44 protein-coding genes and 1 pseudogene (1 of these 45 cut by a window edge) are annotated in these 57,671 nt (G+C 64.1%); 22 read left to right on the top strand and 23 right to left on the bottom strand.

Going from position 1 to position 57,671, the window contains the following annotated elements; translation table 11 throughout:
• The 5 genes from CXQ89_RS12885 to CXQ89_RS12865 all read right to left on the bottom strand — a co-directional run.
• Nucleotides 1-624, bottom strand: the 5' portion of a protein-coding gene (locus tag CXQ89_RS12885; RefSeq protein WP_104161553.1) for a hypothetical protein. The gene continues 369 nt to the left of window position 1, outside the view; 624 of the gene's 993 nt are visible here — the first part of the coding sequence; the start codon lies at nucleotides 622-624; its stop codon lies beyond the left edge, outside the window.
• The gene (locus CXQ89_RS12880) at nucleotides 621-1,118 is read right to left on the bottom strand and encodes a hypothetical protein (RefSeq protein WP_104055003.1); all 498 of its coding nucleotides are present in this window, start codon (nucleotides 1,116-1,118) and stop codon (nucleotides 621-623) included. Before CXQ89_RS12880 ends, CXQ89_RS12885 begins: the two co-directional genes overlap by 4 nt.
• A gap of 102 nt (nucleotides 1,119-1,220) precedes the next feature.
• The gene (locus CXQ89_RS12875; protein WP_104161552.1) at nucleotides 1,221-1,820 is read right to left on the bottom strand and encodes a phosphoesterase PA-phosphatase; all 600 of its coding nucleotides are present in this window, start codon (nucleotides 1,818-1,820) and stop codon (nucleotides 1,221-1,223) included.
• A gap of 43 nt (nucleotides 1,821-1,863) precedes the next feature.
• Complete coding sequence (locus CXQ89_RS12870; protein WP_104161551.1) at nucleotides 1,864-3,207, bottom strand: 6-phospho-beta-glucosidase; 1,344 nt, start codon at nucleotides 3,205-3,207, stop codon at nucleotides 1,864-1,866.
• Entirely contained in the window at nucleotides 3,204-3,983 is a 780-nt protein-coding gene (locus CXQ89_RS12865) for a DeoR/GlpR family DNA-binding transcription regulator (protein WP_104161550.1), read from the bottom strand. The genes CXQ89_RS12870 and CXQ89_RS12865 overlap by 4 nt, the downstream gene beginning before the upstream one ends.
• Before the next feature lie 180 nt (nucleotides 3,984-4,163).
• On the opposite strand from CXQ89_RS12865, the gene CXQ89_RS12860 reads away from it, so the two are divergent.
• From CXQ89_RS12860 to CXQ89_RS12845, 4 genes are read left to right on the top strand one after another with little or no spacing between them, the layout of a single operon-like run.
• Complete coding sequence (locus CXQ89_RS12860; RefSeq protein WP_104161549.1) at nucleotides 4,164-5,243, top strand: PfkB family carbohydrate kinase; 1,080 nt, start codon at nucleotides 4,164-4,166, stop codon at nucleotides 5,241-5,243.
• 50 nt (nucleotides 5,244-5,293) lie between these two features.
• The gene (locus CXQ89_RS12855) at nucleotides 5,294-6,664 is read left to right on the top strand and encodes an ABC transporter substrate-binding protein (protein WP_219815610.1); all 1,371 of its coding nucleotides are present in this window, start codon (nucleotides 5,294-5,296) and stop codon (nucleotides 6,662-6,664) included.
• A complete protein-coding gene (locus CXQ89_RS12850; RefSeq protein ID WP_104161548.1) occupies nucleotides 6,639-7,574 on the top strand; it encodes a carbohydrate ABC transporter permease in 936 nt (311 codons plus the stop codon). The genes CXQ89_RS12855 and CXQ89_RS12850 overlap by 26 nt, the downstream gene beginning before the upstream one ends.
• Nucleotides 7,571-8,386, top strand: coding sequence for a carbohydrate ABC transporter permease (locus tag CXQ89_RS12845; protein ID WP_104161547.1), 816 nt, complete (start codon nucleotides 7,571-7,573; stop codon nucleotides 8,384-8,386). The genes CXQ89_RS12850 and CXQ89_RS12845 overlap by 4 nt, the downstream gene beginning before the upstream one ends.
• A 5-nt stretch (nucleotides 8,387-8,391) precedes the next feature.
• Here the strand turns inward: CXQ89_RS12845 and CXQ89_RS12840 are convergent, their stop codons facing one another.
• The 5 genes from CXQ89_RS12840 to CXQ89_RS12820 form a co-directional block, all read right to left on the bottom strand.
• Nucleotides 8,392-9,600, bottom strand: coding sequence for an alpha-hydroxy acid oxidase (locus CXQ89_RS12840; protein WP_104161546.1), 1,209 nt, complete (start codon nucleotides 9,598-9,600; stop codon nucleotides 8,392-8,394).
• A gap of 61 nt (nucleotides 9,601-9,661) precedes the next feature.
• Entirely contained in the window at nucleotides 9,662-10,243 is a 582-nt protein-coding gene (locus CXQ89_RS12835; protein WP_146067252.1) for a hypothetical protein, read from the bottom strand.
• Nucleotides 10,244-10,444: 201 nt separating this feature from the next.
• Nucleotides 10,445-11,968 carry a PTS ascorbate transporter subunit IIC gene (locus CXQ89_RS12830; RefSeq protein ID WP_104054994.1) on the bottom strand — a complete coding sequence of 508 codons (1,524 nt, stop codon included), beginning with the start codon at nucleotides 11,966-11,968 and terminating at the stop codon, nucleotides 10,445-10,447.
• A 59-nt stretch (nucleotides 11,969-12,027) separates the two neighbouring features.
• Nucleotides 12,028-12,300, bottom strand: coding sequence for a PTS sugar transporter subunit IIB (locus CXQ89_RS12825; RefSeq protein WP_104054993.1), 273 nt, complete (start codon nucleotides 12,298-12,300; stop codon nucleotides 12,028-12,030).
• Nucleotides 12,301-12,324: 24 nt separating this feature from the next.
• Nucleotides 12,325-12,774 (bottom strand): PTS sugar transporter subunit IIA, encoded by a 450-nt coding sequence (locus CXQ89_RS12820; RefSeq protein ID WP_104054992.1) that lies wholly within the window; start codon nucleotides 12,772-12,774, stop codon nucleotides 12,325-12,327.
• A 176-nt stretch (nucleotides 12,775-12,950) separates the two neighbouring features.
• On the opposite strand from CXQ89_RS12820, the gene CXQ89_RS12815 reads away from it, so the two are divergent.
• Together CXQ89_RS12815 and CXQ89_RS12810 are read left to right on the top strand one after the other, a co-directional pair.
• Nucleotides 12,951-14,978, top strand: coding sequence for a transketolase (locus CXQ89_RS12815; RefSeq protein WP_258060088.1), 2,028 nt, complete (start codon nucleotides 12,951-12,953; stop codon nucleotides 14,976-14,978).
• A 114-nt stretch (nucleotides 14,979-15,092) separates the two neighbouring features.
• Nucleotides 15,093-15,533, top strand: a complete 441-nt coding sequence (locus CXQ89_RS12810; protein ID WP_104054991.1) for a hypothetical protein — start codon at nucleotides 15,093-15,095, stop codon at nucleotides 15,531-15,533.
• 42 nt (nucleotides 15,534-15,575) lie between these two features.
• Here CXQ89_RS12810 and CXQ89_RS12805 read toward each other — a convergent pair whose 3' ends face one another.
• From CXQ89_RS12805 to CXQ89_RS12790, 4 genes are read right to left on the bottom strand one after another with little or no spacing between them, the layout of a single operon-like run.
• Entirely contained in the window at nucleotides 15,576-15,833 is a 258-nt protein-coding gene (locus CXQ89_RS12805; RefSeq protein WP_146067251.1) for a hypothetical protein, read from the bottom strand.
• 46 nt (nucleotides 15,834-15,879) lie between these two features.
• Nucleotides 15,880-17,298, bottom strand: a complete 1,419-nt coding sequence (locus CXQ89_RS12800) for a xylulokinase (protein WP_104161542.1) — start codon at nucleotides 17,296-17,298, stop codon at nucleotides 15,880-15,882.
• A gap of 56 nt (nucleotides 17,299-17,354) precedes the next feature.
• Nucleotides 17,355-18,347: a class I mannose-6-phosphate isomerase gene (locus tag CXQ89_RS12795; RefSeq protein WP_104054988.1), complete on the bottom strand. Its 993-nt coding sequence runs from the start codon at nucleotides 18,345-18,347 to the stop codon at nucleotides 17,355-17,357.
• Nucleotides 18,344-19,408, bottom strand: coding sequence for a LacI family DNA-binding transcriptional regulator (locus CXQ89_RS12790; protein WP_219815609.1), 1,065 nt, complete (start codon nucleotides 19,406-19,408; stop codon nucleotides 18,344-18,346). Before CXQ89_RS12790 ends, CXQ89_RS12795 begins: the two co-directional genes overlap by 4 nt.
• A gap of 206 nt (nucleotides 19,409-19,614) precedes the next feature.
• Here CXQ89_RS12790 and CXQ89_RS12785 point away from each other — a divergent pair, with 206 nt between their 5' ends.
• The 5 genes from CXQ89_RS12785 (at nucleotide 19,615) to CXQ89_RS12765 (ending at nucleotide 25,684) form a co-directional block, all read left to right on the top strand.
• Entirely contained in the window at nucleotides 19,615-20,574 is a 960-nt protein-coding gene (locus tag CXQ89_RS12785; RefSeq protein WP_104161541.1) for an ABC transporter substrate-binding protein, read from the top strand.
• 83 nt (nucleotides 20,575-20,657) lie between these two features.
• On the top strand, nucleotides 20,658-22,184 hold the full coding sequence (locus CXQ89_RS12780) for a sugar ABC transporter ATP-binding protein (RefSeq protein ID WP_104054985.1): 1,527 nt from the start codon (nucleotides 20,658-20,660) through the stop codon (nucleotides 22,182-22,184).
• A gap of 1 nt (nucleotide 22,185) precedes the next feature.
• Nucleotides 22,186-23,175, top strand: a complete 990-nt coding sequence (locus CXQ89_RS12775) for a ribose ABC transporter permease (RefSeq protein ID WP_104161540.1) — start codon at nucleotides 22,186-22,188, stop codon at nucleotides 23,173-23,175.
• A 92-nt stretch (nucleotides 23,176-23,267) separates the two neighbouring features.
• Nucleotides 23,268-24,962, top strand: a complete 1,695-nt coding sequence (gene araB / locus CXQ89_RS12770; RefSeq protein ID WP_104161539.1) for a ribulokinase — start codon at nucleotides 23,268-23,270, stop codon at nucleotides 24,960-24,962.
• Nucleotides 24,959-25,684 (top strand): L-ribulose-5-phosphate 4-epimerase, encoded by a 726-nt coding sequence (locus CXQ89_RS12765; protein WP_104054982.1) that lies wholly within the window; start codon nucleotides 24,959-24,961, stop codon nucleotides 25,682-25,684. Before araB ends, CXQ89_RS12765 begins: the two co-directional genes overlap by 4 nt.
• A 69-nt stretch (nucleotides 25,685-25,753) precedes the next feature.
• Here CXQ89_RS12765 and CXQ89_RS18890 read toward each other — a convergent pair whose 3' ends face one another.
• Both CXQ89_RS18890 and CXQ89_RS12755 read right to left on the bottom strand, forming a co-directional pair.
• On the bottom strand, nucleotides 25,754-26,605 hold the full coding sequence (locus CXQ89_RS18890; RefSeq protein WP_237685382.1) for an excalibur calcium-binding domain-containing protein: 852 nt from the start codon (nucleotides 26,603-26,605) through the stop codon (nucleotides 25,754-25,756).
• A gap of 330 nt (nucleotides 26,606-26,935) precedes the next feature.
• Entirely contained in the window at nucleotides 26,936-27,958 is a 1,023-nt protein-coding gene (locus CXQ89_RS12755; RefSeq protein WP_104054981.1) for a LacI family DNA-binding transcriptional regulator, read from the bottom strand.
• A 149-nt stretch (nucleotides 27,959-28,107) separates the two neighbouring features.
• On the opposite strand from CXQ89_RS12755, the gene CXQ89_RS12750 reads away from it, so the two are divergent.
• From CXQ89_RS12750 to CXQ89_RS12730, 5 genes are read left to right on the top strand one after another with little or no spacing between them, the layout of a single operon-like run.
• Nucleotides 28,108-29,475, top strand: a complete 1,368-nt coding sequence (locus CXQ89_RS12750; protein WP_237685381.1) for an ABC transporter substrate-binding protein — start codon at nucleotides 28,108-28,110, stop codon at nucleotides 29,473-29,475.
• A complete protein-coding gene (locus tag CXQ89_RS12745) occupies nucleotides 29,475-30,461 on the top strand; it encodes a carbohydrate ABC transporter permease (RefSeq protein ID WP_104054979.1) in 987 nt (328 codons plus the stop codon). The genes CXQ89_RS12750 and CXQ89_RS12745 overlap by 1 nt, the downstream gene beginning before the upstream one ends.
• Complete coding sequence (locus CXQ89_RS12740; protein WP_104054978.1) at nucleotides 30,461-31,285, top strand: carbohydrate ABC transporter permease; 825 nt, start codon at nucleotides 30,461-30,463, stop codon at nucleotides 31,283-31,285. The genes CXQ89_RS12745 and CXQ89_RS12740 overlap by 1 nt, the downstream gene beginning before the upstream one ends.
• 40 nt (nucleotides 31,286-31,325) lie before the next feature.
• Nucleotides 31,326-32,300, top strand: a complete 975-nt coding sequence (locus CXQ89_RS12735; RefSeq protein WP_104161538.1) for a glycosyl hydrolase family 32 — start codon at nucleotides 31,326-31,328, stop codon at nucleotides 32,298-32,300.
• Nucleotides 32,297-33,478 (top strand): serine hydrolase, encoded by a 1,182-nt coding sequence (locus CXQ89_RS12730; RefSeq protein WP_104055466.1) that lies wholly within the window; start codon nucleotides 32,297-32,299, stop codon nucleotides 33,476-33,478. Before CXQ89_RS12735 ends, CXQ89_RS12730 begins: the two co-directional genes overlap by 4 nt.
• 149 nt (nucleotides 33,479-33,627) lie before the next feature.
• Here CXQ89_RS12730 and CXQ89_RS12725 read toward each other — a convergent pair whose 3' ends face one another.
• From CXQ89_RS12725 to CXQ89_RS12705, 4 genes and pseudogenes are all read right to left on the bottom strand, one after another.
• Nucleotides 33,628-36,897, bottom strand: a complete 3,270-nt coding sequence (locus tag CXQ89_RS12725) for a glycoside hydrolase family 3 C-terminal domain-containing protein (protein WP_104161537.1) — start codon at nucleotides 36,895-36,897, stop codon at nucleotides 33,628-33,630.
• Nucleotides 36,898-37,418: 521 nt separating this feature from the next.
• Nucleotides 37,419-38,867 (bottom strand): basic amino acid/polyamine antiporter, encoded by a 1,449-nt coding sequence (locus tag CXQ89_RS12720; protein ID WP_104161536.1) that lies wholly within the window; start codon nucleotides 38,865-38,867, stop codon nucleotides 37,419-37,421.
• A 314-nt stretch (nucleotides 38,868-39,181) separates the two neighbouring features.
• Nucleotides 39,182-39,370 (bottom strand): annotated as a pseudogene (locus CXQ89_RS19120) (arginine deiminase family protein); the annotation flags it as partial.
• A 453-nt stretch (nucleotides 39,371-39,823) separates the two neighbouring features.
• The gene (locus tag CXQ89_RS12705) at nucleotides 39,824-41,923 is read right to left on the bottom strand and encodes a DUF262 and DUF1524 domain-containing protein (protein WP_104161534.1); all 2,100 of its coding nucleotides are present in this window, start codon (nucleotides 41,921-41,923) and stop codon (nucleotides 39,824-39,826) included.
• A 375-nt stretch (nucleotides 41,924-42,298) separates the two neighbouring features.
• Here CXQ89_RS12705 and CXQ89_RS12700 point away from each other — a divergent pair, with 375 nt between their 5' ends.
• Nucleotides 42,299-42,526, top strand: a complete 228-nt coding sequence (locus CXQ89_RS12700) for a hypothetical protein (protein ID WP_104161533.1) — start codon at nucleotides 42,299-42,301, stop codon at nucleotides 42,524-42,526.
• Between the two features lie 242 nt (nucleotides 42,527-42,768).
• Here the strand turns inward: CXQ89_RS12700 and CXQ89_RS12695 are convergent, their stop codons facing one another.
• The 3 genes from CXQ89_RS12695 to CXQ89_RS12685 form a co-directional block, all read right to left on the bottom strand.
• Nucleotides 42,769-44,031 (bottom strand): arginine deiminase, encoded by a 1,263-nt coding sequence (locus tag CXQ89_RS12695; RefSeq protein ID WP_104161532.1) that lies wholly within the window; start codon nucleotides 44,029-44,031, stop codon nucleotides 42,769-42,771.
• 70 nt (nucleotides 44,032-44,101) lie between these two features.
• Nucleotides 44,102-44,452: a hypothetical protein gene (locus CXQ89_RS12690; protein ID WP_104161531.1), complete on the bottom strand. Its 351-nt coding sequence runs from the start codon at nucleotides 44,450-44,452 to the stop codon at nucleotides 44,102-44,104.
• Between the two features lie 452 nt (nucleotides 44,453-44,904).
• Nucleotides 44,905-45,969 (bottom strand): restriction endonuclease, encoded by a 1,065-nt coding sequence (locus CXQ89_RS12685; RefSeq protein WP_104161530.1) that lies wholly within the window; start codon nucleotides 45,967-45,969, stop codon nucleotides 44,905-44,907.
• Between the two features lie 1,075 nt (nucleotides 45,970-47,044).
• Here CXQ89_RS12685 and CXQ89_RS18195 point away from each other — a divergent pair.
• From CXQ89_RS18195 to CXQ89_RS12660, 5 genes are all read left to right on the top strand, one after another.
• A complete protein-coding gene (locus CXQ89_RS18195) occupies nucleotides 47,045-47,269 on the top strand; it encodes a hypothetical protein (protein ID WP_146067250.1) in 225 nt (74 codons plus the stop codon).
• The gene (locus CXQ89_RS12675; protein ID WP_104161528.1) at nucleotides 47,266-47,823 is read left to right on the top strand and encodes a BREX protein BrxB domain-containing protein; all 558 of its coding nucleotides are present in this window, start codon (nucleotides 47,266-47,268) and stop codon (nucleotides 47,821-47,823) included. Before CXQ89_RS18195 ends, CXQ89_RS12675 begins: the two co-directional genes overlap by 4 nt.
• Nucleotides 47,820-51,275, top strand: coding sequence for a BREX system P-loop protein BrxC (gene brxC, locus CXQ89_RS12670; protein WP_104161527.1), 3,456 nt, complete (start codon nucleotides 47,820-47,822; stop codon nucleotides 51,273-51,275). The genes CXQ89_RS12675 and brxC overlap by 4 nt, the downstream gene beginning before the upstream one ends.
• A gap of 2 nt (nucleotides 51,276-51,277) precedes the next feature.
• The gene (locus CXQ89_RS12665) at nucleotides 51,278-54,493 is read left to right on the top strand and encodes a hypothetical protein (RefSeq protein ID WP_104161526.1); all 3,216 of its coding nucleotides are present in this window, start codon (nucleotides 51,278-51,280) and stop codon (nucleotides 54,491-54,493) included.
• A 2-nt stretch (nucleotides 54,494-54,495) separates the two neighbouring features.
• Nucleotides 54,496-57,671 (top strand): Eco57I restriction-modification methylase domain-containing protein (locus CXQ89_RS12660; protein WP_104161525.1); only part of this gene is annotated, 3,176 nt, incomplete at its 3' end.

The raw sequence follows: 57,671 nt of genomic DNA, 5'->3' as shown, positions 1-57,671 counted from the left end.
TCCGGTGATCAGTCCATTGTTGTATCTGTCGCCGCCGCCGATCTCCAGGCCGATCTGGATCATTTTCATGCCTGCCGCCAGGACGCCGGCCATGCACCCGGCACAGAGAATGTCGAAACCGATCCGGAAGGGCCGTGACTCTCCCCGCCGGTTGCGGCGCAGGGTTTCCACGCCCGTGTACCCGGTGATGATGCCAAACCAGGCAAAGAAGCTGGCCTGGTACAAAGCCACGGTCGGGATGTCACCGAAGGTGTCCGTGAAACTGGCCGCGGATCCTTCGGTGTCCGAGACAACCAGGAGCACGATCTGCGCCAAGGCAAGGACAATCCCCACACTGATGAGCACTTTCACGTGGTTCGAACGGCCGGTAACCCGCAGCAGCAGCCGGCTCAGCTCCGTCATGCCCAGTCCCATGAGCAGGTGGACCATGAGGTTGAGCAGGTTCCAGCCGCCCAGGAACCGGTCCACCGCCAGGTACACCGGGTCGATGTTCAGGGTTGCGCCCAGTGCCACCAGGAAAACCGCAGGCAGGATGCCCGGGCGCCAGCCGAAACACAGGCCCAGCAGCCGGATTGCGACCATCGCCCAGAGAACGATGATCGGAAGGATTTGCAGGAGCGTCACATGAACGTCCGCTCAAAGTCGCTGGGGCTTTCGCTTCCGTTGGGCAGCAGCGCCAGCGACAGAAGGTAGGCAACGTGCTCGGCGGCCCGCTCGGTCTCGTTCCAGTCCAGGGACCGGGCCAGCATCCGCTTAATGCCCTTGCGGCTGCCAACGTGCTGGAAGACGGACGGCATGGCCGTCTCCACCCCGCCGCACCCCTGGTGGCGCAGGAGAATGTGTCCAAACTCGTGGCAGGCGGCGTGGGTGCGGTGCAGCCGGTTGTCGCCGGCGGGCAGCAGGATGATGGACTTTTTGTCCTTCTCAATCCAGAGCCCCGTGACGGCGGGAATGATTGAATGGTCAATGTCGCGCAGTTCAATGGGCTTTCCGTGGGCTTCCGTGACCACTTCCAGTAATTCATCGAACGTTACGTGTCCGCCCAGGTTCAGGGCCGCGACCGCTGCTTTCGAGGCCGTCCGTTCCCCGCCGTCGGACTTCCTAAAACGCACTGCCATTAATTCCCCATCGTTGTTTCACACGGTGATGCGCGCCTGTGAAGAGACTGGATGTTAGGACTTTATCCCAAAACCGATGTTCCACAACCGGAAAAGTTACCGTCAGGGCAGCAGAAGCGCGGCGGCGAAGGCCACGCAGCCGGCCAGATGCCCCGCGAGCACCTGCGTGGGCGTGTGGTCCCCGAGCTTCACCCGGGACCACCCCGTTGCCGATGCCAGCATCAGGGCCAGCGCGGGTCCGAAGACCGGGATGGGCGCCAGCAGCACCAGGCCAACGTAGGCGGCCACTGCGGAGTGGACGGACAGCTTCCACACAAGGTTCGCGGCCATGCACAGCATCAGCCCGATAAACACTCCGCCGATTTCGCCGAAGAGCACTGCCGGGGCGTTCAGGAGAACCAGGACCAGCGCGCCGATGCCGATGGACACCGCGGACGCGGCCAGGATCGGTGCCCGCTGGGAACGCACTCCCACATGGTGGTCGGTCACGGCACCGCGCCGCTTCAGCCAGAGGATCCCGAGGAAGGGCAGGCCAACGGTGAATCCCGCGGCCACGATGCCCTGCAGCCAGGTGACGCCGGGGCTGAGCAGGGGCTGCAGCAGCAGAAGAATCCCCACCAGTACTGCAGGTGCCGTGGTTTCGGTGACGATGCGGGCCACGGTGGACACGCCGGTGGCAGGGATCTGCTGGGTTTGAGCCATCAGTCGATTCTAGGGCAGAGGCCACCGCCTGCGTTGCGCCACATCAGTCAAACGCTGCAGCCACCCCCGGTATGGCCTGCCGGTACGTGTCCAGCAGTTTGCGGGCCACGGTGACCGAATCCACCAGCGGGTGTGCGGCGAGCGCCCGCCAGGCGAGCACGGGATCGCGGTGCAGTGAGGCGGAAAGGGTCAGCTGTTCCGCGGCCTTGACCTGCTGAAGCAGTCCGAGCATGTCTCCCCGGACCGGCGCCACTTTGCGTGCCGCAACCCCTGCCGCGTCCACGTCGCACACCACCTCGATCACGGCGTCGTCCGGCAGTTCCGCCACGGTGCCCCGGTTGGCGACGTTCAGGATCATGGTTGCCGCCCGGCCGTTGGTCAGTCCGCCCATGAGGTCCAGGGCCACGCCCTGGTATCCGCCGCCGTCGACGTCGCTCTCCTGCCGGCCGTTGCGCTCCTCCTCCGGGCGGCTTTCGGCCATGTAGCTGGCCTCCCGTTCATGCTTGGTGAGCTCCCACAGTTCCAGGGCACTGTCAGGGTGCAGATGTGCCTGCCGGTAAAAACCTGTCTGCTGCCGTTCCAGGAACTCGCCGCGGGTTTCGGCGGAGGTGCGGATGCGCTCGGTGGCTTCACGCTGGAAGTAGTAGTAATAGAGGTACTCGTTGGGCACCGCACCCAGGGCGCGCACCCAGTCCAAGCCCATCAGCCGGGCCTCTTCCATCTGTCCCAGCGCCGCGTCATTAGCCAGCAGGGCCGGGAGCAGGTCCTCGCCCGCCACCGAGATCCGGCGCAGCCAGCCAAGATGGTTCAGGCCCACGTAGTCAAAGTCCACCGCGTCGGGGGTGGACCCCACGGCGTGCACGGCACGGCGCATCAGCCCGATCGGAGTATCGCAGATGCCGATCACCCGGTCCCCCAGGGATGCCCGCATGGCCTCGGTGACCATGCCCGCGGGATTGGTGAAGTTGATGACCCAGGCGTCCGGGGCCAGCACCGCGGCGCGTTCGGCCAGCCTCCGGGCGGCGGGCAGGGTGCGCAGGGCATAGGCCAGCCCGCCGGGGCCCACCGTTTCCTGGCCCAGAACGCCCAGGTCCAGGGCCACCCGCTCGTCCGTAATGCGACCGGCAGCGCCGCCCACCCGCATCGCAGAAAAGATGAAGGCCGCTCCGCGCAGTGCGGCGTCCAGGTCGGTTTCCACGGTGATCCGGGGCGGGCGCGGGGTGCTTCCGGCCAGCTGCGCCAGGACTGCACGCATGACCTCCAGCCGTTCAGGCGCCGTGTCATAAAGGCACAGCTCGGTGACGCGGGCCGCGGCATCTTCGGCAGCGAGGGCTTCGAAAATCTGCGGCACGCGGAAGCCTCCGCCGCCAATCAGGGTCAGTTTCATACGGTGATGACGTCACTTCCTGCCCGCCGGAACACGTCCAGGGTGGGCTGGTGGGAGGAAGCCGCAGTGACCACCGTGGAGACGGCTGCCGCGGCACAGACCGGCAGGACGCCGGTCCCGGGGAATTTGGTTTCATCAGCCACCAGCACAACATGCGGAGCCGTACCGAGAATGGCCCGTTTGACCGGCACCTCAGTGCCGGTGGTGTCCATGACGGTGCCGTCCGGCTGCACTCCGGACGTGCCCAGGAAGCAGATGGTGGCGCGCAGCCGGTGCAGCGCTTCTTCGGTCAGTGTTCCCACCAGCGAATGGTAGGAACGGCGCAGCACTCCGCCGAGCAGGATCAGTTCGGTGGCCGAATCACCGCGCAGTTCATCCAGAACGGCAACACTGGCGGTGATCACGGTGACCGGGCGGCCGCGGAGTTCGCGGGCGATCAGGGCGGTGGTGGTTCCAATGTCCAGGACGACGACGTCGCCGTCGCCCACCAGCTGCGCGGCGCGGACGGCGATCCGCTGTTTGGTGGAGGAGGAATGCGCAGCCACCTCGTCGAAGGGCACCGCGTCGGGTTCCGGGAGGGCTTCTGCGCCGGGGTGCTCGACGCCGGTGCCGCCGCCGCGGACCCGGCGCAGCAGGCCCTGCCCGTGAAGAGTGTTCAGGTCCCGGCGGATGGTGGATTCACTGGCGTCCACCAGCCGGGCAAGGTCCGCCACCGAAGCGCTTCCGGTCTCCCGCACCCGGTGCAGAATGGCGGACCGCCTGCTGTCAGTGAGCATGCAAGTGACCCTAACAGCCAAAATCAGCCAGCTTCAAGCACTTTATTCGTGCTTGTTCTGCACAATTGTGCGTGTTAGCGTCCCAAGGGCAATGCAACATCAGTCACAGCATCCTCCTGCAGCCCAGCCGCCACAGATGCCGGCGCAGGACTGCGGACAAGGACAAGGAAGAGGAACCGGGTGACAACTGCCGGCAGCTCCGAAGCGCAACTGGACCTGTTCCTCACCGGGTCCTTGTTCTTCGACATCGTCTTTACCGGACTCCCCGCCGCCCCCAGGCCCGGAACCGAGGTGTGGGCGGACGGCATGGGCTCGCTCCCCGGCGGCATTGCCAACCTTGCCGTGGCCGCCTCCCGGCTGGGACTGGACACCGGTTTGGCGGCAGGATTCGGTGACGACGCCTACGGTGCGTGGGCCTGGACACTGCTGGCCGAACAGGAAAAGATCAACCTCGGCCGTTCCCGCACGTTCCGCGGCTGGCACTCCGCCGTCACCGTGTCACTCTCCTGGCAGGGCGACCGGAGCATGGTGACCCACGGCCACCCCATCCCCGTGACGCAGCGGGAGCTGATCGGCGTTCCCCCGCCCGCCCGCGCCGTCTTCGGCGAACTGGTCCGGCCGGACGGGCAGGAGCCCTGGTGGAAGGACTACAGCGCGGGCGAAACTCTGGTCTTCGCGGACGTGGGCTGGGATCCGTCCGGGGCGTGGGACCCGGCCGTGCTTGCGGATCTGCACCTGTGCCATGCCTTCCTTCCCAATGACATTGAGGCCATGGCGTACACCCGCACGGACTCCGCAGAGGATGCGCTGGGGAAGCTCTCCGACCAGGTTCCGCTCGCCGTCGTCACCAAGGGCGCCGCCGGAGCCATTGCCTCCGACGCCTCCACCGGTGAAACCGCTTCCGTGCCGGGCCTGAGCGTCAACGCCCTGGATCCCACCGGTGCCGGTGACGTGTTCGCTGCCGCCATGGTGGTGGGCACCCTGGACCAGTGGCCGCTGCGCCAGCGGCTGCTCTTCGCCTCGCTCTGTTCGGCCCTGGCCGTGCAGCACTTCGGCGGTTCCCTTGCCGCGCCCGGCTGGGGCGACATCGTGGACTGGTGGAAAGCCGCCAAAGCCAGCGCTTCCCGCGGAGAGGAGGCCGCCGACGTCGTCCGCCGTTACGGCTTCCTCGATGAGGTCCTGACCGACAAAGCCCAAAACGCCGTCCGCCGCGCGGAGGCAACCTTTGGCCTGCTCACCGAGGTGGAGGCCTTTTCATGAACACCGCATCCCGGCTCATCGTTAGCCGCCTGTCCAGTAAGGAAGATTCCATGACTACTTCCCGCCGTCGCCGACTGGGCATGGGGCTTACTGCCGCCCTGTCCGCCGCCGCCCTGTCCCTCACCGCCTGCACTCCCGGATCGGGCAGTGACGCCCCCGAGGAGCGCGACCCCAGCGCCACCATCCAGACCGATGTCTCGGCCATGGGCGAGCAGACCCTCACGGTCTGGGACCAGGAGGTGCGCGGCGGCCAGAACGAGCAGATGACCCAGCTCAACGAGGCGTTCATGGCCAAGTACCCCAACATCACCATTGAACGGAATTCGCAGTCCTTCGACGATTTGGCCACCACGCTGCGGCTGGCGCTCAGCGGTGACGACGCCCCGGACGTGGTCGAGGCCAACAACGGCCGCAACGCCATGGGTGCCTTTGTGGCCGCCGGGCAGCTGCTGCCGCTTGATCCCTGGGCCGGGTTATACGGCTGGGAGGACCGCTACCCGGCGAGCGTGCTGCAGTATTCGAAGTACAGCGAGGACGGCCAGACCTTCGGCACCGGCAGCCTGTACGGGCTGCCGCAGGTGGGCGAAGTGGTGGGCGTTTTCTACAGCAAGTCCAAACTGGCCGAGCTGGGCCTGGACGTGCCCGAGGACTGGGCGGGTTTTGAGGCGGCGATGGAAACCGCAAAGGAAGCCGGCGAGACTCCGATGCTGCTGGGCAACATAGAGAAGTGGCCGGCGCTGCATGTGTTCGGACCGGTGCAGGGCTCCATGGTGTCCACGGAGGACGTGCAGAAGCTGGGCTTCGGCAATGCCGGCGCGTCCTGGACCACGCCGGAAAATGAGGCCGCCGCGCAGAAACTGGCCGACTGGCAGTCCAAGGGATATTTCAACGACGGCGTGAACGGCACCGACTACGACGCCGCGTGGCAGTCACTTGCCGCCGGTGACGGCGTGTTCCTCATGGGAGGTTCGTGGCTGGCCGCGGACCTGCAGGACGCCATGGGCGATGACGTCGGATTCTTTGTCCCCGCCGATGCCGCCGGTGAAGCGCCTAAGACCACCGGCGGCACCGGGCTGCCGTTCACGGTCACCAGCGAATCCGAAAACCCGGACCTTGCCGCGGCATACATCAACTTCATCACCAGCGACGAGGCCATGGCCATCCTGGCCGAAACGGGCAACCTGCCCGTCGTTGACACGCAGAAGTACGCCCCGGAGTCGGGTGTGCTGCAGGACGTTTACTCCGAGTTCGGGTCCGTCAGCGCCGACGGCGCGCTGCTCCCCTATCTGGACTACGCCACCCCCACCATGGCGGACACCATGGGTGAGGCGCTTCAGGGCGTGCTGGACGGCAGGGTTTCCCCGCAGGAATTCACCCAGGCCCTGGAAACGGATTATGCCGACTTCACTAACGCGGGCTGAGAGTACGACGGCGGCGGCTGGCCGGGGCGGCAAGTCCCGGACCGGCCGCGGCGGGCGATGGTATGTGCCGTACCTGTTTATCCTGCCCGCGTTCCTCGTCTACGCGGCGTTCATGCTCTATCCGCTGGGCCGGGCGGCGCATCTGTCCCTGTTCGACTGGGACGGACTGACGCTGGCCACCTTTGTGGGCCTGGAGAATTACACGGACATTTTCTCCGACGACCGGCTGCGCGCCGCCTTTGTCCACGCACTGGTGTTCATCTTCTTCTACGCCGTTCTGCCCGTCTGCCTGGGCCTGGTGCTCGCGGCCGTCCTGACCCGGGCAAAGGTGCACGGTTTGTCCGTGTTCCGCACCATCGTGTTCCTGCCCCAGGTCATTGCCATGGTGGTGGTGGCCGTGGCGTGGCGACAGATTTACGCTCCCGACGGCACCCTGAACACCTTTCTGCGGTTTGTGGGGCTGGAGGCCCTGACCCGCCCCTGGCTGGGCGATTACACCTTCTCACTTCCCGCCGTCGGACTCATTGGGACCTGGGTCTCCACCGGTTTGGTGACGGTGCTGCTGCTGGCGGGAATGGCGCGCATTCCGGTGGAGCAGTTTGAGTCCGCCCGGCTGGACGGCGCCGGAGCGGTGCGGGAGTTTTTCGCCATCATCGTCCCGTCGGTGCGGGCCGAGATCACGGTGGCCCTGACCCTGACCATTGTGGCGTCGCTCAAGACCTTTGACCTGATTTACGTGACGACCAGCGGCGGACCGGGCAGTTCCACCACGGTGCCCAGCTATGAGGTGTACCGGCGGGCCTTTGAGCTGGGCGAGGTGGGATCCGCAGCCGCCGTGGGCGTCACCCTGACCGTCCTGATTTTTGCCATTACCGCGGTTGTGAACCGGATCGGAGAGCGGAACCCGTGAAGGTCAGCAGCACTGAACGCTTCCTCAACTATGCCGTTTTGATTGTCTTTTCCCTGCTGGTCCTGGCACCCATGCTGACCATCCTGGCGGAGGCCTTCGGCCCCCGGGATGCCGCGGCGGGCCGGGAGGGAGCCTTTCATCCCGGCAACTTCCTGGCGGCCTGGGAAGAGGGCCGCTTCGGGCAGTACATGGGGACCTCGGTCCTGGTGGCTGTGATTGTGGTGTCCCTGACCGTGGTGCTCTCGGTGCTGGCCGGTTACGCCTTCGGCACCATGACGTTCCGCGGCAGCCAGGCCCTGTTCTACCTGTTCCTGCTGGGCATCATGGTGCCGGCCGAAGCCATAGTGGTTCCACTCTTCTTCGACCTGCGGGCCCTGGGCCTGACGGATACGGTGTGGGCGGTGGCCATGCCGCAGGTGGCGCAGTCGGTGGCCTTCGGGACGTACTGGATGCGCACCTATTTCCGCGGCGTCAGCCCGGCGATCGTGGACGCGGCGCGGATGGACGGCGCCTCCCCGGGACGCATCCTGTGGTCCATCCTGATGCCCATGGGCCGCCCGGCAATCACCACCATGGTGGTGCTGGTGTTCATGTGGACCTGGAACGAATTCCTGATTCCCCTGGTCATGTCCCCCACCGGCGCGTTCCGCACGGCTCCGCTGGGCCTGGCGTTTTTCCAGGGCCAGTACACGCAGGGCACCGCCCTGCTGGCAGCCGGTGCCGTGCTGGTGGCGCTGCCCGTGGTGGTGCTCTACTTCATCCTGCAGCGGCACTTCATCAAGGGCATGCTCGAAGGGGCGGTCAAGGAATAAGACGCCTAGACCCGGCGCACATGCTCCGGCGTCAACTCGGCCAAACTGGTAACCCCGAGCAGCTGCATCACCACTGTCATTTCGGTGCGCAGCAGCTCCAGCGTCCGTTCGGCGCCCTGCCGGCCGCCGGCCATCAGCCCGTAGAGATAGGCCCGGCCGATCAGCGTGAAGTCAGCCCCGGCGGCGATCGCGGCCACGATGTCGCTGCCGGACATGATGCCCGAGTCCAGAATGATTTCGGCGTCGGGCCCGACGGCGGCGCGGATGTCGGGCAGGATCCGCAGCGGCACCGGGGCCCGGTCCAGCTGCCGGCCGCCGTGGTTGGACACCACAATGACGTCGGCGCCGCGGGCGAAGGATTCCACCGCGTCCTGTGGTGACTGGATGCCCTTGACGATCAGTTTTCCGGGCCAGGTCTCGCGCAGCCATCCCAGGTCATCGAAGTTCAGTGAGGGCTCAAACATGGTGTTGACGGTCTCTGCCAGGGAAACCCGCTCGCCCTCGAAGTTCGCGAAACCCAGCGGTTTGGTGGTGAGGAAGTTGAACCACCACTCGGGCCGGTAGGACGCGTCCAGGACGGTCTTGGGCGTGAGGGTGGGCGGCATGGTCATGCCGTTGCGGGTGTCCCGCAGCCGGGCGCCGGCCACGGGGGTGTCCACCGTGACGATCAGCGCGCCGTAGCCGGCGGCGGCGGCACGGTTCACCAGTTCCCGGGACCGGCCGCGGTCCTTCCAGAGGTAGAGCTGGAACCATTTGGCGGCGTCGGGCACTTCAGCGGCGAGCTCCTCGATCGAGGCCGTGCCCATGGTGGACAGTGAAAACGGAATGCCGAACGCGGCCGCGGCCCGGGCTCCTCCGATCTCGCCTTCGGTGTGCATCAGCCGGGTCAGGCCGGTGGGCCCGATGCCCACGGGCAGCGCCGACTCCGTACCGGCGATCTTGGTGCGCAGGTCCACGCTGGTGACATCGCGCAGCACGTGCGGAACAAATTCGACGTCATCAAACGCGGCGCGGTTGCGGTTCAGGGCGTGCTCGCCGAAGGATCCGCCGTCCACGTAGTCGAAGGCTGCCGCGGGAATCCGCCGCTTCGCGATGTCGCGCAGTTCCCAGACATTGGTGGCTTTCGCCAGCCGTGCCCGCCGCCGGTCCAGATCAAAGGGTTTGAACTGGACCAGGTCTCGGAGTTCTTTGTACTGGGGAATTCTGCGTTTCATGGCTGGTGCTCCTCACGTCCGGAAAGGCCAGCGTAAGCATGACGGGCGTGCAGCACCTTATTCATTTCGCCTGTGTTGCGGCGTCCTCAAGCGGGTGCGGCAACGGGTCCAAGCCGGTGGTGGTTTCGGTCAGCAGTCCGTCCGGATCCCTCATCCATTGCCTCCCGTTGGTGTCCGTGAAGGTGAGAGTCGCGCGGTACCGGCGCCCGCCCATAATCGGTTCGGTTTGGGCGTCGCTCTGAAGCCATTCGAGAAAAGGCCCGCCTCCGGCGAAATAGCGACCGGGTGCCAGCACAGCTGCACGCGCAGCAATTTCCTCCACTAGTGCTCCGCTGGCTGCCTGCCCCGCTGCACGGACAACTTTGACCTCGTAAATGGGGGCTGACGACGGATTGACGATTTCCAGACCCCATTCCCCTTTTCCGCTGCCGCGGCGCAGGATTACGGGCCAGGACCCCACCCCCTCTGCCGCCTTCTTCGCACCTTCCATTTGTTCGCGCTGATCCCGATCGCGTTCCAGCTCCATCAACTCTCGGGCCTGCGCCAACGCGCGGTTTGAATACAGCGTTTGAAACGCAACAAATATCAACGCCCCCATGGTGCCCAGTCCTGACATGATTTCTGCCGCGTCTACCCAATTCATTTTCCCCCCTGACATTGACGCCTTGCCACGCTCTGGCCCATCAAGGGGACTATAGGCAGTCGCAGCCCCAGTGCCCAGAGTGGCACCACGCACCAAAGCGGCCGTTGGCTACGCAGATCCTGTTCGGATTCCGCATAACCAACGGCCGCTTATTGCTGATATTTCTTCTGCCTGTCTTTATGGAGCGCAGTACTGCCTTGTCTACACGTCCTTCTCTTTGTCGGCAGCATCCTTGGCGGCAGCTTTGGCGGCATCGGCACGTGCTTTCTCGGCTGCCTTTTCTTCCTCAAGCCATTTGTCGCGTTTGGCCCCGGGAACCCAGCCCGCATCCACGACCTTGCGTTGGTAGATGCTCGCAGCGACCACGAGCACCAACGCGATCAGGACGGTGAGAACAATTCCGCCTGCTGTCCCGGTCCGGAGGCTGAGCCCAATGATGGTTCCGAACCAGCCGAAGTCCGCATCGCCGAAGGTGCTGTTCGCGAAACCGAATTCGCCGAGCACCTGGAGCAGGATTGCGGGCAGGATCGTGATGATGACCCCGTTGATGAAGCCGCCGGCCATCGCACCGCGGCGTCCGCCGGTGGCGTTGCCGTAAACGCCGGCGCCGCCTCCGGTGAAGAAGTGGGGCACCATGCCGGGAAGAATCAGGGCGAGCCCAAAGACCGGGTTGAGCCAAACAGCCAGGAGTCCGAGGGCAACCAGACCGCCCGCGAATGAACTGAGGAACCCGATCAATACAGCGTTCTGACCGAAGGGAAAGACAATGGGGATGTCCAGGGCCGCCTTGGCACCGGGGACAACCTTATTGGCGATTCCCTGGAACGCTGGAACCAGCTCCCCCAAAACGGTGCGCACACCGTAAAGAATGATGGCCACGCCCACGCCGAACTGAAGTGCCAAACCAAAACCGGCCATGATGAACGCTCCGGCATCGGCAACGTCAAAGATGGCCAGTGCCTCGTCACGGGGAAGAGCTATCAAACCCCAAATGGAAAAGACGAGGTAGATCAGGACCATGGACAGAGCGGTTGCCACCATGGAATCCCGGAGGAAGCGTAAGCCCTGCGGGAATTTGATGTCCTCAGTCGATTTGCTGCGGCGGCCCACCGCCTGGCCTGCGGCACCGGCCGCAATGTATCCGAGAGTTCCGAAGTGTCCGATGGCGATGGTGTCATTACCGGTAACTTTTTTGGTCCAGGGATGGACAAAGGCCGGCATCACCACCATGACGACGCCCAGGAGAACCGCTCCGATGATCACCACCAGCCAGCTCAGGTCTTCGCCCAGACCGACCGACAGCACCACGGTGAGCATGGTGGCCATAAAAACCATGTGGTGGCCCGTGAGGAAGACGTACTTCAGCGGCGTGAACCGGGCAAGCAACAGCATCACCAAAAAACCAAGCGTCAGGACATAGGCGCTCTGGGCACCGAAGTCCTCCTGGGCAATAGCCGTGATGACCTCGTTGGTGGGAATCACGCCCTGCGCACCGGTTACCGCGAGGATGAGCGTGCCGAGGGGATCCAGGGAGTTCGTCACCACCGTTGCTCCCGCACCGAGGATCAGGAAGCCCAGGGCTGCTTTCAGCGCCCCACCCACCACTTGGCCGGAGTTGCGGCGCAGTGCGATCAGGCCGATAGCGGTGATGATGCCAATGAGGTAGGCCGGTACGTTGAGAATTTGTTGCCCGATGAAATTCAAAATGACGACAAGCCAGTCCATCGTAGGCACTCCTTTTTTTGGGGTGGCAGCAAACGCCTTTTAGGTGGCAGGGAACGCGGCTATTCGATGGCTGCTGAGAGTTTCTCTTTGATTTCGTCCATGTCGACGAAGTTGTCGATGATGATCACTTTGGCCGGAACCTCGCCGATCTCCCCTGCGAGCTCATCACTCGTCAGGACGATGTCCGCGGACTGGGCTGCGCCCCTGGCAACACCGATGTCGGCTGCTTCGACGTCGCCTTCCACACCCAGGTCCCTCAGGACCTGTTCCGCGTTCATCTTCAACAGCACCGAGGTTCCAATGCCCATGCCGCAAACGGCAACTATTTTCATGGGGTGCCTTTCCATCGAGAGCGATTAGTTGGTGTCCAAACTTTTCAGCAGGTCCCGCACTTCCGTTTCCGTGGTCGCCGCTTCCAGCCTGCCGCGGAGTTCCTTGTTGGCAAGGACCCCGGCGAGCGCCTTGAGAACTTCAATGTGTGCGTTGTGGTCCGTGGCGGCCAGGCCAATCACCAGGGTCACCGGGTCATTCTTCGCGTGGCCGAAATTGACCGGATCCTTGAGGCTTACCCAGCTCAGCCCGCCCTTCAGGACAGCTTCGGAGGGCCGCGCATGGGCAAGGGCTATACCGGGAGCAATGACGATGTACGGACCGTGTTCTTCAACTGCTGCGATCATCTGATCGGTGTAGTCCCCGGTGGTGACTCCGGCCGCAACAAGTCCATCACCCGCCAGGCGAATCGCGTCCCGCCAGTCGGCTGCGGGCGCCTTGAGGTTGATGGAAAACAGTGAATTTTCGAGGTTCATGGCCACGGTGAATCCTTAGGAAACTGGGAGGTCCTGATCCATGCATCGTTCTTCACCGTGCCATCGTGACGAAGCGTTGTCCATGGAACTCAGGACAAGTGAGCCTTCGCCCCCAAAAAACCCGGGGGATCCGCGCCCCGTTGACTTATGTCCGGCTGCGGCGCCACAGTGACGGTGTGACTGAGAACCGCTTGCCTGAACAGTCCGGATCCGATTCTTCCCTGGATCAGAGGGCGGTCGCAGCTGCCCGGGCCATTCCCGCTCACTTGGTGCAGGAAAAGGGACACGGGCACGCCGGAACCGCCATGGCGATGGCGCCGTTGTCCTATGTCTTGTTCTCCAGGGTCCTGCGCCACAGTCCCGCACACCCGGACTGGCCTGCCAGGGACCGCTTTGTCCTGTCCGCAGGACATGCGAGCCTCCTGCTGTACATCCAGCTTTTCTTTACCGGCTACGGGCTGACGCTGGCCGATCTGGCCGCCGGACGTTCCCTGGGATCGAAGACTCCGGGGCACCCGGAGGTTCACCACACTCCCGGCGTCGAAATGAGCACCGGACCGCTGGGGCAGGGTGTGGCCTCCGCCGTCGGCATGGCAGCGGCCGCACGCCATGAACAGGCGGTCTTCACTCCCGGCTCCGACCTTCTGGACCACACCGTTTGGACGCTTGCCGGTGACGGCTGCCTGCAGGAGGGCATATCCGCCGAAGCCTCGAGCCTCGCCGGCACCCTGGGCCTGGACAACCTGGTGCTGATCTGGGATGACAACGGCGTGACCATCGACTCCCCCACGAGCGAAACGTTCTCCGAAGATGTCCGCGCCCGCTACGCGTCGTACAACTGGCGGGTTCTCGCAATTGACGACATCACCGATCTCGACGCCGTTGAAGCCGTGCTTCGACAGGCCGCCGAGAGGACCGGCCGGCCCACCTTTGTCGCCGTGAAGACGGTTATCGGTGCTCCCTCCCGCAAGTTTGGCGGCACGCCTGCCGCCCACTCCGGCGGGTTCGGACCCGAGGAAGTGGCGGAGGTGAAGAAAGCACTGGGGTACGCCCGCGACGCCGAACTCAAGGACCTGGTCGACGACGAGTTGCTGCGGCACACCCGCAAGGCCACTAAGCGCGGAGCCCACCAGTATTCCAAGTGGGAACGCGCCTACGGTCAGTGGGCGGCGGAGCACCCGGGTGACGCCGAGCGGTGGACCCGGTTCCGCAGCGGTGAAGTCGATGCATCGGCGCTGTCAGAAGTTTCAACGGGGAATCAAGGCGACCTCATCGCCACCCGCACCACCAACGGTGAGGTTCTCCAGGCTCTGCGGTCCACTGCGCCTCTCTGGGGCGGTTCGGCGGATCTGAGCGGTTCCACCAGCGTGGCCGTTCCCGGCGAACCGTTCTCCGCGCAGAACCCGTCCGGTGAGTTCATCCGCTTCGGTGTTCGGGAACATGCCATGGCGGCAGCTCTGAGCGGCATTGCCCTGCACGGACCGTGGCGGCCCTTTGGCTCCACCTACCTCGTGTTCAGCGACTACATGCGTCCCAGCATTCGCCTCGCGGCGCTGATGGGGCTGGGGGTGATTTATGTTTTCTCCCATGACTCCGTGGCGGTGGGCGAAGACGGGCCGACGCACCAGCCCGTGGAACAGCTCGCCTCGCTGCGGGCCGTCCCCGGGCTGGATGTGGTCCGGCCCGCAGACTCCGTGGAAGTTCTCGCCGTGTGGAGACGCATCCTTGCGTCTGCGGACCGGCCGGTGGCACTTGCCCTGAGCCGGCAGAAACTTCCCGTTCTGCCGTTCGCGCTGGCGGCCGACGACGGCGCCGGCCGGGGCGGATATGTTCGCTGGCAGAACGGCGGCGGGGAGGATCTGGCGTTCATCGCCACGGGCAGCGAAGTCTCCCTCGCCGTCGAGGCCGCGCAGGTCCTCGAAGGCGAAGGCATTCATTCGCGCGTTGTGTCCATGCCCTGCGTTGAATGGTTCAGCGAGCAGGACCCGGACTACCGCGAACATGTCCTCCCGGCCGCGCTGACAGCCCGGGTGACGGTCGAAGCCGGACGCGGAGACGCCTGGTACCGGTGGGCCGGCAGCGGCGGCCGGGTGGTTTCCATCGACCGGTTCGGGGAGTCCGGCTCGGGCAGCGAAATTCTGCATCTTCGCGGCATCCACCTGGACAACGTCCTTGCTGCGGCCCGGGAAACCCTGCGGGGATAACCTCCGTCCGGGGAGCAACACGGCGATACCCACAAATCTACGACTTGACCTTCAAGCCCCCGAAGGTTTAACTTAGATCTTGCAACAAACGTTCACTGACACAAAGGAAATTCATTGCCCGCAGAACGCAAGCTCCCCGACAGCACCACCCTTCGCCAGCTCCGCAAACAGGGCCTGCGCCTGATCGATATCGCCGAACAGTACGGAGTCACTGAGGCTGCAGTCTGGAGGGCCCTGGACCGCGCCGGCTTCACCAAGGAACGGGCAACGTACAAGGATGTCCTGCCCTGGGAGATCGCGGACGAGCACAAGACCACCGCCGTCATGGACCGCTTCCGCGCCATCGCCAAGCAGAAGAGCGGCGGAAAACTGAGTCCGGAAGAAGATCGGCTGCTCGCTGATTGGCTTCGCGAGCTCGCCGACAACGACGTCGTGGTGAACTATCACAAGGACGCACCGCCCAACGCAGCCAGCAGGAAGGGCGGCTTCTATTACGTCCCCCGCACCGACGCGGATCAGTGGCTGATTAGGGAACCCGGCACAGCCGCCGGCTAAGCGCAGTACTGCCGGGACGCAGCAACGTCCCGGCAGACGGTTTTAACTGCCGGCCGGCGGGGCCCAGTCCAGGGGTTCAAAGGACGCGCGCCGTGCCACCCGCCTCGGCAGCTCCGGCGCCTTCTGCCCGGATGCTTCTTTGTTTCGCGGCTTTGCTGCCGCTGCGGCCAAGGCGTCCGTGAGTGGCTTGCTGTGCACAACACACAAATCGACGACGCCGGCACCGGCCGCGCCGTCGATCGTCCAGGTGAGCACCCCGGGACGCCCACAGATGACGCATGCAACTTCCTCAGAGCTCATGCGTCAATCCTATCCGTGGCCTTGGGGCCAGCTCAGGCCTGCAGCGTCACCGGACGGTGGCCGCGGCTGCCCGGTACCGCTGCAGGATCTCAGGCGCCGGAGCGGCTTCCACAGTGCTGGTGCCGGACTGTGCCCACTGCGGCCAGCTGCCCGCCAGCACGCCGGCGGCCTGCTTGGCGGCGCCGTTGGCCACGTATTCGTCGGGGTCGGGAACCGTCACGGGCAGCCCGAAGACCGCCGACACTGCGTGCTGCAGCGCGGCTGACCGGGCGGCACCGCCCACGAGGATGACCCGGCGGACCTCGGTTCCGACGGCGGTCAGGGCGGCCAGACCGTCAGCCAGCGAGCAGGCGATGGCTTCCACGGCCGCGCGGGCCAGGTTTTCCGGGGTGAAGTTCTGCAGCGTCATGCCGTGCAGGGATCCGGTGGCGTCGGGCAGATTGGGTGTGCGTTCACCCTCGAAGTAGGGCACCATGGTCAGGCCGCCGGCTCCGTCGCCGGCGGCCTGCGCCAGTTCAGTCAGCGCGGGCAGGTCCACGTTCAGCAGGGCCGCCGTGGCGTCCAGCACCCGGGATCCGTTCAGGGTGCACACCAGCGGCAGGTAGTGGCCGGTGGCGTCGGCGAAGCCCGCAACCAGACCGGTGGGATCCGACGTCGGTGCGGCTGATACCGCAAAAACCGTTCCGGAGGTGCCTACGGAGACGACGACGTCGCCCACTTCCGCGCCCACGCCCAGCGCAGCACCGGCGTTGTCCCCGCTGCCGGCACCGATCAGCTGCCCGGCCGGCGTGCGCAGTTCCGCTTCCAGCGGCTCCAGCACCCGGGGCAGCACCGGAACGTGGCCAAGGGTTTGCTCCAGCACCTCCGGCAGGTACTTCCCGGTGGCCGGAGACCAGTAACCGGTGCCGGATGCATCGGAGCGGTCGGTGCACAAAGCGGCAAGACCGGCGGCGCCGGAGCCCGGCCCGTAGCCGGCCAGCCGCCAGCTCAACCAGTCATGGGGCAGGCAGACAGCGGCGGTACGGGCCGCATTTTCGGGCTCGTTCTCCGCCAGCCAGCGCAGCTTGGCGGCAGTAATGGACGCCACCGGCACGGTCCCGGTGGCCCGGGCCCAGTACTCCGCGCCGTCCAGGCCGGAGGAGGCTGCGGCGTCGTCGATCATGGCGCGGGCCGCGGCGGCGGAGCGGACGTCATTCCAGAGCAGGGCCGGCCGGACCACGGCGCCGTCCGCATCCAGGCACACCATGCCGTGCTGCTGGCCGGATACGGCAATGGCGGCCACGTCCTCGATGCCGCCGGCCGCAGTGACGGCTGCCTGCAGCGCGGTCCACCAGGACTCCGGATCCACTTCGGTGCCGGGGGCATGCCGGGCGGTGCCTCGGCGCAGCACGGCTCCGCTTTCGGCGTCACGGATGACGATTTTGCAGGACTGCGTGGAGCTGTCCACTCCGGCGACCAGGGGCATGGCTTGGACCTTTCAGGGAAAGCGGAAGGAAGGCGGCGAAAGCGGGCAGGTGCAGTTCAGGCCCGCGGCGGCCGGCAGCGCATCAGCGACAGGGTGCCCGCCACCTGCAGTTCGCCGGCGGAAAACGGCAGCAGCACGGTGTCGCCGGCGGCAAGCGGCCAGGCGCCGTCAGCCGTGGTCAGCGTTCCGGCGCCGTCCAGCACCACCAGGACGCTGAATCCGGGGTCCAGGACGGCAGAGCCGGCGACGTCGGTTCGCTCGGCCCGGAAATATGGACCGGCGGCTGCCGCCAGAGTGGAGTCGCCGGTGCCGCCGCGCACCACCAGCGCGTCAAGGTCCGCCGTACTGAGCGCGCGAGTGTCCGTAGCCTGCAGTGCCGTGTCGAAGCCCAGGCCCAGATGGCCCTGGGTGGTGCCCTCGATCGCGAAGTCCTTCCACTCCAGCAGGATGGAGAGGTCCTCCGGCTCCTGGACCTCCACCAGGAAAATCCCGCTGCCGATCGCGTGCGGGCAGCCCGGCGGCACGTACACGCTGTCACCGGGGCGGACGTCCACGCGGTGCATGGCGGCCAGCATGGCTTCCACCTCCTGGCCGTCCACCCAGCTGCGCAGTTCCTCCGCGCTGACCGCCCGGTTAAAGCCCAGGTGCACCGAGCCGCCCTCCAGGATGTACCAGGCTTCGGCCTTGCCGTGCCTGCGGCCCAGGTGTTCGGCGGCGAAATCCTGCTCGGGGTGCAGGTGCACCGGCAGCCGCTGCCCGGCGTCGAGCAGTTTGACCAGCACCATGGTGTCGGCGCCGTAGCGGGCCAGATGCTCCGGGCCCAGCCAGGAGGCAGGGTCGGCACTGATTTCGTCCCGGAGCAGCCGGCCCGTCGAAACTTCGCTCAGGCCCAGCACGGGTTCGCCGAAGAGGGTGGTGGTTGACCCTACCCAGTCCTCGGGAACCCGTTCACCGGATGCGGCGGTGCCGCGGAAGGCACGGATTTTTTCGCCGCCGCGGTAGAACCTGTCCGCGGGCTGGTTGCTGGGCAGAAAGATCGGGGCAGTCACTGGATTCCTTCGGTTGGCTGGCTTGCGGAGCCCGGGTCAGGCGGACAGTCGGTGCTGGTGCCGCGGCGGCTCAGCTGCGTGGGAAGCACTACGGTTTCAGGGTCAAAGTCCTCGCCGCGGATCCGGCGGAAGAGCAGCTCGGCTCCCAGCGCGCCCAGGGCGTAGTTGTCGTAGCTGATCACCGTCAGCGGCCGCGGCATGAGGTCGGAGAGGTGGAAGTCGTCAAAGCAGACCAGGGGTTCGGCGCGGCGGTGGGCCCAGAGCGCGCGCAGTGCCCCCACCCCCGAGCGGTTGTTGCCGCAGAAGAAGGCGGTGGGCGGCTGTTCCTCCGCCAGGATGGCGTCCATCCGCCGCGCGGCCTTTTCCGGTGTGGCCACGTTGTGGACCACCTGGGACTCGTCGAAGGGCAGTCCGCGGTCCGCATAGGCCTGGCGGACGCCGTCGAGCCGTTGGCCCATGGTGGGCATCTTCAGGGTGTCGATCAGGATCCCGATCCGGGTGTGCCCCTCGTCCAGGAGCAGCCCGGCGCCGGCGCGTGCGCCGGCAAAGTTGTCCAGCACCACGGCGTCCGCGTCCAGCCCTTCGGGGCGGCGGTCCAGGAAGACCATGGGCGTGCCCAGGTCCATTTCCTTTTGCAGGCCGGCGTGGTCTCCGGAGGTGGGCACAATCAGCAGCCCGTCCACCCGGCGGCGGCACAGGTCCTGCACGGCCTCGAGCTCGTCGTCGGCGTTTTCTCCGGAGTAGGAGGTGATCAGCTGAAAGCCGTTGGCCCGGGCGACGTCAGCCACCGCTGCGGCGATGGTGGCGTAAAACTCGTTGCGCAGGTCCTTGATGAGCAGCCCGATGGTGGCGGTACTGGAGCCCGAGCGCAGCACCGCTGCAGCGAAATTGGGCCGGTAGCCCAGCTCCTCGGCGGCCTCCTGCACGCGGCTGGCCATCTGTGCATCCACGCTCTGCACGCCGTTGACCACCCGGGACACGGTTTTCAGGCTGACTCCGGCGCGCTGCGCCACGTCCGTCATGGTGGGTCGGCGGCCCTGGTGATGGCTGTCGGCGTTCATGTGACCCCCTTGTTGCGTGACGTGGCTGTTGCTGAAGTGTGTGGTTTAGACAACGTTGTCTCACATGTATAACATGACGGGACAACGTTGTCCGAATGTCGTGCGTCACTCCCTCGGCCCCGGTTTCCGCGAAGAAGCGGACGCTGCGGAGCCGGATTACGCCCGCCGTCCGGACGCGTCAGAAGAGACTACAAAGGAGTATCTACATGAAGGCACTCAAGAGCGCCGCACTGCTCGGAGCCTTGGCACTGAGCGCCCTCTCCCTCTCCGCCTGCACCGAGGACATGAGCGCCTCGGCCGGCGGCGAGCAGAGCACCGAGGTCAAGGCAGTGGGCCTGATGGTTCAGGACCTGGGCAATCCGTTCTTCAACTCGATGAAGAACGGCGTGGAGGCAGCCGCCAAGGATCTGGGCGCCACCTTCTCCGCGCAGGACGGGCGCCAGGACCTTGCCGCGCAGAATGACCAGATCGATGCCTTCATCCAGCAGGGTATCGACGTGCTGCTGATCAACGCGGTGGATTCCGAGGGCGTTGGGCCCGCCGTCCAGCGTGCCCGCGACGCCGGTATCACCGTCGTCGCCGTGGACGTCGGAGCCAAGAACGCCGAAGCCACCGTCACCACGGACAACGTGCAGGCAGGCCGGCTGGCCTGCGAAAGCCTGATCGAGCAGATCGGCGGCAAGGGCGAAATCCTGATTGTGGACGGCACCCCCACCACCTCCATCCAGGACCGCGTCACCGGCTGCGAGGAAGCCCTGGCCGCCGCGCCGGACGTCAAGGTGGTCGGACAGCAGAACGGTGACAACGGCCGCGAGAAGGCCCTGACCCTGACCACCGATATGCTCACCGCGTCCCCGAACATCGCGGGCATCTTCGGCGTCAATGACCCCACCGCTCTGGGCGCCAACCTGGCCGCCCAGCAGGCCGGCAAAACGGACCTGATCATCACCGGTGTGGACGGCTCCCCCGAGGCCGTGGCTGAAATGGGCAAGGGAACCTCCATGTTCAAGGGCACCGCCGCCCAGGACCCGAACCTGCTCGGCTCCACCGCGCTGGAAATGGCCGTGAAACTGCGCGCCGGCGAAACCCTGGAAGAGGACACCGTGCTGGTGCCCAGCTCCCTGGTTGACGCCGCGAACCTCGCGTCCTACAAGGGCTGGAAGTAACAAGGCCCGGCAGTATCAACGACGACGGCGGCCGTCACCGGCCGCCGTCGTTCCCCACCGCACCACACAAAGGCTGCAATGCAATGACTAATCCATTACTGCGCATGAGCGGAGTCAGCAAGAAATTCGGCGGCGCCGTAGCCCTCGAAGACGTTCACCTGGAACTGCATGCGGGCGAAGTTCACGCGCTGATGGGGGAAAACGGGGCCGGCAAGTCCACCCTCATGAAAATCCTGTCCGGCGTGTACACCCCGGATGCAGGCACGATTGAGCTCAACGGCGAGCAGATCTCCATCGCCAACCCCCGCGACGCCCTGGCCAAGGGCATCGCCATCATCCATCAGGAACTGAACACGGTTCCGGACATGACCGTGGCGGAGAACCTGTCCCTGGGCAGCGAGCCGAACCGCGGCGGCATCCTCAACCGCAGGGAACTGCGCCGCTCGGCCCGGGAGAAACTGGACCGGATCGGCGCCGACATTCCGGTAGACCTGCCCATCGGCCGCCTCTCCGTAGGCATGCAGCAGATGGTGGAAATTGCCCGCGCCGTCGCCGAAAACGCCAAGATCCTGGTCCTGGACGAACCCACCGCCTCCCTCTCCCAGGCCGAAGCGGAACGGCTCTTCGAACTGGTGGAGGACATGCGCGGCCGCGGCATGGCCCTGGCCTACATCAGCCACCGGATGGAAGAGGTCTGGAAACTCTCGGACCGGATCACCGTGCTGCGCGACGGCCGCTGGGTCTCCACCACCGGCCGCAGCGAAGCCACCCCCGAAGACATCGTGAACCGGATGGTGGGCCGCGACGTCGACAATCTCTACGTCCATGAGGACCGAGAGCCGGGCGCCACCGTCCTGTCCGTCCGCGGACTGACCAACGGCAAGGGCATTGGCCCTGTGGATCTGGACATCCGTGCCGGCGAAGTGGTGGGCCTGGTGGGCCTGGTCGGTGCCGGCCGCACCGAACTGGCCCGGATGATCTTTGGCGCCGACGCCAAGACCGGCGGCACCGTCAGCATCGACGGCAACGAGGTGCAGATCAGCAGCCCCGGTGACGCCATCGCCCACCGGATTGGCCTGCTGCCGGAAAGCCGCAAGGAGCAGGCCCTGTTCCTTGACATGTCTATCCGCGACAACGCCGCCATGAGCACCTTCGGGAAGTTCAGTTCCGCCGGCCTCATTAAACGGCGCAGCCTCCGCGACGCCGTCAAGGGTGAAGTTGCCTCCCTGCGCGTGCGCAGCACCTCCATCGACCAGCTGGTGCGCGGCCTCTCCGGCGGCAACCAGCAAAAGGTGGTGCTTTCACGCTGGCTGATGCTCGAGCCCAAGGTGCTCATCCTCGATGAACCCACCCGCGGCGTCGATATCGGCGCCAAGCAGGAGATCTACCGCATCATCAATGACCTGGTTGCCCGGGGCGTGGCGGTGCTGGTGATTTCCTCCGACCTGCCCGAGGCACTGGGCATCAGCGACCGCGTCTTCGCCGTGCGCGACGGCCAGCTGGTGAAGGAATTCAGCCGTGCAGAAGCAACCGAACAATCCGTCATGATGTACGCCACCGGCGTTGCCACCGAAGGATCCGCCGAATCCCAGCTCCTGGGGGAAAAGTAACATGTCCACACTTACAAAAAACCCGTCCTCCTCTGCTCCCGCCGCCAAGAAAGGCCCGGACCTGCCCTGGCTCTGGGACCGGTACGGCATCCTGGCCGTGCTGGTCATCCTCGTGGTGATGATGAGCATGTTCGCGCCGAACTTCCTCAGCGTGGACAACGGCCTGAACGTGGCGCGCGCCGTGTCCATCAACGCCATCCTTGCCGCCGGCATGACCCTGGTGATCCTGACCGGCGGCATTGACCTGTCGGTGGGTTCCGTCGTCGCCCTGACCGGCGTCAGCTCCATCCTGCTCTGGACCGCCGGCGCCCCCGCCATTGTCGCCGTCCTCGGCGGCATTGTGGTGGGCGCTGCCACCGGCCTGATCAACGGCAGCCTGATTGCCTACCTGGGCCTGCCGGCGTTCATCATCACCCTCGGCGCCCTGACCTACATCCGCGGGTTCTCCTACTCGCTGACCGACGCGCAGCCGCTGATCGCCAGCGACCTCGGCTTCCGCGCCCTGGGCAACGGCGGCATTGCCGGCATTCCGACGCCGGTGGTCCTGATGATCGCGGTCTACGCCATCCTCTGGTTTGTCCTGGAGCGCACCACCTTCGGCCGGCACATTTACGCCATCGGCGGCAACGCTGAAGCCGCCCGCCTGGCCGGCATCAAGGTCAAGTGGACCCTGGTCCGTGTCTACCTGATCATGGGCGCCTGCGCCGGCCTGGCCGGCGTCATCTTCGCCGCCCGCGTGGAATCCGGCCAGCCCAAGGCCGGCGAAGGCTACGAACTGGACGCCATTGCCGCCGTCGTCCTCGGCGGCACCGCCCTGGCCGGCGGGCGCGGCCGGATTGTGGGCACCCTTATCGGTGCGCTGATCATCGGCGTGCTCAGCAACGGACTGGTGCTGATGAACGTTCCGTTCTTCTACCAACTGGTGGTCAAGGGCATTGTGATCGTCCTCGCCGTGGGCATCGACGGGTTGAAGAACTTCAAGCGCGCCTGATCCCTTTTCCTGCACGTCCGGGCCTGTCCCCTGCTGAGGCAGGGGGCAGGCCCGCGTTTTATCCCTCTTCCTTCTCATGTCCAGGACAAACCATGAATCTTGCAGACAGCTATGTCATCGGTGTCGACTACGGCACCCTCTCCGGCCGGGCCGTGGTGGTCCGGGTGTCCGACGGCACCGAGCTCGCCGACGCCGCCTACCCCTATCCGCACGCCGTTCTCACCGACGCACTGCCCGACGGCGGCCCGCAGCTGCCGCCGGACTGGGCACTGCAGGTGCCGCGCGACTACGTACAGGTGCTGCAGCACGCGGTCCCCGAGGCCGTGCGCAAAGCCGGCATCGACCCTGCCCGGGTGGTGGGGCTGGCCACCGACTTCACCGCCTGCACCATGGTGCCGGTGACGGCCGACGGCGTTCCGCTGTGCGAGCAGCCCGGCTTCGCCAACCGTCCGCACGCCTATGTAAAACTGTGGCGCCACCACGCCGCCCAGGCGCAGGCGGACCGCATCAATGAACTCGCGGCCGAGCGGGGCGAGTCCTGGCTCTCCCGCTACGGCGGGCTGGTCTCCTCCGAATGGGAATTCGCCAAGGGCCTGCAGGTCCTGGAAGAGGACCCGGAAGTCTATGCCGCCATGGAGCACTGGGTGGAGGCCGCTGACTGGATTGTCTGGCAGCTCACCGGCAGCTACGTGCGCAACGCCTGCACCGCCGGCTACAAGGGCATCTACCAGGACGGCCGCTACCCTTCCGCCGACTTCCTGGCCGGACTGAACCCGGACTTTGCCGGGTTTGTGACGGACAAGCTGGAACACCGGATCGGGCAGCTCGGCGATTCGGCCGGAACCCTCTCGGCGCAGGCTGCGGCCTGGACGGGACTGCCCGAGGGCATTGCCGTGGCGGTGGGCAACGTGGACGCCCACGTCACCGCCCCGGCCGCGAAGGCCGTGGAACCGGGCCAGATGGTGGCCATCATGGGCACCTCCACCTGCCATGTGATGAGCGCCGAGGGTCCGGCCGACGTGCCGGGCATGTGCGGGGCCGTGGACGGCGGCATTGTGGACGGGCTCTGGGGCTTTGAAGCCGGGCAGAGCGGCGTGGGTGACATCTTCGGCTGGTTTGTGCGCACCTGCGTTCCGCCGGCCTACGTCTCCGCCGCCGCGGAACGAGGTCTGGACGTGCACCAGTACCTGACCGAGCTGGCGTCCCGGCAGGCCATCGGCGAGCACGGGCTGCTGGCCCTGGACTGGCACAGCGGCAACCGTTCAGTGCTGGTGGACCATGAACTGTCCGGCGTCTTTGTGGGCCAGACCCTGGCCACCGCACCCGAGGACATGTACCGGGCCCTGCTGGAAGCCACCGCTTTCGGCACCCGCGTGATCGTGGAGGCCTTCCGGGACAGCGGCGTTCCGGTCCGCGAACTGACTGTCGCCGGCGGCCTGTTGAAGAACCGCCTGCTGATGCAGATTTACTGCGACGTGCTGAACATGCCCATCTCGGTGATCGCCTCGGAGCAGGGACCGGCACTGGGCTCGGCCATCCACGCGGCCGTGGCGGCCGGCGCCTATCCGGACATCCGCGCCGCCGCCGAAGCCATGGGCAACGTGCAGCGCAACGCCTACCTCCCGGACCCGGAGAACGTCCGGGCCTACCAGCAGCTGTTCGAGGAATACCGGACGCTGCATGACTACTTTGGCCGCGGCGGCAACAACGTAATGCACCGACTCAAAGCCATGCGCCGCGCCGCCGTTGCCGGCCGCACCACTTCCCCGATTGGAGTTTCGTCATGACCCAGCACGTTTCCACTCCCGATTCCGCCACTCCCGGTGCCGCAGCCGGCATTCCCGCACACCTGCGGGACGACGTCGACCGGCTCAAGGCGGAGGTGGCGGCCCTGCACGGGGAGCTGACCGCCAACGAGCTGGTGGTGTGGACGGCCGGCAACGTGTCGGCACGCGTTCCCGGGGCGGACCTGATGGTGATCAAGCCCTCCGGCGTGGCCTACGCGGACCTGACCGCCGAGAACATGGTGGTCACCGACTTGTTCGGGACGCTGGTGGAAGGCGACTTCGCGCCGTCGTCGGACACCGCCGCGCACGCCTACGTGTACCGGCACATGGAACACATCGGCGGCGTGGTGCACACCCATTCCACCTACGCCACCGCGTGGGCCGCCCGCGGAGAAGCCATTCCCTGCGTGCTGACCATGATGGCGGACGAGTTCGGCGGGGAAATTCCGGTGGGGCCGTTTGCGCTGATCGGCGATGATTCGATCGGGCAGGGCATTGTGCAGACCCTGTCCGGCTCCCGCTCCCCCGCCGTGCTCATGCAGAACCACGGGCCGTTCACGGTGGGCCGCGATGCGCGTGCTGCGGTGAAGGCTGCGGTGCTGTGCGAGGAAGTGGCACGGACCGTGCATATTTCCCGGCAGCTCGGGGCGCCGCTGCCGATTGGGCAGGCGCAGATCGACTCACTGTTCAACCGGTACCAGAACGTGTACGGGCAGCACTAGGGATGGTTTGACGACGACGGCGGCACCAGGCCGCCGTCGTCGTGCCTCCTTAACAACTCTCAGGCGGCGCTACTCGCAGGCGACGCCGTCGCCGTCGCGGTCCAGGTGCGAACCGTATCCCGGCTGTCCGGCGTAGACCGGCGCGGCTCCTGCTGCCCGGGCAGCGGAGCAGTTCGGGTAGTACGCGGCGGCCGGAGCGGGAGACTCGACGGGAGCGGGAGCAGCCGGAGCCGGAGCGGGTTCCGGCACCGCCTGCTGGCGTGCCTGTTCCTCTGCCTGACGCTGAGCTTCCGCGGCAGCGGCCTGTTCGTCGGCCAGCCGCTGTGCCTCCGCCGCCGCCGCCTCGTCCGCGATGCGTTGCTGTTCAGCGGCCGCAGCGGCTTCGTCCGCGGCCTTCCGGTCCGCGGCTTCCTTGCGCACGGCAAGGATCTTGGTGGAGCTGTCTTCATCCATCCAGAGGAGCACGCCGTTGTCGTTTTCAGTGCAGACATAGACCACGGTTGCGGACGTGGGCGTGGGCGTGGCGGACGGAGATGCCCATGTGGTCGTTGGTGACGGCGACGGAGACGCCTTTGTCGAGGGCGTCGCTGCAGCCGTCGACGCTGACGGTGCCGGTGTCGGTGTCGGAGTGGGGGTTGGGGTGGCGGTCTGGTCCTGAGTCCGCGTGGCCCCGGCCGTCGTACAGGTCTTGTTGGCAATCTGCGTGGGCGTGGGTGTTGGCGTCGGCGTCGGGGAAGCACTCGTCTTGGACGGGGTGGGTGAGGCGGCGGCTGCGGGTTCGGCGTCGCCGCCCCCGCAGCCGGACAGAACAACCACGGTGCTGAGCGCCAGTGCCCCGAGCGACAGCACCCGGGAACGGGCGGAAGGTCCGTTGCCACGTGTCATCGTTGACGCGGTGCGGATGGTCGGCAAAACAGACATAGATCCCCCATGACAGAACAGATAGAAAACGGATGCGAATGCATCGATCCACAGGCTACAGCACCCGAGGGACTGCGACGTTGTGTGACTGCGCACCACCAAACCAGTGATTAGCGGAACTCTGCTGCAGGACCGTCGAACAGCTCCCCTCTCTGCGGGGAGTCCTCGCATTAGACGTGGTCCAGCTAGCCGCCTCCGCGGAAGTGAGCGCCGCGTGAAGACGCATCAGCTCTCTCCGACGCTCAGTTCAGTGCACCCGGCCCAGGCAACGAAATGCTGCATCTTCAGGGCATCCTTCTGGGCAGTCCTCTCGGCGGCCCAAAACCATCGTCATAGCGCCTGTATCGAGGACCGGATGATGACCGGCATGTCCACGAGGTGCTCGCCGCCTTTGGCGCCGTCCAAAAGCAGTTCAACGGCGAGCCGGCCCATTTCCTCATGAGGAAGTCCGATGGTGGTCAGCCCCGGGCGAAGGTACGAGGCAATTTCGTCATTGTCGAAGGAAACAATAGAAACATCCTCCGGCACCCGGAGACCCTTCTCCGTCAACGCCTGATAGGCACCGAATGCCAGCGGGTCATTCAAACAGATCAATGCCCGAGGCGGGGGCATTTCGTTCAGGATTTCATGCACGCAGGCGTAGCCATTCTGCGGCTCCCAATCCCAGATGGATTCTTCCCGTTCAAAGGACAATCCCCGGTCCTTCATTTCCGACCGTATTCCGTCCAGCCGCCGAGCCACTGTGGTCGACCGGAACACATTCCGCTCTTTCACCTCGTTGTGCCCGATAAGGAATATGCCCTCTTTGTGCCCGGCGTCTGCCAGCAGGGACACGGCTGCCCGGCCACCGCGCTCTTCGTCGGGCAGGACCGACACCGGAAAGTGCTCGTTGATGGCGTTGAGCAGTACCACCGGAACGTTTTCCTGAAGGGCGGGGATAAACAGTTCACGGGCCCGCGTGGCAGCGAAAACAATGCCGTCAACCTGGCGGTCCAGCAGAGCAGCAATTGCTTCTGATTCACGCGCATGGTCCCCGCCGGTCTCGGCCACCAGAATCACGTGCCCCGCTCGCTCCGCCGCCGCCAGGGCACCCTTGATCAACCCGCTGGCGAAGCGTGTTGTGGCCACGGTGTCAGAGACAAATCCAATGGTTTGGGTCTTATCCACCCGCAAAGCCCGCGCCGCCACATTAGGCCGATAACCAAGCTCTGCCGCGGCTAGATTCACCCGGTCATGGGCGTCTTTCGACAGCCGGGTATCCGGACGGCCGTTAAGAATCATGGACGCCGCGGAGGACGACAAACCCGCCCGACGTGCGACGTCGGCAAGTGTCACACGCTTGCTGGTGGCCATAATTCCTCCTGCTCGATGCTAACTGCCGATAACGACTTGGCAAATTCACTTGCGGTATTGCCGGATTAGGGTCAGGCTATGTGCTGAATGGATTTAGCACATACTGTACCGTGACCGGCCCCACAGGATTACCGACAAAGGAGTCAACCATGCTTACATCACCGCTGCGATCGCGGCGCCGTCAACCAGTTGCTGTGGTGACCTTCATGGCCGCCGCAGGCTTGGCCCTCGCCGGATGTGCTCCGGGCAGCGGCGGAGACAACAACGCCGCGTCCTCCGAGGTCACCAGTGCGGAGGTGAACACCGAACTCACGTCAGAGGACGTCACCATCACCATCGCCGATGAAACCGGCTTCCCGGTGACGGACAAACTGGCCGAGGAATTCACCAAGCAGCATCCCAACGTCACCTTTGAGATTACGCGGGACACGTTCCAGAACCTCACCGCCAACGCCCCCAAGCTGCTGGCCGGGGACAATCCGCCGGACCTGATCCGGCTGCCGACCATCGGCGACACCGCCGGTGACGGCCTGCTGGCCAACCTGGATCCGTATGCCGAAGCGTACGGATGGGATGCCTGGCCCGAGACGCAGCTGTCACCGCTGCGGATGAATGAGGAAGGAACGCGCGGTTCCGGACCGCTCTACCAGGTGGGTCTTGGCTACAGCGTCACCGGCATCTTCATGAACACGGCCATTGCCGAGGATTTGGGCATCGACGCGCCCCCGCAGACCTGGGACGAGCTTGAGGAAGACCTGGCCACGGCCAAGGACGCCGGCGTGCAGCCCATCATGGCCGGGGACAAGGACGGCGTGGTGAACTTCGCCATTCAGGCGGCCATGAACCAGTACGCGGACAAGGATGAATTCCTCTCCTGGATGTTCAACGAACCCGGCAGCTCCTATGCCACGGAAGGGAACATCCAGGGTGCCGAAGTCATCCGCACCTGGGCTGACAAGGGGTATTTCCCCTCGGACATCAACGCCATTGATTACTTCACGTTCGTCAGCCGCTTCTCGGACGGTGAGGGCCTGTTTACCTTCAACGGCAACTGGGAAGCAGCGAATTACCAGAAGGCGCTGGGCGACGACGTCGCGTTCTTCTTGGTCCCGCCGCTGGAAGAGGGAGGCGACCACGTGGCCATGGGTGCCGCCAACTCCTTCTCCGTTGCCGCCGGCTCGGATGATCTGGACACCACCACGTACTTCCTGGACTGGATCCACACGGACCCGGCCGCGCGCCAGATCATCTCCGACGTTACGGGAGCATCCCCGGGCGGAGACCCGTCGCTTGAACAGCCCACCGTGGAGGAAGGGTCGCTGATTGCGTCCGCCCTGGACATGGCCGCGCAGATCGGCGAAGAAAACGGACAGGTGGACTTCATGTCCAATACAACGTCCGGCATTTACGCCGGGTCGATCATCCCGGAGTCGCAGCTGCTGGTGACCGGCAAGATCACCGGCGAGGAGTTCGTCAACCGCGTGCAGGCGTTCTATGAGAGCGAAGTGAACGACTAATGCAAAAGGCCACCACCGGCCCTGTCCGCCGTCGTTCCGGGCAGCAGGAAAGCGCAGCCGCAGGTTCGACGCCGGCGGGGCCGGCAGTGGCCTCCCGCAAACCGCGCAAACGCAAGTCCGTGGGCCGCGCCGGATACGTCGCCTGGCTGATGCTGCTTCCGGCAATAGGTGTCTACGCCGGGTTCGTCCTAATTCCGCTGGCCATGGGCCTGCAGTACTCGTTCTACGACTGGAACGGGGTCGGGGCATCCACCTTCGTGGGGATCAAGAATTATGCGAAGGTCCTGACGGATCCAGTTCTGCTCGGTTCGATTCTCAACGCCATCACCCTGATCGTGTTCTTCACGCTCATCCCCATCGGCGTCGGGCTGATTCTGGCCAGCCTGATCCGGTCCATGCGCCAGGGACTTATGTCTTCGGCGGCACAGACCATCCTGTTCCTGCCGCAGATTGTGCCCCTCGCTGCAGCGGGTATCGCCTGGTCCTGGATGTACGCGCAGACAGGCACGGTCAATCAGTTCCTCAGCGCCGTCGGACTCGGCGGGATCACCCGGTCGTGGCTGGCGGATTATGGAACGGCCCTTCCCGCCGTCGGGCTCATCGGTTCCTGGGTCCTCACCGGCCTGTGCACTGTGCTGCTGCTGACCGGCATCGGCAAAATCGATACCTCCCTCTATGAAGCGGTAAGGCTCGACGGCGCCGGCTGGTGGCGGGAATTCTTCACCGTCACGCTGCCGGGACTGCGGCAGGAAATTGCGGTCCTGGCGACTCTGACCATCATTGCTGCCCTGAGCAGCTTCGACATTATCTACACCTCCACGCAGGGCGGCCCCGGCCGCACCACCCTCGTTCCGGGCATTTCCATTTTCCGCATTGGCTTCACGCAAAGTGATGTTGGCTTGGCATCGGCCTTCGGAATTGTGCTCATGGTCCTGGTCCTGCTGGTAGTACTTCCCATTCAGCGACTTTCAAAGGTGAACGACTGATGCGTACCAGCCGCAGTGAACTCCTGCTCGGCCGGCTGCTGCTGGCGGCAGCTCTCATTCTGACCCTCCTGCCCCTGATCAGCATGCTGTCCGCGGCCCTGCAGCCGGCGGACCGGAACCCCACCGGCATTGTCTGGCCCACCGACCCGCAGTGGGGCAACTTCGTTACGGCCTTTGAGGTGGGCAATGTTTGGCGTCTCATGACGTCCAGCGCCTTCATCGTCCTGGGCGTGGTGCCCGCGTCGATGCTCATCGCCACCCTCGCCGGGTATGCCCTCGGCGCGCTCGCCCCGAAGGGCGGCCGGGCGGTCCTGATCATCTTCATCGCCGGACTGACCATCCCGTTTGAAGCCCTGATCATCCCGCTGTATTACCAGTCCCAGGCCATGGGGACCCTCAACACCCAATGGGCCGTGATCTTCCCGCTGCTGGGGCTCTTCATGCCCTTCAGCGTGTTCTGGATGCGTGCCCACTTCATCAACGTTCCCCGCGAGTTGTCCGAAGCCGCCCGGGTGGACGGCGCATCGGTCTTCCAGGAGTTCCGGCAGATCCAGCTTCCCCTCGCGCTGCCTGCACTCTCGGCTCTGGCGATTCTCCTGTTTCTCTGGACCTGGAACCAGTTCCTGCTCCCCGTGGTGCTTATCGCCGACCCGCTTGACCGCACTGTGGCGGGAGCGCTCACCTTCTTCCAGGGACAGTACTCCCTGAGCATCCCGCTCCTGAACGCGGGAGCACTGCTGATCATCACGCCGGCCATCATCGTGTTCCTCATCTTCCAGCGCCAGTTTGTCCGCGCCCTGCTGCAGGGCGCCGTCAAGGGCTGACCCCGCACCGCCTCCAGTCTCCGATTAAGGACCACGCACCATGAGCTTTGCCCTCACCGACCACTGGGTCTGGGATTTTTGGCATGCCGACGACGGCGAGACGCACCACCTCTACTATCTGCATGCGCCCCGGTCACTGGCAGACCCCGGCCTTCGCCACCGGAACGCACGGATCGGCCTTGCCACCTCGGATGATCTTTCAACGTGGGTCGACCACGGAGTGGTCCTTGAGCCGGGCGGGGCCGCGGACTTCGATTCCAGTGCCACGTGGACCGGCAGCGTGGTTCAGGACGACGACGGCGCCTGGCACATGTTCTACACCGGCACCCGGTTCCTGCATCCGCAGCGGATCACGAATGTGGAAAGCATCGGCCATGCTTCCTCCCCCGATCTGTTCACCTGGTCCAAATCCGCGCTGCACGTTCCCGCCGATCCCCGCTGGTATGAAACCCTCGGCGATGACACCTGGCATGAGGAAGCCTGGCGGGACCCGTGGATCCACCGTGACTCGGCAGGGCTCTGGCACATGCTGGTAACCGCCCGGGCAGTGGTCGGCGCCGGGCGGGACCGCGGCGTCGTCGGGCACGCCACGTCTGCCGACCTGCGGAACTGGACCGTCCAGCCTCCGCTGAGCGAACCCGGCGCGGGCTTTGCCCACCTTGAGGTGCTTCAGCTGGTGACCATCGAGGACCGGCCTGTGCTGCTGTTCTCCTGCGACACGGCCCACCTTGCCGGTGAGCGCGAAGCCGAGGGAGTGCAGGGCGGCATCTGGGCGCTGCCCCTGGCCACGGATCGGCTGGAACATCCCCTGGACATTTCGTCCGCCACCCGCCTGACAAGCGAGGAGTTCTACGCCGGACGCGCAGTGCGCAACCGTGAAGGTCAGTGGGTGCTGCTGGCTTTTGAAAACGTCGACGCCGAGGGCACCTTCATCAGCGGCATTTCGGATCCCCTCCCCCTGGAATGGGCACCGGACGGCAGCCTGTGCCTCGCGCCGACCGGGATTCACGCATGAGCGGCGACCCGTCAGGCATCCACGGCACCTTCGAGACGCGTTTCCTGCCGGTCCGGGATGCCTTCGCTGCCGCCTTCCGCGGAAGGCCCCGTATGGGTGCCGCGTTGGCTGTGCATCACCAGGGAGAACTGGTGGTCGATCTGTGGGGCGGGATGGCAGACGCGCGCAGCTCGGTTCCCTGGACCAGCGACACGTCCACCGTGATTTTTTCCTGCACCAAGGGCATCATGGCCGTCCTCGCGGCACGGCTGGTTGAATCCGGGCGGCTGGACTACGACCTGCCGCTGGCTGACCTCTGGCCGGAGTTTGGCGTACACGGCAAAAACACGGTGACCGTGGGAGATGTTCTGGCCCACCGCGCGGGGGTGTCTGCGCCGCGTGAATCCGTTGACCTGGCGCAGGCGCTGAACTGGGAGGAAATGACCCGGCTGCTCGCTGAGCAGGAACCCCTGTGGGAACCGGGAACGGGCTACGGATACCATGCCCTCACACACGGGTGGCTGTCCGGGGAAATCATCCGCCGGATCACCGGGCAAACTCCCGGAGAATTCATGCACGAAACCCTGGCTGATCCGTTGATCGCGCGGCTGCAGCTCGGCGTGCCCGAGGATCAGCAGGGCGACATTGCCCATCTTGAAGCAGGCGCAAGCCTGCAGGAGCTGGTCCGGTCCCAGCAGGCGGCACGGCAGCCGGGCGTTCCGGACTGGCCCGGCCGGGCCCTGACCCTGGGCGGTGCCTTCCCGCAGGAACTGGTGGGCGACGACGCCGGCTTCAACCGCTCCGACGTCCGGGCAGCTCAGTTGCCCGGGGCCGGCGCGGTTGCCACGGCTCACGGGTTGTCAGCGGCGTGGTCCTCGGTTGTCCATGACACCGCCGCCACCCGCCGGCTGGATCCCGGCGTCCTCAAGCGGGCTGTGGACGTGCGCAGCGAAGGCTCCCCCGTGTTTGCCGCCGCAGCGCCGTGGCCGCGGTGGGGCGCCGGGTTCCAGCTTGATTCGGCGGCACGGCGTTACGTTTCCCCCGACGGATTCGGGCACGACGGCGCAGGCGGGCAGGTGGCGTTTGCCGAACCTTCGCTGGGGCTCAGCTTTGCATTTCTGACCAACTGGATGGAAGCCGGTGATGACGTCCGGGCCACGCGGATCATCGACGCGCTGCGGGAGATTGTGGAGCCGTAGGCGGTGGCTGCCGCGGCTAGCATCCCGTCCGCGCTTTCGGGCGACTCAATGTTGTCCATCCCGAACATGAGGTGGAGCCCGGGAGATTCCCCGGGCTCCACCTCATTCGCTGCCAACTACTGAACAGTGCCGGCCACTGCCGGCGCCCGCTACTGCACGGTCACCTGCCCAACGAGGCGGGTGTCCGAGACGGAGCGGCCCACGTAAATGGCCACGGGCCCGGTGGGAGTGACGAAGTCATCTGCTTCGTCGTCCCAGTACTGGAGCGACCGCGGATCCAGTTCGATGTTTACCGTTCCCACCCCGCCGGGCGGGAGGGTGATGCTGCCGTACCCTGCCAGCTGTCGGGCCGGCGTCGGTTCCTCACCGGGAAGATTGCCGACGTATACCTGCACGGTTTCCTGACCGGTTCTGGTACCCAGGTTCGATACCTGCACCGACACGTTCCCGCTCGGATCGTCCGCATCCACCACGGCCGGTGTGGAGAGGTTGCGGTAGCCGAACGATGTGTAGGAGAGCCCGTGGCCAAAGGGGAACAGCGGAACCGCACCCTGGGTCACATAATTCTTGTACCCGACAAACACGCCGTCGGTGTACTCCACCGTGGGGCTCACCACGTCAAAGATGTCGAACGGGTTTGACGGCCCCACAGTGGTGGCCTGCTCATCACTGACCGGGAACGTGACCGGAAGCTTCCCGGACGGATTCACGTCTCCGTAGAGCACCGAGGCGACGGCCCGTCCCTGGGCCTGCCCGGCGTACCAGGCTTCCAGGACCGCAGGCACGTCGCCGATCCAGGGCATGGTCACCGGTCCGCTGGTGGCCAGCACGACGACGGTGTTCGGGTTGGCTGCCACTACCGCGCTGATCAGGGCGTCCTGGTTCTGCGGCAGCACCAGCGAACCGCGGTCGGCTCCCTCTCCGGTGTAGTCCCGGGCCACTACAACGGCAACGTCGGCCGCCGCGGCCGCCTGCGCAGCGGCGGTGATGCTCGGTGCCACCACACCCTCGGGCGGAGTCCAGCCCAGCCGGGCGATGGCGCCCGGCTGGTCATTGAGCCCGCCGTTGAACTGGTTCGGCGCGTCAGTGGTGTATTCCACCCGCACCGGGACACTGGTTCCTGCCGTCAGGTCCACCGTTACCTCATCCGTCAACAAGGTATCCGCGGGTTCATTGATGACCTCTGTTCCGTTGACGTAGAGCCGTGCGGTGCCCAGATGGGTAAGGGTGAGCGTGTAGGTTCCCGTGGACGGCGGCACGATCGTTCCGGTCCAGACCGCCGACATGGGCTGCGTAGCCAGCTGGCCGCCGATCCCGGGGACCTGCGACGTGTTAATGACGTCTGCGGAAATGCCGGTCCGCAGGTTTACCTGACGCTCCGCACGAGCCAGTGTGGTTTCTCCGATGAAATTGTCCACGCCCAGCCGGTACTCGGCATTGACGTTCGTGAGCACGTCGCTCGGCATCGGGAACGGTCCGGGAACCGTATCCGCCAGCGACACCGGGTCTGTTCCCGGAGACTGGGTGACGGTGGCGCCCGTGGCCCGGGCGGTGATGCCGTCCAGGATGGTGGTCAGCTGCGCCGGGTTCTGGACCGCGCCCGAGCCGCCGCCGTCGATATACCAGTCTGCATCGGACCCGATGACAGCCACCGAAGAGTTATCGGCGTTGACCAGCGGAAGAGCATCACCGCTGTTCTTCAGCAGGACAATGGCATTTTCGGCCACCTCCTCAGCGATCGCATCATGGGCTGCCAGCATGTTGTCCGGAATTGCAACGTCCGTTGGCTGCGGATTCACAAAGGAGTTCACCGGCGGGTTGTCGATGATGCCGTTCTCGAACATGGCGTAGGCCACGCGGCGCGCGGCGTCGGTGATCCGCAGTTCGGAAACCTCGCCGGCCTCCACGGCTGCGGTCAGGGCCGGCCCGGAGAACTCGGTTCCGGGTCCGGCAACGTCCAGCCCGTTCGCGTAGTCGGAGAACGCATGGGCCGCGTTGAAGTCCGAGCTGACAAAACCTTGGAACCCCAGCCTGCCCTTCAGGATCTGGTTCAGCAGCAGGTCGTTGCCGCACGAGTATTCGGAGTTCACCTGGTTGAAGGCACACATGACGGACCCGGCGTTTCCGTTCACCACAACGTTTTCCCAGTTACGGCTGTAAGTCTCCAGAAGCGGCCGCTCATCAATGAGCACATTGACGTCGCCCCGGCGGGATTCAAAGTTGTTCAGGTTGTAGTGCTTGGGCAGGGCTATGATGTCGGGCCCCTGTTCGCCGATCACCTGGGCTGCTGCCGCGTCTCCGCTCAGCATGGGGTCTTCGCCCAGGTCCTCCCACATGCGTCCGTTGAAGGGGGTGTTGACCAGGTCCATGGTGGGCCCGGCAATGGAATTGAAGCCGACGGCGCGGGCTTCCTCTCCGCCTACCGCGCCGTAGGCGCGGGCCAGAGTGGGATCGAAGGTGGAGGCCAGACCCACGCCAACCGGCAATGCGGTGGACGGACCGGTGTCCAGAGCCAGGCCGCAGCAGCCGTCCTTGCCCCGGATCGGTGGCAGACCAAATTCGGGGACTCCGGTGCCGCCCGACTGGACCAGGTATCCGACCTTCTGCTCCAGGTTCATCGCGGCGGTGGCCCAATAGGCCCGGGTGAGGGCATCCTCGTCGCTGCCCAGCCACGGGTTGCCCGCCGGGACCGGCGGATTACAGCCGCCCTGGCTGCCGTTGTACCTGTCCAGCCGTTCCATAAAGGCAGCCATCGCATTCCGTGCCACCGGAAGGAACGGACGATAGGTGCCGTCCGGCCAACCGGTGGAGATCCCCGCCTCCTTCATCCAGGCAATGTCCGTGGCGAACTGCAGGTCCACCGGCACATCAGTGAACGGCGGCGTAGTGGGCGCCGGGAAGTCCCGTGCCGCCTCAATGCTGCAATAGGTGCCGCTGTAGCGGTGCATGAACGCCGCCATCATGTCCCTTGCAACCGGGGTCAGCGGGCGAAAGGTGCCGTCCGGGTAGCCGGTAGTGATGCGGGTCGAGGCAAGCCACGTAATTTCCTTGTAGAACGCTGTTTGCGGCGTGATATCGGTAAACGGTGAGGTGGCCGGTGCCTCGAAATACGGTTGCCCCGCCAGCCGGTAAATGAAAGCGGCCATCGCATCACGGGCAACAGGCGCCAGCGGCCGATATGTGCCGTCCGGAAAACCAGTGGTGATGCCGTTGGCGGCAATAAACAGGATGTCCGCTTCAAACGGATCCCCCGCGATATCCGTGAAAGGGGGCGGCTGGACCGTATAGGAAGGATCAGCCTGCAGCGGTGCGACGTCGTCGGCACCCACCGCCGAGGGAAGAAAACCGGTCACGGCGAATAGCCCCAAAAAGGCCACCAATCCGTACCGGCGCGCCGTGCGGCGTTTTAATCTGAACATACAAGCTCCTCAATTTGCGGCGGTGCCGAGTGATTTGAGGCATCACCGTATGCAGGGTAAGAGCGCGCCGGCCTCAGTGGTGCCTTGCCGAAACGAAGGAAGCGCAAACGCCGTAATAGCCCTAAGCCGTCTGTGCTGAGGTTTGCGGTGATTGCCCAACAGTTGCGAGTGTGAATGTGCGTAACCGGAGTCTAGAAGGGGGGTCAGGGGGCTGGGAATGGCAAAAAATACCCGCTTAATTGTGTACTTCCGCCACTACTTGATGCCGATGTGAGCGCATGGAACCGGCCAGCCGCGAATCCGGTGAGCAGGCGGTGCCGCTGCTACGGGCGGCCTACCCGTGCGAGGGCCTATACGCGGGAATGATTTCGGGCAGCTCTCCCTATATACCGTCCGCCGGCCATTAGCCCGTACAGGTGGGCGCGGGGCGTGAGCCGTTCGCGGGCCAGGCACGGGGCGCAGACCAGGACCTTACACAGGCGGCCCACGTCCGAGTGCACGCCGCAGGGCTCGGCCCCTGCTCAGAGCTCTATCCAGCCCCGGGTCAGGGCGAGCACGCCTGCAACGGCTCCTGCCAAAGTAATGAGGAAAAGAACCAGCTCCCCTCCCCGGAAAACGCGCTGCCCTTGTTCACGGCGCGCGATCACGAACAGGACGGTGGCGGGGGCGTAGAAGATCATCGAAAGCAGCACCAGAGGCAGCCCGGCGGCATAGACCAGGAACACTGAATAGATGGTGGCAATGACGGCAATGGTCAGGTCACCCCGCCGGATGCGGCCCGGGGCTCCTTCATACGTTTCCCCGCTCCAGCCGAGCTTGAGGGCGTAGAGGGCCGCGAAAAGGAGGGAAAACAACGTCAGGACCGCGGTCATGTCCAGTGCGAAGTCGAAGGCGTCCTCGGAGAAGTAGGTGATGACCATGACCAGCTGGCTGAGCAGGGTGCTCAGCAGCAGGGCGTTGACCGGGACATCGTTGTCGCTGACCCGGGACAGGAACCGCGGCATGTCCTTCTCTGTGGCGGCCACGTACAGGACCTCCGCCGCCATCAGGCTCCAGGCCAGGTAGGCGCCCATCACCGAAATGATCAGTCCTGCGCTGGCGAACACGAGCCCCCAGGTCCCCACTCCTGCTTCCAGGACGCCCGCCATGGATGGTTGGCGCAGCGAGGCGAGCTGCTCCATCGGCAGGACCCCGTAGGAAACGATCGTGACCGAGGCAAAAATGGCAAAAACACTCAGAAAGCCGAGGATGGTGGCCCGGCCAACGTCCTCCCGCCGTCGGGCATGGCGCGAATACACGCTGGCACCTTCAACCCCGAGGAACACGAAGACCGTCACCAGCATCGTGTTGCTGACCTGCTCGAACAGCGGCCCCGTGTACTCCGCCCCGGTAAGGTTTCCTGCGAAGACCGCGGGGTCGAACAGGAAGACAGCAAACAGTACGAAGACCAGGATGGGAACAACCTTGGCGATCGTGACTATCCGGTTAATGGCCGTAGCTTCCCTGATGCCGCGCCTGATCAGGAAGAAAAATCCCCACAGCCCGGCCGAGGAGAGCGCGACGGCGAGGAGGGTGTCCCCTGCGCCCAACTGCGGAAACAAGACTCCCAGCGTGGACATGGTGAGCACCCAGTAGGTGACGTTTCCAACGCAGGCACTGGCCCAGTAACCCGCTGCGGAGAAGAACCCCACGTAATTTCCGAAGCCGGCCTTGGCATAGGCGAAGATCCCCGCATCAAGCGCCGGCTTGCGCATGGACAGCCGCTGGAACACAAAGGCCAGCATCAGCATGCCGGAACCCGCAATCAGCCAGGCGACCAGCGCACCCCACACCCCGGTTTCCTCGGCGAAGCGCTGGGGCAGGGAAAACACTCCGGCCCCGACCATGGACCCGATCACCACAGTGGTGAGGGTCAGCAGGGAGAGTTTGGCCGCTGGAGCTTTCTCCCCCGGAGCAGGCGGATTAGACATGGTTCTTTTCCAATCGGGTGTGGCGGCCGCTGAGGTCACACCGGTTAGACAACAGTGGAGGGGCACACCGCTTCCTGCAGGGGATCCTCTTTCGTCAGCAGCCTTACCATTATTCTCTCAGAAGGAGACGCCGGGCTCCGAATCGGCGGCCAGCACCTCGAGGCGGTTACCGAAGGGGTCCGCGCCTTGGAAATGCGTGTACCCGTCAAGGGCGGTGCGTTCGCTGGAGTCCACGTCGAAACCGTGGCCGGAAGTCCGATGCCGGGCGCGGGCACGGTCACATGCCAGCCGCGGCACCCGGCATGCCGTCGCCGTTAGTCGATGCCGTCCCGGATGATCGGGCAGGTCATGCAGTGCCCGCCGCCGCGGCCGCGGCCGAGCTCGGCGCCCACGATCGGAATGACCTCAACGCTAGCGTTGCGCAGCGCGGCGTTGGTTTAGTGTTTGCGGTCGTAGTTGAGCGCCAAACCGAGTTTGAGCACGACGGCGTTATTCGCACTGTCCCGCTACTGACGCTCCAAGGCGTAGTAGTCTTCCCGCGGTTTCCGCCAGGCGCAGCTAGCTGCCGGCTTTGGCGATGAGAGCTGCTGGACGAATTCGAAACATCTGCGGTTGATTCATTATGAAGCTGCTCACGACGGGGTAGCGACGGGGTGTGGGACCACGGCGGCTATCTATTCAGCTCGTCCTGCTGTTCAGCGGCTGGTTATCCGCCATGTTTCGATTCGAGGAGCTGCGAACCTGAAGCTGTCCGGAACCAGCAGTTTCCTTAGCGGGAAGTGGGGTAACGAGGCCATCGACGTCGTCGCGCAACGGAACCCTAGCGCTCATGCTGGGGTTTGAGTTGCGGGGATGATCCCGGATTCGGGATCGGTTCAGTCGTGCAGCAAACCCCTACGCCACATGCTTCCTGCGTCAGGAACTGGCTGCTAAAAGGAAACAGGGTGTCTACCTGGCTACTCTCCACCCATCTGAAACTCGAAAGCCTGGCGAGCTAAGCCGAGAATATAGTTGAGATCGGTATCCTCATCAAGGCTGACCTCGGTCGGGCCATTACCCCAGTGGCTCTTGCCGTTTACGTCCCAGGCGAGGCCACGCTCATCGTGCAGAGTCTCGATCGGAATGTTGAGGCTCAATATCAGACGCGCCTTCTGCGGAATGACGTCGACAAAGTTCGTGTCAGCTTTGAAAGCAACGTAGAGCTTACGGAACTGCCGAGTGATGCCTGGGTCGAGGGCCAGAAGCTCTGCGCTGAGCGTCTCGAACAGGGATCGGCGGGGCTCCCTAAGCAGGTACGGGTGATCTTCAATCGAGAAATCCGACTCTGATCTCTTCCCTTGGAACTCTGAGATGGTCTCGGGCGACAATACGGGTAGGGTCCAGATCTTCAGGGCATCGTCGGCCAGACGCTCTGCGCGTTCCTGGATTGCCGTGACGTTCCATGTTTCCAGTTTGCCCAATCCCTTGTTGAGCCGGAGTGGGCTGTCCCTAAATCCCCCCTCCATGTCGCGCTTCTTCGCGAACGCGTGGTCGGAGTACTCGGAGTTGTACCCCGTGAGCGTCAGGTTTCCGAGTGTGTGCAGATACGTCAGCTGCACGTCCTGCCATTCTGTTCCAAGAGCTTCCTGCCACACGGCGGAGAGCTTCTCGTTCTGCGGCATGATGTGCTCGATCGTGTAGTCCTCGATCGTCACGCGTTCCTTGCGTCCATGGTTCTCCAACATGCGCAGAAAGTAAGAACGCCGGCGGAAGTTGTACAGGTCAGCCGACTTGAGACTCGCAAGGAACTCTGCGTCGGTCGGCATGCGGCGGTAGCTCTTCAGACCGAGGAAGTGGGCCTTGACGCTCTCGAGATAGCGGTCCTTACGCACTGACGAGCTGAAGCTGGCAAAGGTCTTATTCAGCGAGTTGGGCGGCATGCGGCAGACCGCTCGGCGGAAGATGTAGGAGGTAACCAAGTCAACGATCTCCAGCAAGTCGTCCCGAGTCAGAGTTCCGAGCTCGTAATCGGTATACACATCCAGCAGGAAGGGATAGACCACGTCAGCCTTGATCTGGTCCAGGTCCTTGAAAGCGTTCCGCAACGCCGGGTCCGTCTCCTTGCCCAACGCCATCGCGCAGTAACGCCCGGCGTACTGACGGAGCTCGATGACGAGGGACTCGATGGTTTCGTCCTTTTTAGTGAATGTTGCCGCATGAGTCTTGAACGCATCATAAATGTCGTCCAACCGAGGTATCTCACCGGTCTTGATGGTCAGGTAATGACGGACAAACTCATCAAACTGGCTTTCCTCCGCACCGCTGAACTCCTGCTCCATCGGGCGCCAGTAGGCTGAGTAGACCTTCGCCTGCTCTTTTGGTGGCAGATCCATCAGGACGTAGTTACGGATCAGGTCAGCTTGGGACAGCTTCTTTCCGGTCGAGTTCATGGCTTCAAAGACCAACTGCGGCTTATCCACCCCGCGCTCGAGCTTCACATCAACGACGACGAGCTTGTCTAGGCCACGGCAGAAAACGCTCAGGTCGAGCTTCGGGTCTTTGAGTTTCCGCCGGAAATAGTCGTAGTTCTCGGTCACTCGAGTGGCCACGTCCGGAGCCGGCTCCGTTCCTTGGAGAATGGCGATCAGCGCATCCCTGTCATTTTGAGACAGGATTAGTTTGAACTGGCGTTCGCCTTCTTCGTCGTCATTAAGCAGATAGCGATTCCGGATCTTCCTCGGAGAGAAACCATCCCAGGGCTCGCGCTGACCCTCTGGCAGCTCCTCCAGCCTGGCTGCCAATGCTGCCAGGACGAGCGTGACGGTAGTCACCCGCTGTTGTCCGTCAATAATCAGGTCAGGCTCAGCAGACGTATTGGTGGATTGTTCCTTGGCAACGTAGACGATCGATCCCGTGAAATGTGATCCAATTGCCGGGGTTGAGCCGGCCCGAATAATATCCGCCCAAAGCTGGGCACACTCCACTTCCTGCCATGAGTAGAGACGCTGGTAGATCGGCACAATAAACTGGCTGCTCGCCTTCAACAGGGTAAGCAGGTGTGAATCAACGGCTTTCACGGGTCTCCTTCATGGTGAGTAACCAGCATATCTTCGTGGCCACGAGGCCTGAGACACGGACCCCTCATTGGCTACTCCCCCTTCCAACATGGAGAAGACCGCAGCACTGTGGTCAAGGCGAGGTTCTCTGCCCGGGGCGCAGACCTCACCTGCATCACGAGCTGGGCTACGCCGACGCGGTGGCCGCCTACGTGGAGGGCATGCAGTGGGCAGAGCGGGACTCCGGCGTGAGCGGGCGGCTGATGGTCGGCATCGACCGCAGCAAGGATGGGGCCTACGCGGCGGCCTGGGTTCAGCAGATCCTGGACGACCCAACCCATACGTGGTGGGCAGCGGGCAAGCGCACCGCGCGCCGGTGGCCGTCAACAAAGTCACTTGCTCGACGTGCTGGGCTGCGACCGCATTGACCACGGCTACGTTGTGATGGAGAACCACGCCGTCATCTCCCGGCTGCGGGAGGATCAGACGCCGTTTACGGGCATTTTCACCAGGTCCCGCCGGTGCCGGTGGCCGTGCCTTCGGGCATACACTAAGGCAATGATCGATGCCGGCCCGAACCTCATCCGGGCCTCCGATAACCCGGGAATGTTCCCGCCACCCTAGCCAACGAGTACCGGAGGGCCGTGGACGAGCTGGGCTTGGACCAAGTCTGACTGCGCCGATCCGCGCTGGCAGGCATTGATGCGAGTTGCTGCCGGACGCGGAGAAGACTGCACTGAAGGAGCCCATGACGGCGGAGATTGAGGCGCTGGAACAGAGACTCTTCGGTTAATTTCCAACGCCCGAAGCCGGGTGTCCGCTCTGCGGGCAGCGGCGTTTTCTGTGGGGTGCTTTGGATGCGTGCTTTACTCGATCCCGTCCCGGATGATCGGGCAGGTCATGCAGTGCCCGCCGCCACGGCCGCGGCCCAGCTCGGCCCCCACGATCGGGATGACCTCCACACCCGCGTTACGCAGCGCCGCGTTGGTCTGTGTGTTGCGGTCGTAGGTGAACACCACCCCCGGCTCCAGGGCGACGGCGTTGTTCGCGCTGTCCCACTGCTGGCGTTCGGTGGCGTGGTAGTCCCCGGCGGTCTCCACGAGGCGCAGCTGCTTGTAGCCCATGGCTTCGGCGACCACGTCGACGAAGCGCCGGTCGCGCTCGTCACGCACTTCCAAGCCCAGGGGTTTGTCCGAGGGATGGATGGTGAAGGGGTGGATGCCGTCCACGATGGCCGGGTGGATGGTGGCCAGGTCCCGGTCCGCGAAGGTGAACACGGTGTCCAGGTGCATGGCGGCGCGCAGCTTCGGCATGCCGGCGACGACAATCCGTTCCGCGGCTTCGTCCTTGAACAGGGCCTGCGCGAGCTGGGTGATGGCCTGCCGGGAGGTCCGCTCCCCCATGCCCAGCAGCACGGTGCCGTTGCCCACGGGCATCACGTCGCCGCCCTCCAGGTATGCCTGGCTCCAGTCCTTTTCCGCGTCACCCCACCAGATCTTCGAGCCGGTGTAGTCCGGATGGAACCGGTAGATGGCCTGCATCAGCAGGGTCTCGTCGTGCCGTGCCGGCCAGTACAGCGGGTTCAGGGTCAGACCGCCGCCGATCCAGCAGGTGGTGTCCCGGGTGTAGAGGGTGTTCGGCAGCGGCGGCAGCAGATATTCGGGCCGGCCGGTGGATTCCCGCACCAGGGCCACGTAGCCGCTGAGGTAGTCGGTGGGAACGTCCGACGCCGTCAGCCCGCCGATGAGGATCCGCGCCAGTTCCGCACCGGTCAGTGAATCCAGGAATGCCCGCGTGCCGGACACCAGCCCCAGTCCGACACGGTTGGCGATGATCTTGCGGTCCAGCAGCCAGGTCCGTGCCTCGGGGATGTCCATGGTCTGCCCGAGCAGGTCGTGAAGTTCGACGACGTCGACGCCGTGGCTGGTCATCTGGGTGACGAAGTCCGCGTGGTCGCGCTGGGCGTTCTCCACCCACATCACGTCGTCGAACAGCAGGTCTTCACGGTTGGTAGGCGTGAGGCGTTCGTGGGCCAAACCCGGCGCGCAAACCAGGACCTTGCGCAGCTTGCCCACTTCCGAGTGCACGCCGTAGGACGCGGCCTTGCCGGTGGTGGTTGGGGAAAGCATGCGGTTCTCCTTGATTCTTGGAACGAGGGTCTTTCCTGGAACTAGTGTTCCAGTTCGGTCAGCTCGCGGTTCAGTCTGTGTGCGGTTCGGCCTGTGCACGCCGCCGCAGTGCTTCGTTGACAGCCGGGTCCTCCAGGGCGCGCAGCCAGGTGAGCAGTTCGTGTCCGGCGGCCGGGTTGGCGGCGACGGCGGGGCGTGCGATCGGGTGGTCGGTGGCCAGTTCCTGCAGCCGCAGGTTGTCGGTTCCTGGATCCTCGGCTTCGGCGAGGATGGCCACCTCAACAGGGTCCACGTCCCTCGGTCGGGCCGCTGATGCTCCGCCGTTGACGATGTCGGCCGCCGGGATGTTCATCAGCGGGGTGGTCCGAGGTGTGGAGGGGGCGTTTTCTTCAGAGGGGTGTTCCTGCATTTCGTCACGCATGGGATTCTCCTTTGTAAGTAGCCTTATGGTCATCCTGCCAGAAGGTGAGGCAGGGTCCGAATCCGACCTGTCAGAGCAGCACTCGCCAGTGGTCGGCTGTATCACCCAGCTACGGTTGAGAGGCCACATCGGGTCGGGAAGCATGAGGTTCACTGCCGTGAAGCGCCCCCGTCGAATTTGCGTCACCGGTTACGCCCTCCCCCTGCGGTGCATCTATGAGGCTGCCCGGTCCAGGTCACGTGTGTGCTGGTGATGGTGTAACCGTTATGCGCGATGCCAACCCAGTGCCTTTGTCGTGTCTAAGGTGCGGTAGTCCTCGGAACCGATGAAGTGTGGCAGTCAGGTTTCACCGGCCCGGTTGGAAGCGGCCCCGAAAGCACAAACCGGTTGATTTCGGCCAGTGCGGCTCAGGTTGGGACGGGGCTCATGGGCCTGCAGGGTTGGCCATCGACTCAGCCTGCTTCGTCGGCCAGAGTCCAGATCTGTTTCAGGGGAAGTTCGCGGCGTACCCGTGCTGGGAGGGAGGCGTAGTGCTGCTGAACCTGGGCCACGACCTCGTCTGCGTCCCACACCCGAATGGCAAATCTCTGCGAGTCCAGCAGTTTGCGCGCTGCCCGTGTGAGTCCGCCCCAGGCAACTAACAAACCTTGGTCAGCGCCGTGGATTGAAAGAGAACCATGCAGCTGGGAAACGGTCGGCGAATCAACAGGTGACGCCTGGCTTTTCACCTGAACGATCAGTCGCGGGGGCTCCAGCCCAAGAATTCCTTTACCTGCAACAATGTCGATGCCGTCGTCGGTACCTTCGCCATGCTCAGTACATACGTATCCGGCGCTTCTGAGCAGGTCCGCAATCAAACCTTCCATCTTGTGGCCCGAGTATGCCTCTATGAGCCGGCTGGCGATGGCGTCTGCCGCGTACCGGGCCAAGTCCACCGGCGCTTCTACAACTTCTTCAACTTCCTCTACCTGCAACACTGTTCGCGGAGTCGACGGGGCAACCACTGAGGCGGCTTGCCCAAGACGGGCACCAGGATCTGCGTTTCCGGACATACAAACCGTTAGACGGCGTTCGGCGTCGTTACGCTGAATCTGACAGATCGTAGAAAAAGCTCCTAGGGAGTAGAGCAGGTCTTGCTTGACCCGTGACCGGGCAAGGTTTGTCACCTTCCAGGCGACTCTTCGGACATGGCGGCGTTCCGGGTCCGGGTTATCCAAGTAGACGTATTCGCTGTCGATCGTTCCAATCGCAATCTCAGACGTCCTCTTTAGCGGCATAACGACGAGATCGCCGACAGCCATCCGCCCCCTCAACGCCCACAGTTGGGCAGCAAAGTTGCGGAGCGCTCCAGTGCTGCGGTCGGGGATTCCTTCGCCCACCCTATTCAGAACCGCTTCTCGCGTGCCGGAATCAGTAAGCGATCCCACATCGCCAAAGCCCGCGCCCGTGTAGCCACTTTCCAAGGCCCACTGTTCACGCTCTCCTGAACTGCCTGCCCTAACCATCCATGCGGTCATGATTCCCCTTTAACTCGCTCGCAGTAGCCTACGACACCCGAGCGTCCGGGTGGACGTGCCGCGATCAGCAGTGGCCTCAGTCCCCTATATGAAGAACTGGGCTGATTACCTGAGGAGCCGCTATTGCCGCCTCCGCCAGCTCGCGAACCTCATGCGGATGCTGGGAGAGGTCCAGGGAGACCTCCTTAACGATTAACCGGTGTTGACTAAACCCCTACGTCGCGAACGCCGGTCCCGGACGACCGCTGGCAGTTGACGCCCGGGAGACCCGGTCCAACGGTATCATCGAGAATAACGGCCTTCACCGAACCATACGTGGCTTCGCGGCGGCTGCTTGCTCACCGCAACGGCTGTCTTCAGTCGATCGAAATTCACAGCCCGTCAAGTGCTCGGCTGAGTCCGCCAGCGCGGCGACGACTCACGAAGGCACTAATGTCGGAGGTTCCTGATTCAATAGGAAGAAGGATCACACATCGCTAGGTGGAGTCCACAGACTAATTCAGATTGATTGCTGCTTGCATGCATAGGGGGAGAAAACCGCGAGATGTGTATGTCCACAACTGCTGGGAACAACCTGGTCCTTGGTAACTTGAGGACGACGGCCAGTCACACGATCGGTGTTCCCCATCTTGTGGAGCTTTTACAGGAGGTGCCGGTGGACGCTTCGGCGGAGCGGTACCGTGAGGCCGTAGTCGAGGACAATATCCTTGGTCGCCCAACTCATGCAGGGAGGGTGCGATCATTCCGCCACCTGCGTGAACTGTACTGGCTAGACCCAGACCGCCCAGATTTTGCAGCCCTGCGGCATTTTTGGGATATCGATCCCTCATCTCGCCCGCTCTTGGCTGGGCTCTTGGCCTTCACTAGAGATGAGTTGCTCCGTGCCTCTTTTAGCGCGATCGGTGTCCTAACAGTAGGAGCGATCGTAAGCTCCGCCGATCTCACCGACGCCGTACAAGCACAGTTCGGCGACGAGATGTCGGAGTCGACGCTCGGAAAGACTGGTCGCAACACGGGCGCGTGTTGGACCCAAACCGGCCATCTTGCCGGACGCTCCAAAAAGGTGCGCACAGCAGTGAACGCCCAACCGGCAGCCATCGCCTACGCCGCTTACCTGGGGCACCTGGCAGGTGGGCGCGGCCTCGGAGTCCTCGATAACCCGTGGTCAGAGATCCTTGAGATCACGCCGGGGCGTTCGCTTGAAGCTCTGCGTGAGGCTCATACCCACGGACTTCTAGACCTGCTCGTGGCGGGCAACGTGGTTGACGTGTCGTTCCCGGCCCTCGGGGGTGCCGCATGAGTCGCGTCACTGATCTCATCGACGCATACAAGGCCGAGTTGTCCTTGACTTGGAAGGACAACGTCTCCGGCGGCGAGCGCGTCTGGATGCTTGTCTACCCACCCGACTTGGAGCGGCAGATACGCCATGCGTTGCCAAGCATGGAGTTGGCGACCATCCAGTCAGGCCGCAGCTGGGTCGTACTCGACGTCACCGACGACTTCGGGCTCTGGCTGTCTGCCCACCGACACGCGGAGGCGTTCTACGAGGAGCCGAGCGATCTGACGCAGTCGATCCTGGACCAGTTCGAAAACACACTGGTCGCGCGCATCCGCCAGGCACTGGAGGCGGCTCCCGCGAACGCCGTCGTGGGGCTAGTCGGTATCGGCTCGATTTTTCCGTTCCTGCGAGCCTCTAGCGTTATCAAGTCGGTCGACTCCGCCGTCAGCGGCCGTCTTCTCGTCCTTTTCCCGGGGCTTCACGACCCCGAGACTCATTCATTCCGTTTACTAGACGCCCGCGACGGGTTCAACTACCGCGCCCGCGTCATCGATCCCCAGAAGGACCTCGCATGACGATCAACAACGACCTGTTCATCCGGCACCCCCTGAGCTTCGAGATTCCAAACGACGGTGTCACCAATGTGGACCGCCCCGAGGACTCCAACCAGTGGGACGTCCTGAAGTATGAGCTGGAGAGCTTCGTCTGCGAGGGCGAGTACGAATACGGGCTGCAGCGCATCCTCGACTCGTACACCGGCCACCGGAACCGGACAACTCAGCCCGCTGTATGGGTCTCGGGCTTCTACGGTAGCGGTAAGTCCCACCTAGTCCGCGTGCTTCAGCACCTGTGGGCCGATACAAAGTTCCCTAACGGTGCAACAGCGCGGGGTTTGACCAACATCCCTCAGGGCATCCAGGACCAGCTGACGGAGCTGACCACACTTGGCCGCCGCGACGGTGCCGCCCCGTGGGCCGCCGCCGGTGCGCTTGACCGAAGCGGCGACACCCTCAATTCGGTCTTCCTCTCGATCGTCCTTGGGGCCGCTGGGTTGCCCACGCGCGTCGCTCCCGCACAGGTGGCCCTGTGGCTCGCCGGCAACGGGTACCTCGACGCGGTACGTTCGAACGTCGAGGAAAACGGCGGCGACCTCAACGAGGAACTTGGCGAGTACAACCTCAGTACGCTGCTTGCGAAAGCCATTCTCGCCTGCGACCCGGAGTTCGCCTCCTCGGCTAAGGACGTGCGCGCGGCGCTTCGCAGCCAGTTCCCGCCGGACACACGTTCATTCTCGACGGACGAGACAATCGCTCTTCTACGAAGAATCCTCGAGTACGTCGGCGATGGCCAGATCCCGCCGTCGCTGATCGTCCTCGATGAGGTGCAGCAGTACATCAGCGGCGACGGCGGCCGTGCAATGGAGGTGCAGAGCCTCGTCGAGTCGGTATCCCGCGAACTCGACGGTCGAGTGTTGCTCGTCGCTACAGGCCAGCAGGAGCTGACGGCGGACTCCACGCTGCAGAAGATCCAGGACCGATTCACTGTCAAGGTCGTCCTCAAGAACCAGGACGTCGACGCCGTCGTCCGTCGTGTCCTTCTGAGCAAAGAGCCCGCGGAAAAGCCCAATCTCGACAGCACGTTGGCGTCGGTGGCCGGGCAGATCTCCCGGCAGCTCATCGGCAGCAAGATTCAGCACACCGCAGGAGACGACAAAGACCTCGCAGAGGAATACCCGTTACTCCCAGTCCGCCGTCGCTTCTGGGAAAGCGTGCTCCGCCAGGCCGACGCCGGCCGCGCCGGGCAGCTGCGATCCCAACTCCGCATCGTCCACGAGGCAAACCGCAAGGTAGCGCCCGAGCCCGTGGGCACAGTCGTTGGTGCCGATTTCCTCTACACCCAGAAGAACGAAGACTTGAACGGCGCAGGGCTGCTCCTCAAGGAGACGCAGACGCTGATCCACGAGCAGGGACAGAAGGACGCACTGCGCGGACGCATCCTAGGCCTCATCCACCTCATCGGCCTGCTCCCAACGTCGGGCCACGGCGACATTGGAGTACGCGCCACGGCGGACCATCTCGTCGACCTTCTCATCCAGGACCTTGCTCACGACGGTGACCGGCTTCGGCAGGAGGTCCCTGCTGTGCTCGAAGCGCTCGCCGGAGAGGGCATCCTCCAGCAGGATGGCGAGGAGTTCCGTCTTCAAACGAAAGCAGGTCGCGAATGGGACGGAGCCTTCCGCAGGCACCACGCGCAAGTAACCGACAGCGAGGTTAGCACCGAGCGCGGCTCTCTGCTGCTCGCTGAGATCGGACGCTCACTGCCCGGCTCCATCCAGCAGGGCCGAGCCAAAGTGTCACGCAAGCTCGCCCTGCACACCGACACGTCACTCCCGCCCGACTCCGACGTTATCCCGGTGTGGCTCCGCTCGGAGTGGGACGAGGGTATCTCCGCGAAGCAGTTCGACGAGGCTGCCCGAAGCCTCGGCGTCGACTCGTGGATTGTCCTCGTGCACCTTCCGCGTCTCCAGGCCCCCTCATTCGCTGCGGCGGTCCGCAACAAGCTCTCCGCGCAACGAGTGATCGACCAGCAGGGAATCCCGCAGGACGACGAGGGTAGGCAGGCCCGAAGCGCAATGCAGACGCGGCTAAACCGGGCAACAGACCAAGTGAATGCCCACGTCCGCGACGTCCTCTCCAAGGCGAGCGTTCTCCTCGGCGGTGGAACGGCACCGAACGGGCTCACTCTGCGCGAGCGGATCGAAACCGGCGCGCAGGATGCCGCGACACGCCTGTTCCCTCGATTCTCCGAGGCGGACGACAACCGCTGGCCGCAGGTCATCGCACGGGTGAGGAGCGGATCAGCGGCTGACGCTCTGAAAGCTGTCCAGCACGATGCCGACCCCGAACAGCACCCCGTCGTCAAAGAGGTACTCAGTCACATTGGCCCGACAGGCACTTCGGCGAGCGACGTCGAAAAGACCATCACCTCGAAGCCGCTCGGTTGGCCCAGGGATGCCCTCATGGCCGCCCTCGGGGTGCTCCTCGACACAGGGGCAATCCGGGCGACGATCAACGGTAGCGACGCCACCACAGCCGACGTGCTCAGGCAGACCCGCCTCGGTAATGTGCACCTTCGCCGCGAGGTGACGGTTCTCAAGCCCACCGAGAAGATCCAGGCCCGGCAGGTGCTGAGCACCCTCGGGTTCTCAGCCGACAACGAAGGACTTGCCTCGGCAGCCGAGCAGGCTATCAAATCGCTCATCGACCGCGCGAAGGACGTGAGCGGACCTGCACCACTTCCGGACATCAGCGTCCCAAGCAACATTCAGGTCATCGTCAGCAGGTCCGGTAACGAGCGCGTTCACGCCCTGCTGGGTGCGAAAGACGACCTCATGAACTTCAAAGACAAGCTCGACGAGTATGAGCGGCGGCGAAAGAACCGGACGCCTTCGCTGGAGTTGGCTCGTGCTCTCGCCAGTTCCTCCACGGAGCTCGATACCGCTGCGGCAGTCCGTGACCGCCTTGAGGCACTGATCGCAAGCCGCGACCTCCTCGACGCCGCCGACCCTGTCGCCCCGATCGTCAAGGAACTGGCCAACGCGCTTCGCGACGAGATCTATGCAGCAGCAGGAAAGCTGCGCGACGCCCGCGCAAATGCCGTTGAAGGCCTCGAGCAACATGCCGCATGGAAGGCTCTCAACGAGGCGCAGCGTGAGACGCTTCTTGCGGAACACCATCTTGTCGCGGAACCGGAGCCAAACCTGGCTGATCCTTCGGCTGTGCTGGCAACCGCGCAGGTACGACCTCTCCCGGGCTGGGCCGCCGAACTCGATGCCATCCCTCAGCGGGCCTTACGCGTGCTGGAGGCGGCTCTCCGGCTGACGACCCCGGCGGCAAAGACCGCCACGGTAAAGGTGTCGACGGCGAGCCTTAATAGCCCGGACGAGGTCGAGAGGTACGTCGGCGACCTGCGCGCGCAGCTCCTCAACGCCTTGAGCGGCAATGACTCCGTCGTGGTGAAGGGCTGACCATGACCACCGCGACGATCACTGTCCTGAACACTACCCAACGGCGTTTCCTGGACGCGCAGACGCAACGCGCTCGCGCGGCGGCGCAGCGCGCTGCCGCGGATTCCCTGCACGCACTCGCAGTCGGCGAGCCGAGCCGACCAGCCTACCTGAGCGACGAGCAGAATAAGCTTCGCCTTTCGCTGCGCGACAAGGCCCGGCAACTCGGCGATGATACGTCGCGAGCGGGCGCGCCCCTAACCAACCTGATTCATGACGTCGCCTACGAGCAGTGGCACCGGTTGCTGTTCGCGCGCTTCCTGGAGGTCAACGGACTCCTGCGGCATCCCGAATACCATGACATCTCGTTGTCCTTGGATGACTGCGGCGATCTCGCGTCCGACCTCGGCGAGCCCGATGCGTGGGCCGTCGCTGCCCGCTTCGCATCGGAGATCCTCCCAGGTGTGTTCCGACTAACCGACCCTGCGGTGCAGGTGCGATTCGCCGCTGAGCACCGGAACGTGCTGGAGCGCCTCCTTCTGGATATCCCGACTGAGATGTTCACGACCGAAGACGCGCTCGGCTGGGTCTACCAGTTCTGGCAGACGGCCGAGAAGAAGCGGGTAAACGACTCCGGCCTCAAGATCGGTGGCGCCGACCTGTCACCGGTGACGCAGCTGTTCACCGAGAACTACATGGTCCGTTTCCTGCTGGAGAACTCTCTCGGCGCATGGTGGGTGGCTCGTCACCCCGACTCGCCGCTCGCCGGAGATTGGGAGTACCTGCGCCGCAACGAGGATGGCACCCCTGCGGCCGGTTCGTTCAGCGACTGGCCAGACCGCGCCGCCGAGGTGACGGTGATGGACCCGTGCTGCGGCTCCGGGCACTTCCTCGTCGCTATGTTCGGGATGCTTTGGCGCATGCGCGCCGAGGAAGAGGGACTCACTCCGTCCGAAGCACAAGACGCCGTCCTCCGGGACAACCTCCACGGCCTCGAACTCGACCCGCGTTGCACCCAGATCGCAACCTTCAACGTTGCGCTGGAAGCATGGAAACAAGGCGGGTTCCGCGAACTGCCCGCGCCCCAGATCGCCTGCTCCGGGGTGCCAATCCGGGGCGCGCGACAGGACTGGGAAGCGTTGGCTGGCGACGATGCCGAGCTGCGCAAAGCCATGCGTGGGCTCCACTCGTTGTTCCGCAACGCGGACAGCTTGGGATCGCTGGTCGACCCGCGTCCAACGGACCAGCGGGATGGGCTCTTCGGCCGCGACATGACCATCGGGGTATCCGCGGACAAAGTACGAAGCCTGCTTGCAGTAGCGCTTCTAGACGAAAGCGACGACGCGACCGTCCTCGGACATGCGGCCGAAGACGTTATGCACGCGGCGGGCCTGCTTGGCAGAACCTACACCTTGGTAGCTACCAACCCTCCATACCTGAGCACTCAACGGATGGATGAAGTCACAGCCAAGTTCATCGTTGATCGGTTCCCGCGATCGAGCACGGAACTCGCGACGGCGATGCTTGAGAGGTACCTCCCGGAAACGACCGGAACAATCGCGGCCGTCTTGCCCATGAACTGGCTCTTCCTGAAGTCGTTCAGCTCCCTTCGTGTTCACCTGCTTAACCGCGCGGGATGGAACGTCGTAGCCCCTCTTGGGACAGGCGCATTCCAGACGATCACTGGCCAAGTCGTTCAATCTGCACTGGTACTTCTCTCTGCAAAGCGTCCGGACAACATGATGTTCGTCGATGCACGACAGCCAGGATCCGTCGATACGAAGGGCGAGACCTTGAGAACAGGGACGGTGGACCTTGTCCCGTTTGGGGCCCTGCGAAAGAATCCCGGATCTGTTCTCGACGCGAACGCGTTGGGCAAGAGCCTCCTATCGAGTTATGCCACGAGCTGGCAGGGGCTTGTCACCACAGACTCGTCGCAGTTCGTGCTGCATTTCTGGGAGGTGCCTAGTGAGGGAAACGTCTGGGCACGTTACGTTACGGCGCCGACTTATACCGCACCATACTCAGGAAGGGGTTACTTCCTCCGCTGGGAGGAAGGCTCTGGATCGCTCCACAACTCGAAGGCCCACAACTTCAATCCGTCTGCTGTCTTGGGGAAGCAGGGTGTCCTCGTAGCGCAGTCGAGTATACGAGTCACCCTCTACTCAGGCGAAAAATTCAACCACGCGGCGGCGCCAATAATCCCGCTCAACCAGGAGCATCTCGCGGCAATTTGGGCGTTCCTGCAGAGCCCTGACTATGCAGCTGCCGTCCGACGAATCAACTCGAAGGTCATGGTTGACTCCGGATACCTGATTAAGGTGCCGTTTGACCTTGACCATTGGAAGCGAGTTGCAGAGGAAGCGGGCCCTCTCCCCGTTCCGAAGTCCACGGATGTCACGCAGTGGCTATTTGACGGGCAGGTCAGGGCTGCTTCCCATCCTCTTCAGGTTGTGGTGGCTCTACTTCTGGGATACCGGTGGCCTGAGGCGGGCGACGCCCAGCTCTATCGTCTGGCGGACGCGGACGGCATCGCCTCACTGGCGGCCCTCCCCGGAGAACCAGACCTGGCCACCCGTCTCCGTGAAGTCCTCTCCGTTGCGTATGGCAATGACTGGTCGAGTGCCCTCGAACGAAAGCTAGTGACGGATGCAGGAGGCAAGAACGGGCGGCTTGACGACTGGCTCCGAGACTCGTTCTTTGCCCAGCACGTGAGGGTTTTCGACAACCGGCCTTTCCTGTGGCATATCTGGGACGGTCGTAAAGACGGGTTCTCGGCTATCGTCAATTACCACAAGCTCGACCGACGGACTCTGGAAAAGCTCACGTTCACTTCGCTTGGCGCATGGATCGACCGCCAGAAACATGAGGCTCGTGCAGAACGGGCCGGCGCGGATGCGCGCCTTGCCGCCGCCGAGGATCTTCAGCGCCGACTCCAATTGATTCTCGATGGTGCGCCACCCTATGACATCTACGTGCGGTGGAAGGGGATGGCCGAGCAGCCCATCGGGTGGGAGCCCGACATCGACGATGGTGTCCGTCTCAACATCCGGCCGTTCGTTAACGCCGGAGTACTTAGGGCAAAGGTGAACGTGCACTGGCGCAAGGACCGCGGGACGAACCCGGATGGATCGGAGCGCCACAACGATCTGCATCCGACGCTCGATGAGCGCCGCGAAGCCCGGCGTCAGGCGCAGAACACCTCGAGTGGCAATGACTCCGTCGTGGTGAAGGGATGACAATGATCGTGACAACACCAGTCACTGTCTTGAACACTGACCAGCGGCGTTTCCTGGACGCGCAGACGCAACGCGCCCGCGCAGCGGCGGAGCGCGCTGGCGCGGATGCCCTGCGTGCACTCGCCGTAGGCGAGCCAAACCGACCACCTTACCTGAGCGATGAACAGAATAAGCTCCGCCTAGCGCTGCGCGACAAGGCCCGGCAACTCGGCGATGACACGTCACAGGCGGGCGCATCCCTCACCAACCTGATTCACGACGTCGCCTACGAGCAATGGCACCGCTTGCTGTTCGCGCGCTTCTTGGAAGTCAACGGACTCCTGCGCCATCCCGAGTATCGGGATATCCCGCTGTCCTTGGAAGACTGCGGCGATCTTGCCTCCGATCTCGCCGAGCCCGATGCCTGGGCCGTAGCCGCTCGCTTCGCATCCGAGATCCTCCCCGGAGTGTTCCGTCTAACGGACCCTTCGGTGATGGTACGGTTCGCCGCCGAACACCGCAACACACTGGAACGGCTTCTTCTGGAGATCCCAGCCGAGGTATTCACGACTGAAGATGCACTCGGCTGGGTCTACCAGTTCTGGCAGACCGCCGAGAAAAAACGGGTCAATGATGCCGGCATCAAAGTTGGCGGTGCCGACCTGTCACCCGTGACGCAGCTGTTTACCGAAAACTACATGGTCCGCTTCCTGCTGGAGAACTCCCTCGGCGCATGGTGGACGTCCCGCCACCCTGAGTCGCTTCTGGCTGGCGCCTGGGAGTATCTGCGCCGGAACAAGGATGGCACCCCCGCGGCGGGCGCGTTCAACGAATGGCCCGACCGTGCAGCCGACGTAACCGTGATGGACCCCTGCTGCGGCTCCGGCCACTTCCTCGTTGCTATGTTCGGGATGCTCTGGCGCATGCGAGCCGAAGAGGAGGGACTCACCCCGGCGGAAGCGCAGGACGCTGTCCTCCGGGACAACCTCCACGGGCTTGAACTCGACCCGCGCTGCACCCAGATTGCTACCTTCAACGTCGCACTCGAAGCCTGGAAACAAGGCGGGTTCCGTGAGCTTCCTTCTCCACAGATTGCTTGCTCTGGCGTGCCAGTGCGCGCAGCGCGCTCAGATTGGGAGAAGCTTGCGGGCGACGATGGTGAACTGCGAAAGGTGATGGGCCGGCTGCACTCCCTGTTCCGCAACGCCGACACTTTGGGATCTCTTCTCGACCCCCGTCCAGCGGATCAGAATGACGCATTCTTCGGACATGATCTTGCCGTCAACGTTAGCTGGACACAGATAAGAGAGGTATTGACGGCCGCGCTTCGATCCGAATGTCAAGAATCGACGGTCCTTGGTCATACTGCGCTGGACGTGGTTCGTTCTGCTGATTTGCTCGCTAGAAGGTACCATTTGTTGGCTACTAATCCCCCGTTCTTAGGTTTGGAAAAGCAATCCTCAGTGCTGGAGTCTTATGTAAAGTCGAACTTCGACATAGCCAAGCGCGAGCTCGCCTTGGTGATGTTAATGCGTTTGCTAAATATGCTCGACTTTAGCGGTTCTTTCGCAGTAGTTCTGCCCAGTGACTGGATGCACTATAGGGCTGGGCGACGGTTCCGAAAGTATTTGCTTGAAAAACATTCATTGAGGTTTCTAGCACTCCTAGGAAACAACAGCTTTTACACTCCACTACGTGTCAGCCCAGTCCTAGCTATCGGTGATGGTCATCAACCAGGAAAGCAAGCTGTGGCTTCCCTCGTTGTGTCGACTAGCTCGCTTAAAGAGAAGCCAGCTGCATTGAAGACGACCACAGTAGGCGGTTTTCAGCAGTCATCATGGTTGGAATCACTCGATTCTCGAATCACTCTGTCGAGCGCTGAGAGCGAACGCAAACAGGGTATAGCTTCGCTGATTGGCGATATAGCGGACGCTCGGAACGGTTTGCAGGCAGGCGACGCTCAACGGTTTGACAGGTATTTTTGGGAGATCCCGCACCTGGAAAAAAGATGGGAACTTCTCCAACACTCGCCCGACGGAGACGGTCTCTACTCCGGCAGGAAGAAGATCGTATTATGGGAGTCTGAAGCTGGCGAGATAGCGAGACTAGCAGAGTCCGTAAAGCACCTGAATCACGCTGCACAGAACTGGCGTCGCGGGAAACCATTGTGGGGACGTCCAGGTATTGCTGTAAGTAAGATTGGTGCAAAGACAGCCATATACCTGGGCGACCGCTTTGACTCGGGTTCTTTCGCCATCGTTCCGCACGACCCGCAAGATCACTTAGCTTTGGTTGCCTTTGCCCTCTCCGGAAACCTTCGCACCGAGCTGGCCAAGATCAGCCCTGGGTTCGCGCTGAGTTCCCCTCAGACCCTGCTACAACTTCCATTTGACATTGAGCATTGGCGTAACGAAGGAGCTCGGATATTTCCGCAAGGATTACCGGCACCAGCCTCAGTAGATCCCAGTCAATGGCTCTTCAGTGGAGAGATAACGACCACTGCGTATCCTCTTCAAGTTGCTGTAGCTCGACTACTTGGTTACCGGTGGCCGAAGTCCGTTGTCAACTCAGCCTATCGTCTGGCCGACTCCGATGGTATCGCTGCTTTGGTCGCCCTGCCAGGTGAGCCGGACTTGGTAACTCGTCTGCGTAAACTCCTTGAGGACACATACGGCAATGACTGGTCGAGTGCCCTCGAACGAAAGCTAGTGACGGATGCAGGAGGCAAGAACGGGCGGCTGGACGACTGGCTCCGAGACTCGTTCTTTGCCCAGCACGTGAGGGTTTTCGACAACCGGCCTTTCCTGTGGCATATCTGGGACGGTCGTAAAGACGGGTTCTCGGCTATCGTCAATTACCACAAGCTCGACCGACGGACTCTGGAAAAGCTCACGTTCACTTCGCTTGGCGCATGGATCGACCGCCAGAAACATGAGGCTCGTGCAGAACGGGCCGGCGCGGATGCGCGCCTTGCCGCCGCCGAGGATCTTCAGCGCCGACTCCAATTGATTCTCGATGGTGCGCCACCCTATGACATCTACGTGCGGTGGAAGGGGATGGCCGAGCAGCCCATCGGGTGGGAGCCCGACATCGACGATGGTGTCCGTCTCAACATCCGGCCGTTCGTTAACGCCGGAGTACTTAGGGCAAAGGTGAACGTGCACTGGCGCAAGGACCGCGGGACGAACCCGGATGGATC

The sequence above is a fragment of the Arthrobacter sp. ZGTC212 genome (assembly GCF_002929255.1).
GTDB classification, from domain to species: Bacteria; Actinomycetota; Actinomycetes; order Actinomycetales; family Micrococcaceae; genus Arthrobacter_B; species Arthrobacter_B sunyaminii.
This window is presented reverse-complemented; position numbering and strand designations above follow the sequence as displayed.

Excerpts from the sequence above, each read along its gene's own strand:
- CXQ89_RS12840 (WP_104161546.1), bottom strand. The coding sequence starts at position 9,600 with ATGAAACGCAGAATTCCCCAGTACAAAGAACTCCGAGACCTGGTCCAG.
- CXQ89_RS12695 (WP_104161532.1), bottom strand. The coding sequence starts at position 44,031 with ATGCTTTCCCCAACCACCACCGGCAAGGCCGCGTCCTACGGCGTGCAC.
- CXQ89_RS12725 (WP_104161537.1), bottom strand. The coding sequence starts at position 36,897 with ATGTTCAGATTAAAACGCCGCACGGCGCGCCGGTACGGATTGGTGGCC.
- CXQ89_RS12865 (WP_104161550.1), bottom strand. The coding sequence starts at position 3,983 with ATGCTCACTGACAGCAGGCGGTCCGCCATTCTGCACCGGGTGCGGGAG.
- CXQ89_RS12755 (WP_104054981.1), bottom strand. The coding sequence starts at position 27,958 with ATGGCCACCAGCAAGCGTGTGACACTTGCCGACGTCGCACGTCGGGCG.
- CXQ89_RS12785 (WP_104161541.1), top strand. The coding sequence starts at position 19,615 with ATGAAGGCACTCAAGAGCGCCGCACTGCTCGGAGCCTTGGCACTGAGC.
- CXQ89_RS12665 (WP_104161526.1), top strand. The coding sequence starts at position 51,278 with ATGACCACCGCGACGATCACTGTCCTGAACACTACCCAACGGCGTTTC.
- brxC (WP_104161527.1), top strand. The coding sequence starts at position 47,820 with ATGACGATCAACAACGACCTGTTCATCCGGCACCCCCTGAGCTTCGAG.
- CXQ89_RS12880 (WP_104055003.1), bottom strand. The coding sequence starts at position 1,118 with ATGGCAGTGCGTTTTAGGAAGTCCGACGGCGGGGAACGGACGGCCTCG.
- araB (WP_104161539.1), top strand. The coding sequence starts at position 23,268 with ATGAATCTTGCAGACAGCTATGTCATCGGTGTCGACTACGGCACCCTC.
- CXQ89_RS12780 (WP_104054985.1), top strand. The coding sequence starts at position 20,658 with ATGACTAATCCATTACTGCGCATGAGCGGAGTCAGCAAGAAATTCGGC.
- CXQ89_RS12730 (WP_104055466.1), top strand. The coding sequence starts at position 32,297 with ATGAGCGGCGACCCGTCAGGCATCCACGGCACCTTCGAGACGCGTTTC.
- CXQ89_RS12830 (WP_104054994.1), bottom strand. The coding sequence starts at position 11,968 with ATGGACTGGCTTGTCGTCATTTTGAATTTCATCGGGCAACAAATTCTC.
- CXQ89_RS12800 (WP_104161542.1), bottom strand. The coding sequence starts at position 17,298 with ATGCCCCTGGTCGCCGGAGTGGACAGCTCCACGCAGTCCTGCAAAATC.
- CXQ89_RS12835 (WP_146067252.1), bottom strand. The coding sequence starts at position 10,243 with ATGAATTGGGTAGACGCGGCAGAAATCATGTCAGGACTGGGCACCATG.
- CXQ89_RS12820 (WP_104054992.1), bottom strand. The coding sequence starts at position 12,774 with ATGAACCTCGAAAATTCACTGTTTTCCATCAACCTCAAGGCGCCCGCA.
- CXQ89_RS12740 (WP_104054978.1), top strand. The coding sequence starts at position 30,461 with ATGCGTACCAGCCGCAGTGAACTCCTGCTCGGCCGGCTGCTGCTGGCG.
- CXQ89_RS18890 (WP_237685382.1), bottom strand. The coding sequence starts at position 26,605 with ATGTCTGTTTTGCCGACCATCCGCACCGCGTCAACGATGACACGTGGC.
- CXQ89_RS12870 (WP_104161551.1), bottom strand. The coding sequence starts at position 3,207 with ATGAAACTGACCCTGATTGGCGGCGGAGGCTTCCGCGTGCCGCAGATT.
- CXQ89_RS12690 (WP_104161531.1), bottom strand. The coding sequence starts at position 44,452 with ATGCGTGACGAAATGCAGGAACACCCCTCTGAAGAAAACGCCCCCTCC.
- CXQ89_RS12855 (WP_219815610.1), top strand. The coding sequence starts at position 5,294 with ATGACTACTTCCCGCCGTCGCCGACTGGGCATGGGGCTTACTGCCGCC.
- CXQ89_RS12850 (WP_104161548.1), top strand. The coding sequence starts at position 6,639 with ATGCCGACTTCACTAACGCGGGCTGAGAGTACGACGGCGGCGGCTGGC.
- CXQ89_RS12720 (WP_104161536.1), bottom strand. The coding sequence starts at position 38,867 with ATGTCTAATCCGCCTGCTCCGGGGGAGAAAGCTCCAGCGGCCAAACTC.
- CXQ89_RS12775 (WP_104161540.1), top strand. The coding sequence starts at position 22,186 with ATGTCCACACTTACAAAAAACCCGTCCTCCTCTGCTCCCGCCGCCAAG.
- CXQ89_RS12805 (WP_146067251.1), bottom strand. The coding sequence starts at position 15,833 with ATGAGCTCTGAGGAAGTTGCATGCGTCATCTGTGGGCGTCCCGGGGTG.
- CXQ89_RS12735 (WP_104161538.1), top strand. The coding sequence starts at position 31,326 with ATGAGCTTTGCCCTCACCGACCACTGGGTCTGGGATTTTTGGCATGCC.
- CXQ89_RS12825 (WP_104054993.1), bottom strand. The coding sequence starts at position 12,300 with ATGAAAATAGTTGCCGTTTGCGGCATGGGCATTGGAACCTCGGTGCTG.
- CXQ89_RS12685 (WP_104161530.1), bottom strand. The coding sequence starts at position 45,969 with ATGACCGCATGGATGGTTAGGGCAGGCAGTTCAGGAGAGCGTGAACAG.
- CXQ89_RS12745 (WP_104054979.1), top strand. The coding sequence starts at position 29,475 with ATGCAAAAGGCCACCACCGGCCCTGTCCGCCGTCGTTCCGGGCAGCAG.
- CXQ89_RS12675 (WP_104161528.1), top strand. The coding sequence starts at position 47,266 with ATGAGTCGCGTCACTGATCTCATCGACGCATACAAGGCCGAGTTGTCC.
- CXQ89_RS12750 (WP_237685381.1), top strand. The coding sequence starts at position 28,108 with ATGCTTACATCACCGCTGCGATCGCGGCGCCGTCAACCAGTTGCTGTG.
- CXQ89_RS12875 (WP_104161552.1), bottom strand. The coding sequence starts at position 1,820 with ATGGCTCAAACCCAGCAGATCCCTGCCACCGGCGTGTCCACCGTGGCC.
- CXQ89_RS12765 (WP_104054982.1), top strand. The coding sequence starts at position 24,959 with ATGACCCAGCACGTTTCCACTCCCGATTCCGCCACTCCCGGTGCCGCA.
- CXQ89_RS12790 (WP_219815609.1), bottom strand. The coding sequence starts at position 19,408 with ATGAACGCCGACAGCCATCACCAGGGCCGCCGACCCACCATGACGGAC.